The organism is Psychrobacter sp. TWR1-1-1, from assembly GCF_049895865.1.
Taxonomy (GTDB): domain Bacteria; phylum Pseudomonadota; class Gammaproteobacteria; order Pseudomonadales; family Moraxellaceae; genus Psychrobacter; species Psychrobacter immobilis_A.
This window is the reverse complement of the sequence record NZ_JAFCTE010000002.1, coordinates 346,027-403,697: the sequence shown is the minus strand read 5'-3', so window position 1 is coordinate 403,697 and position 57,671 is coordinate 346,027. Positions and strand designations below refer to the sequence as shown.

Sequence of the window (57,671 nt, the reverse complement as noted above, 5' to 3'; positions counted from 1 at the left end):
TCTTCGATATCTCCGACTTCATCGATTATGATAAATTTCTTTATATCAGCGTCATTGGCAGTCGCGTTCAGTGTAATCTCTACATCAGTCATCGGTTTTTGCTTGGTCATCTTGCCCGTTATAGCAAACTTATAAGGGATTGTTCTAACCACCAGACTGTTATCTGCCAGCTTTCTGCTGACATCCAGCGCAGCAAATTCAAAATCTTTTGCTTCAATCACGCTATCATTAGCCGTCAACTTCAGACTGCTTAATTTGATGACCGCCTTTTCTAGCGTGATGCCTTCTCTATTTGCGTCATTGATATCAAACTCATCATTGACCACGACTTTATCACTGAATTGACCACTGACTGTTGCGCCTTTAGTACTTGAGTTGAGAGTAACGGTATCAGTGCCAGTGCCAATTTCAATACTCTTGAAACCCAAGCTACCGTTAAAGTTATCTGTACTGGTGTTTGAGCTTAGCGCATCTTCAAAACCATCAAATGCTACTTTAAAACTGTCTTGATTAACCACAACAGGTCCGTACAAACCTGTTTGCGGGTTATACACATAATCGTATTCTTCAATATCAACCTTGGTGCTACCAGTTAAGGTAAACTTCCCATCAGCATTTAGCGTCGCTAAAAAGTCTTTTTCTGGGGTCAAGACTATATTTCCCAATGCTGTTTCAAACTCTTCATCGTTAGCCAGTGCAATAATGTCAGCTGCAGTGAGCTGTGATACATCATTCTCTTCCATATAGTATTTTAGATCACTTGGGATATCGAAGGTATAACCAAGTCGCGTATCTTGCTTTTCTGTAAGGATATCACTTACATCTTCGTAAGCATCTGTAACCGCTTTATTGTCACTGACAAATAGCTTGGCGGTACGAATCATCTCTTTCGCTTGCTCGATCTCAGACAAACTATTATCGACAGGCGGCTTAACTGGCACATCAGGCGTATTAGTACCATTACCGGAAGAGCTATTATTATTGTCATCACCACAGCCTGCTAACGCTAACGTGCTGGCTAACGCTAATGCGCTCAATTTAAAAAATTTCATAACACAGTCCTTTATAGAGTAATTTTAAAAACGAGAAGCACCAAAATCTTTATCTAATTAAGCAAATAATGCCTTAATTCAAAAAAGCGCCTCTTAATTTAGAAAACTTAAGTTTGCTTTAAAATAAAATAATAATACTCTTATTTAAACAACTTATCTATAAAGTAAACGAATATAACAGCAATGTTACACAAAAAAATAAATGCCGTTGTTGCGACTAATCTTGACTGTCTACCAAAGATACTTTATCAATAGCTTTCAATCACTTGCATCAGCTCGTACCTGAGCATATCTGCGCTTGGCATGCGCTCAGCGTGAAAGCGCACAATAGCAATACCGGCACTAGCAAGGGCTTTGTCTTTTTTGTCATCCGCCTTTTGACGCGCTTTACTCGTGTGTGTCCAATCATCAAGCTCGATAGCAACCAGCGTGGTCTGCGCATCAATATCCACAATCACATAATCGACGCTTTGACGGCAGATACGATTGAACCAAAAGCTACGCTCGGACGCCTCACTGCTATTGCCTTCGATAATGCGTGACAGTTGAACTTGAACGAAAATATGATATTCCGGCAACGCACTTTTTAGCTTATTAAAGAAAATGACTTCCGTATCCGTCATAATCGGCATCGGCGCAAACGGCCAAATAGCCAACTCATCACCGCGTACTGGCTTTGGATCAGGCTCAACAACTGGAGGTCTTTTCAACAGCTTTGGTACGGTAATCAGCCCTAAAAACCCAACGGCCAATATTAAAAATATAACACCAAATGACATGGTTTTACCTTATACATGATTAAGGCAGCCAAATATGTATGACGACTTCCATAAAGTGACATACATACTCAACTGCGACAGGGCAGCCCTTATAGGCTGACCCGTTATACAGAAAAAATCAGGGGCAATCGGCGCACATCGTAGCTAAGCTTGCGCCAATCAGCAAACACTAAAACAAAAAACACGACAATAAATGTCGTGTTTGAATAAAACTCAGATAAAACAATAAAATCTAACCAAGACTCTGCTGTTTATTTAGCAATAATAGTCATCCGATTATCGTGATTTTAATGCTATTTTAGCGCCAGTATAAAACCCAAGCACTGGTCGTATTGACCTTAGGATCGCTATTGATTTTATCTTTTAACGCTAACGCTGCCACTTTACCGCGCTCAGGACCGACGATGACGCGAACCCCGCGGCTGGTAGGGCTAGTCTTAACTTGGTAGCCAGCGGATTTAAATTTCTTTGCTAGTTCGTCAGCTTTGGCTTGATCGTTTGCCAATGCTACTTGCACCCCAAAGCTGCCTTTGGCGTCGGTTTCTTTGACTTCTTTACGGGCTTCACTGAGTTTCTGCTGTGCTTCACGCTTAGCATCCGCTGATTTTTTGGCTAAAGCCTCTTCTTTCTGACGCTTGTCTTCACGTGCCTGCTCAGCCGCTGCCGCTTCACGTGCTAATCGCTCCACTTGCTTACGTGATGGAATGGTGATGTTTTGACCCAGTTGTAGCGATGTCGATGGTGACAGATTATTCGCTTGTGCCAATACTTCTACTGGCATATTGTACTGCCGCGCCAGTTTAATCAGCCCATCTCCTCTTTTAACTTGATAATCAGAAGGCGATTTTGGTGGCTCATTTTTAGCCGCTTCTGCTGCCGCTTGTTTTTTCTCAGCCGCAGCATCCGCTTGTTTCTTAGCATCCGCTTCTTTTTTACTGTCTGCTAGTTTCTTAGCTGCAGCCTGCTCTTTAATCGCCGCTTGCCTTTGAGCCTCTTGTTGCGCTTGGGCAGCTTTTTGCTGGTTGCCAGTGTTTGTCTCACTTTCAGCTGACGCAGCAGCGCTAGTCTTTTTTATTGGCGTTGTAGCGTCATTTTTTTCCGCATCGGATTTATCACTCTCTTCAGCAGCTGCTGCACTACTGGCCATATACTGCTGACTTTCTGCACGGGCTTTTGCCAATGCTTCCGCCTCAGCGGCTTCCTGTTCAGTTAAGAACTGCTGGGCACGTTTTTCTTGTTCAGCCACACGAGCAGCGCGCTCTTTTTGTTTTTCTGCCAAGATACGTTTTTCAGTCTCGATATCCGTCGTCAGCGGCTGAGGAGACTCTTGCTCAGGGCTTGGCTTATCTACCATTGCTGACGCTGGTTGTGGTTCATTACTATCACCAATCTGTTGCACCATGGCGTATAGCATCACGCTACCGCCGATAATCATCCCAATGCCCAATAAGGCTTGTCTCGAAAAGTTCATCCGTTTACGTCTCTTAGTTGGTAATAAGGTTGATTGAGCGGCGCAACTGTCGTCTCAAAACTGTGTTTAGATAGTTTTAATAGCCTTGATAGGTGTCATTGCCACCAGTTGCGTCCATCCGTTTTTAAATGTTATGCCAAGCGTTTAATGCCATTATAGAGCAACTTGCCAAATCACTTTGATTATAAAGCATATTTTTCATACTGTCTGCCATCATGCTACTGCTAAGATTAACATTAAATAAGCACCATTTTAATGTTAATTATCAACCGCCAGTGCTGCCAGTGCCTCGCCGATCGTATGAAAGGAGCCACATACCACGATAAGGTCTTGCGGCTGACTGCCATTGATAACCGCATCGGTCGCTTCTGATAAACGTTTAAATTCGTGTATTTGAGCATCATCGACATAGCTCGATAAGATACCTTGCAAGTGCTCGGTGCTCGCGGCACGTGGATAATCAATCTCAGCGATATACCAATCGCTAATCGGTAAGCCCGCTATCGTCAAATGCTGCACGACTTTATTGATATCTTTATCACCCAACATAGAAAACAGCATTTTAATGCTGGCAGGTTTTCCTGTAGCTTGACTGATATGATTACTATTTGTATTACTGCTTTGATTGAGAGCCTCAGAGCTATTTTGATTGGCTAAATGCTGTTGCCAAAGCGGTAATAGTTGCGCCAATAAAAACTCAACGCCTTGCTCGTTATGCGCGACATCAAACAGCCAATGACGATTGTGGGTCTCACGATAATCAAAGCGACCAGCGAGCCTGACCGTTTGTAATGCTTGCTCGATAGCAGTGCTATCGACATTTAACGAACTTGCGAGCACTGCTGATAAGGCATTAGTAGTATTGGTCAATGACAGCGCTGGGCGCGGTAACTGCATGGTGACAGCAGCATTGCTATATTGCCAAGCGCTTGCATCCACTTCACGATAATCAAAATCTCGCCCAACTTGATAACAAGTTGCTTGATGCTTATCAATCGCTTGCTGCACACTGACTGGCATTGCAGTAGCACCATAAACCACGCTGATACCATCACGTAAGATACCTGCTTTCTCACGGCCAATATCTTCAACATTGTCACCCAGCCAATCGACATGATCGATAGCAATATTGGTAATCACTGCCATATCAGGATCGATGATATTGACCACATCTAAGCGCCCACCCAGACCGACTTCCAACACCCAGACATCACAGTCCGCTTCGGCAAATATTAATAATGCGGCAAGTGTGGTCATCTCAAAAAATGACAAGGTCAGCTCACACGCTAATCGCGCTGCTTCTACCTTGCTAAAGGCTTCAATTAACGTCTCGTCACTGACCATCTCGCCATTGATACGCACGCGCTCATTAAATACACTTAGATGCGGTGATTGATACAGAGCCGTTTTATAACCTGCTGCTTGGCACATCTGCGCGATGACAGCCGTCGTTGAGCCTTTACCATTGGTGCCCGCCACCGTAAATACATAAGCATCGTCTTTGGCTGACTGTACCACGCCTAACGCCTCGGCAACTGGCAAAACTCGCGACAACCCCATATCTATTGCCGATACATGAATCTGCTGCATATAATCGAGCCATTCGGTCAAGCTAGAATGCTTGTTGGGAGTGTTAGGGTTAGAAGGTAGAGAGTCGGACATGGACACAGCCTATATATAATTTTTTGAATAAAAAAATGGTCAATGAGAAAGCATTCATTAAGAAAGTACAGACAGTATATAACTACCTGCCCAAAAAGCAAAAATAGCATTTACCGCTATTGACGATAAATGCTATTGATTGATCTCACTTAGTCAGAGAAATTGAGCATGCTACTAAGCATAAGTCATGCGGAATATTAAACTCAGTTATCCGTTAGTCAAGCCGATGAGCAAGCTAGGCATCAACATTAGGCATGCGGCTTAACTTTGCCAACAGACGATAAATAGTATCAATCATTTGATGACGATGTACCACTTCATCGACCACACCGTGCTCTAACAAAAACTCGGCACGCTGGAACGGCTCTTCTAGCGTCTCACGAACCGTTTGCTCAATCACGCGCTTACCAGCAAAGCCGATCATGGCTTTTGGTTCTGCTAAATGAATATCACCTAACATAGCGAGCGACGCAGTCACACCGCCATAAACAGGATTGGTCAATATCACGATATACGGCACGCCAGCAATTCTCAAACGCTCAATTGCAGCAGCCGTTCGTGCCATCTGCATCAAAGACAGTAAACCTTCTTGCATACGTGCGCCGCCAGAGGCAGCAAAGCAAACTAAAGGAACTTTGTCTGCCAGTGCTTTCTCAGCTGCTTGGACAAAACGATCGCCAACCACTGAGCCCATAGAACCACCCATAAAGCGGAAGTCAAAGGCACAAGTCACCACATCAAGATTGCGCAGCTTGCCATACAGTACAATCAGCGCCTCAGACTCACCTGTCTTATCTTGTGCTTCTGTCATACGCTGCGGATACGGCTTACTATCCACAAAGCTTAGCGGATCTTTGGCAGTAAATTGTTGCCCAAGCTCACCTTCTACTTGATCGAGTAGCCAGTTTAAACGCTCACGAGCACTCATTGGTAAATGATGATCACAATGCGGGCAAACATAGCAGTTAAAAATCAGCGCCGTGTTGGTAATCATCGAATGACAATTACTGCACTTGGTTGACGGTTCAGTCTCTACTGCTGTCAAAGGCGCTGTCAATTGCTGTTTAATACCCGGTATCGGGCGATTAAACCACGATTGCCCAGCAGTATTACCGTTTGGCTCAGCGTTACTTTTTTCAGTATGGTTCGGAGTCGTCATATCAGGTTTTATTATCGTATCAGTCATATTATTCGCCATTATCAAAGGCTTATCGACAAGCTGGCTCATGCGCTTGTCCCTAAGAATCAATTTATAAGGATCAGTTTATAAGGATCAGTTTAATCGTCACATATTCTCATAACTTTCGCAGCTATAAAGCGCAGTTATAAATCACGCTTACGTGAAACTGTAACAATTTATATGTGATGTTAGTTTACACACGTAAACTAACTTTAGCAAAGTCATTTAACCCTGTCTTTATAAACATTGTTATTCATATTGCCATGACGATTTAAGTGACGATAACTTAACTTTATTTAACTCAGGCACTCAAACTATCAAGTGCACCGCGTAGCTCATCCATTTTTGCCATGATTTTTTGCTGAGCGGCGGCAACCGCAGTGCTATCATTGGCATCTATATCAGAAAAATTCTGCACCAAGGCACTACCGACAATAATACCATCAGCATGTGCTCCAATCGCTTTGGCAGACGTTGCATCACGAATACCAAAACCCACACATACTGGCAAATCAGTCGCTGCTTTAATCGCTTGTACTTGAGTCGCAACATCATCAGTATCAAGCGTTGCCGAACCCGTCACGCCTTTTAATGACACATAATAAATATAACCACCGCAATGGGTCAATACTTGCTCACGGCGCTCAGGTAAAGTGGTTGGTGACAATAAGAAAATTTCATTCATCGAATGGTCAGTTAAATGCTGGGTAAAGCTGCCCGCCTCGCTTGGTGGTAAATCAACCATCAAAATACCATCGACACCTGACTGCTCACATAGCGCCACAAAGTTATCATAGCCAATGATTTCCACGGGATTGAGATAACCCATCAAAATAATGGGGGTCTGCGTGTCTTGCTGACGGAATTCCGCGACCATTTTTAGGGCATCACGTGTACTCGTACCTGCGGCTAATGCACGCTCTCCAGCTAAAGCGACGACTGGGCCATCTGCCATCGGGTCGGAGAACGGCAAGCCTACTTCAATCATATCCGCGCCGTGCTTAACCAAATCATGTAGCAACCCAACGAAATTGCTTGGATTGGGATCGCCTGCCATGACATAAGGAATCAGGGCTTTTTTATTTTGGGCTTTTAAGGTTTCAAAGGTGCTTTCAATTCGGGTCATAGTGATTCTCTAATATATATTAAATACCAAATTCATAATCAATCATAGTTTCAAACTTCTTACTTTCTTTATCGATAAAACCAACTGTTATATCAATATCAAAATGAAATAGATAGTCTTCAAAATTCTCATTATATTTTCTGATATCCTTCTTTATCATTGAATATATAGCATCGACGCCAATAGAATCATTCATAAAGTAATTCATAACTAATACTATATGATATTTCTTGAACTTATTACCGTTTTTATAGTCTAGCATCAGCCTTTCTAAAATGAGTGGTAGATCACGAAGTCTAACCCCAGTAGAGAATTTAATAATTACGGGGATGATAGAATCGTTTGGATCAAACCCATAAAAATCATATAAACCATTGCTTCCTTTCTTGATATAAGAATATTTATTTTCTAACCACTCTTCTATAATATCTGAGCCTCTATCACTTATTGAGTAAAATAGTTCTTTTGGAAGGTTAAATTGGTTTACTAAATTGCTATCCTGAACTTTGATATTCTCTTCAATCAAATCAAAATATTTATTTTTTTCAAATGAATTAATTTCATAATAGGTGTTCTTTACATCCTTAATTGCTGCTTCTTTTATTTCTGTCTGAAGGTATTTTTCAGCAAACTTTAAGAAAGACTCTGTGTTATAAATATGGAATTTTTCTACATTAGCTTTATTGCATATCTCGCTCACTAGCTCAGGTCTAGGCCCAATAACTTTAGATCCATTTGAAGAAATAATTTGCATCCAGTCTTCTTTTTTATCATCTGTTATGAAAACTATATTTTTTTTATTTTCTTTTTTAGCATGCTCTATTATTTGCATCCAAATTATTAGATCACCATAACCATGCTGGTACTTCAGTAAATTATGTGTATAAGGTATAGACTTAGCATTCGATTTTTTTGCTTTTTGAATATCTTTAAAACTTGGTGGAATCTCATTTTCAGCCCTTTCATCTCCATCCTTAAAAATGGCGTCGAGCCAATCTTGATGTTCTGGTGGGCATCCTACTTTTCCCTCAAAAATTTCAGTAATATTACATAAGATATTATCATCGAAGCTATTATTTAATTGTCTCAACGTAACCTTTTCAAGCTCATCAAGTACAGTTTTCTCTAGTTCTCTAAACTTACTTAAGAAGTTTTGAGGATCTATTTCATTATGCCTTTTCTCTAATTGTAGCTCACTAGATTTATTCTCAATACCCTTAATAGAATCCTCGATACTTTTTTTAATATCATTTACTTTTTTGTTCTGATCAGCTATTACTTCTAACCTATTACGATGAAACTCTAGCAAAACATGATGAGGCACCCATACTCTATCGCCAAGATTTTTTATTATTTCGATAATAGCTGTGCTTGTTTCATTCTTATACCTATAAAGGTTTAAAAGAACATTCGTATCGAATACGAATGTTCCATGTTCCCAAATCTCACTAAAATCTTCTTCAGAGAGTTGATAAAAACCTTTAAACATCTCTTTAATAGTTTTGTTTTCCATATTACAACTCAATCCCTTCTGCCTTCATCACTGAATGCAAATCTTTGTCACCACGACCTGACATATTGACGATAATGGTTTGATCAGGAGTCATTGTCTTAGCTAGCTTCAATGCATAAGCAACGGCATGAGCAGATTCAAGCGCAGGAATAATACCTTCTTTGCGCGTGACTTCATGAAAGCCTTCTAGCGACTCTTTATCGGTACAGCCGACATATTCAACACGCTTCATGTCTTTTAAGAAGCTGTGCTCAGGACCAACGCCCGGATAATCAAGACCCGCTGAGATAGAATGCGTCTCTTGAATTTGACCTTCATCATCCGCCATGAGATAGGTACGGTTGCCGTGCAGTACACCGATACGACCAGCAGCTAATGGTGCGGAATGACGACCCGTTTCGATACCGTCCCCTGTCGCTTCAACGCCATACATTTTGACATCAGTGTCGTTTAAAAAGTCAAAGAATAGACCGATGGCGTTCGAGCCACCGCCAACGCAAGCGACCAAGGCATCAGGTAATTTACCCGTCATTTGCAGATGCTGAATACGTGCTTCTTTGCCGATAATCGCTTGGAAATCGCGTACCAATAACGGATAAGGATGCGGGCCAGCGACCGTACCGATAATGTAATAGGTGCTATCGACATTAGTAACCCAATCACGCATCGCTTCATTCATTGCATCTTTCAGTGTCCGTGAACCTGAAGTTACTGGTACCACTGTCGCACCGAGCAAGCGCATACGATAAACGTTCATCTTTTGGCGCTCGACATCATCCGCACCCATATAAACGATACATTCTAGCCCTAAGCGCGCGGCAATCGTCGCCGTCGCGACACCATGTTGCCCTGCGCCAGTTTCCGCAATAATACGTTTTTTACCACTCATCTTCGCAAGTAGCGCTTGTCCAATGGTGTTATTCACTTTATGTGCGCCAGTATGGTTTAAGTCTTCACGTTTGAAATAAATTTGCGCACCGCCTATCTCATCGCTCAATCGCTTAGCATGATATAAAGGCGTTGGGCGGCCGACATAGTTGACCAAATCATTGTGATATTCTTCCCAAAATGCAGGGTCTTTTTTGACTGTGTTATATAACGTTTCTAGCTCTTCTAGTGCTGCCATCAATGTTTCAGAGACAAAGCGACCGCCATGCACGCCGAAATGTCCACGGGCATCAGGATATTGATTGAAATCTTGCACGCTTTCTGGATTGGTGAAGGTGTTGATAGCTTTAGCAGTGGTAGATAGATCTTTGCTCGCGACATGACTCATGATAATTCCTACTATAATAAGTGGTATTTTTTAAGATAAATAAGGGGGAAATTTTTCCAAGTAATTAGCTATTTAACGGATAAAAATTCACGGCTAAAAAACTAGTTACTGATATTCGAAGGTTCGCCAAGCGTCTCATTTTGCCATCGGTCGCGTTTTACCGCTTTCATAAAGGCACGCATTTTGGCAGCGTCTTTTTTGCCTTTGTCAGACTCAATCCCACCGCTGACATCGACCGCATAAATAGGCAAGTCTAAAGTGGCAGCGACATTATCGGCATCCAGTCCGCCCGCTAAAATAATAGGTAGCGAGCTGTCTTGCGGTAGCAGACTCCAATCAAAACGTGCCCCTGTGCCGCCATATTTATGGGGATGGTAAGCATCCAATAAGATACTGTTCGCGCCAGCGGCAGCAAACTCATTAATCTCGGCGCTTACGCTAGCGGCAGTGTGTTGGTCAGCATTGATACGCAGCGCTTTTATCCAGCGTTTATTAACCGCACTGGCCAGCTGCGCACATTGCTCTGGTGTTTCATCACCATGGAATTGAATGATATCAAAAGCGACCTGATTCGCTAATTCTATCAGCTCTGTGCGCGGCATATTCACCACTAGAGCCACTATACTTATAAAAGCTGGCAAAGAAGCACTTAACGATTGCGCCTGCTCGATAGTGACAGCGCGCGGACTGGGCGGATAAAATACCAAGCCAACCGCATCAACACCCAACTGGGCGGCAATTTTAATATCATTAGGCTGGGTAAATCCGCAAAACTTAACGTGCATGATGTGACCTTAGATATAACACTCAGTACGACATTATTAGACTGTCTTCGCTACATTGACGGAAGGTAAACGTCAATTGCCAACGCTAAAGCGTAAATATGAGGATTTGTTAATTGAATGGTAAATCCATTGCATCCAAAAACTTATCCTAGCATACTTTTATTACCAGTTTTGTTTATGATTGCGATTGATTAATAGAGGGATAGTTGAATGTCTAAAACGGCGGCGGAAACGTCTCATAACACCGATAGCACAGATAGCACCGAAACAAGCAACTTCAACAATAGCGACGATGCCACTAGCGTAAACCCAGCACATTATTTAATGTGGTTTCGTCGTGACCTGCGAGTTCATGATAATACCGCGCTAGCTGCGCTTTGCGAGCAGGCAAATGCGGATAACGCCTCAGTAAGCGCTATTTACTTCGTGACGCCTGAACAATGGCAAGCACATGACATGTCGCTGACACAGCTCGACCATATCGCACGCACCTTGCCTATCCTAGCCAAATCTCTGCAAACACAATTAAATATCCACTTAACAGTACAGCTCTGTCCAAGCTTTTCTGACTGTGTTGAGGCGATGCTAGATATCTGTAGCGCGAACCAGATCAGCACTGTGATGGCAAATCACGAGTACGAAGGCAATGAGATTAAGCGTGATGAACAATTAACCAAACAGCTTGCAAACAACGATATAGAATTTATCCGCTGGCATGATCAATGTATCTTGCCACCACAAACCATCACCACGAACGATAACAGCATGTATCAGGTGTTTACCCCATTTTATAAAAAATGGCGGCATACCTTGGATATCAGTACCATACAAATGCATGAGGCATCCGCCATAAATGGCAACACTAAAGCCAAACTAGAAGTCTCGAAAGCCAGTGCTACTATCGAAGATATAGAAAGAGTAAGTAAAGAAGTAGTCGAAAATTATCAAAAGGCACTGCAAAATGCTGGTTTATTAGAGCACATTGATATGGACGTACAGCTTGAGCACGCTCGGGCAGCCTACCCTGCTGGCGAAGCGGCGGCGTGCCAGCGTTTAGAGGACTTCATCACTGAGGATATTGATAACTACGATGTGAGCCGTGATGTACCCAGTTTAAATACCACCAGTCAGCTATCTGCCTACCTGACTATTGGTGCAATCAGCCCCAGACTTTGCTACGTACAAGCTACCCTACAATTAAGCAAAGCACTGGGAGAATTACATGGGAATGACGGTGACACCTTAGATAGCGGGGATAGCTTTGACAACACTGATAATAACGACATTAACCGCTGGATAAGTGAGCTGGCTTGGCGAGATTTCTATCCCCATGTTTTAGGCTATAAGCCCGATCTGATTCGCCATCAAGCGTATAAACATGAGACTGATGTCAAAATTAACTGGTCATATAATCAAGATGATTTTGCGGCATGGTGCATAGGTAAAACTGGCGTGCCGTTAGTCGATGCGGCAATGCGCTGCCTGAATGCGACGGGCTTTATGCACAATCGCTTGCGGATGGTCACGGCGATGTTTTTGACCAAGGATTTATTGATTGATTGGCGCTTAGGTGAGCGCTACTTTATGCAGCAGCTCATAGATGGTGACTTTGCGTCCAATAATGGTGGTTGGCAATGGAGCGCGTCGACTGGCACCGACTCTGCACCTTACTTTCGCATTATGAACCCTTTTAGCCAAGCCAAAACCCACGATACCGATGGCGAATTTATCAAGACGTGGCTGCCTGAGCTAAAAGCCATTCCTACCACCATCTTGCATAGCGAGGATAAAATGCGTCAAGCACTAGCAAAGGGCGGTAAGTTTGCAGATATTAATTACCCATTACCGATAGTCGAACATAAAGCGGCTCGCCAATTAGCGATTGCTGAATTTAAAAAATAGCGACGCATTACATCAACACTAAAACCTCAATTTACTAAGAGTTTCAGCTATGGCATCTTACTCACGTTATCTACCCTTACTAGTATCAGCTAGAGTTTACAAGATACGAGTTTGGATAATGTATAAGGCATAGGCTAGTAGAGTGAAGCTTATGATTAACAGCACCCATGTCGCAAAAGAAAGCGATTCTTTCGCTTTAGGGCGCTTATTAAGCTGACGTTCAGGCTTAGAAGACGGTTTATTATTAAGAGTTGTCATATACGCCACCTTTTATATAGGGTTATATCACCAACGAAATTCATAAGGTGATTATGAATAATAGATAAGCTCTACTATACAATATAAATGGCGTTACTTTAAGTGTTTCCAATTAATAAGCTAACGTATGACTATCTAGTCTATGGCTCTAATAAAATTATGTATGCGTTATTTTACTGGCATCTGGCACGCGCCTGCGCCTTGCGTAGTCACCGTCACTACTGCACCAGTTAACGAAAATAGCTGTTGCAGTTGGGTTTGCGCATTTTCTAGTGCCATATTCATGACATCACCACGACAAGCGCGTTCGAGTACTTCTTTTTTTGCCATACTTTGCGCTTGTTGCAATATTTTTGGATCGACTTGCATCATGCCAAAAGCACCTGTTTGCCAATCATAAATCTCGATATCGTCTAGATAAACTGAAAATATCTCTGATGGTGGGATGGTAATATTGATTTGCGGCATCACTGAGACTGGCGTATTAGCACCCGCTTCTTGTACCTCATCGACGTTAATTTCAGGCTGCACCACTTGTACCATCTCTGGGGTAAGTGCACTTAAATCAATTCCCGCCTCCACTCGTCCGCGCGCGATAAACAAACCCTTTTGCTCGTCTTGCCACAGCTTCATCCAACTGCCAGGGCGCTGGCTAGTAATGACGGTATCGACACTAAACGCCACCGTTTCCAAACGATTCAATTTTTGGATTTGTGTGACCACGCCTTCACGAGTAATGGTTTCTATCGGCTCTTCCTTGGTTATATTCTGCACACTATAAATAGCAAAAACGATAGCGGCTAAACCGATGAGCAATATTATCCACGACATCATCGCAATAGGTTTTTTCGCTTGTGAGTTAGTCGCATCATTATTAACAGGAGATCGATTGTCAGGATTATTCATATAAACACCCTCAGAGTTTTATCATTTATTTTTATTAAACGTATAACAAATAACTGTCTAAATGATAAATGCTACTTTTGAGCAGCAACTTCAAGTAATAACTACCAATACGCTACATAATGACTAGCGCTACCATTTACTATAAATACCCTAAAAACTGGTAAATAATCGAGTTGTAGTGACCTCATTTGCTCGTTTAAGTCACGTTCTGTCTGAAAAAACAAAAAGTCATTGCGTCTTAGGCTAACTTTACCTAACATAGTCAGATTGTATAAGCAAAATGTTGGCGTACATCTATTTTTCTGGTCTTTATGCGTAAAGTATGACGCTGCCAACATCAACGTTTTAATACAAAATGAAAAGTTCCAGCCTTTTTGTAAGGCGTTTTATGAACGCACTTTCTATTCATGTACTGTTTGTCGCAGTACTTTTTAGCTAGGCATGTCCTAGACTATTACCAAGTGATACAAAGGTAAGCTTGCGTCGGCTATCAAAGCACACGCTCAATATCCTACTATTTCTTATTTATTTTATCGTTGATAAGGTTACGCTTTATTTATGAAAGCCAGTCAATTTTTATTTGCCACTCTAAAAGAAACCCCAAGTGATGCCGATATCGCCTCAAGCCAATTGATGGTGCGTGCCGGTCTTATTCGAAAGATTGCTTCTGGGTTATATATTTGGTTGCCCATGGGGCTACGCATCTTGCAAAAAGTCGAACGCATTGTTCGTGAAGAGATGCAAGAAGTTGGTGCACAAGAAGTGCTCATGCCGATGACCCAGCCTGCCGAGCTTTGGCAAACGACCGGACGCTTTAACGATTATGGTCCTGAGCTATTGCGCTTCAAAGACCGTCATGATCGCGATTTTGTGTTAGGTCCGACGCATGAAGAAGTCATCACCAATCTGGCGCAAGGCGAGCTGCGTAGTTATAAACAATTACCAATCACCTTTTTCCAAATTCAGAACAAATTCCGTGATGAGATTCGTCCACGTTTTGGTGTGATGCGCGCCCGCGAATTTACCATGAAAGATGCTTACTCGTTCCACGTTGACCAAGCCTCATTGGCAAAGACTTACCATGATATGTATGACGCTTACACGCGTATCTTTACCCGTTTGGGCTTAGATTTCCGTGCGGTACAAGCAGATACGGGTTCTATCGGCGGTTTTGCTTCACATGAGTTCCATGTGTTGGCAGACAGCGGCGAAGATGATATCGCCTTCTCTGATTCTTCTGATTATGCAGCCAACGTTGAGCTTGCCGAATCAGTGAGCACCGCTGAGCGTCAGCCACCGAAGATGGCGCGCGAAGACGTCCTGACGGAAAATATGACCAGCTGTAAAATGGTTGCTGAACATTTAGGCTTACCATTAGAAACGACGGTCAAAACGTTAATCGTCCATGGTCATACCGAAAATGATGAGCCACAGCTTATCGCTATCGTATTACGCGGTGATCATCAGCTAAATACGATCAAAGCCGAGAAAATCGAAGAGGCCAATGTGCCGCTGACAATGGCTTCTGATGAAGAACTGAAAGCTGCTGGTCTGCATAAAGGCTATATTGGTGTTAATTTGGATATGCCTGTCTTTGTTGATCGTTCGGCAGCAACTTTGTCAGACTTTGTATGCGGTGCCAATGAAGTCAATAAACACACCACTGGTATGAACTGGGCGCGTGATGCGAGCATTACTCGTGTCGTTGATGTACGCAATGTGCAGGAAGGCGACCCTTCTCCTGATGGTAAAGGCAGCCTAAAAATCAAACGTGGTATCGAGGTCGGTCATATCTTCCAGTTGGGTGATAAGTACTCGCAAGCGTTAAATGCTACCGTATCTGGTGAAGATGGTAAGCCTGTGACCCTAATGATGGGTTGCTACGGTATTGGTGTGAGCCGTATCATTGCCGCTGCTATCGAACAGAACAACGACGAAAACGGTATCATGTGGCCACAGACGCCAACGGTTAATGATTCAATCGCTCCTTTTGAAGTCGCTATCATACCGATGAAGTCAAAAGAAGAGACCGTCATGCAGACAGCGACGGCACTCTATGAAGAGTTAAAAGCACAAGGCATCAATGTGCTTCTTGATGATCGTAACGAGCGTCCAGGTGTCAAGTTTGCTGATCTAGAATTGATTGGTATTCCACATCGTATCGTGGTTTCAGACCGTAACTTGGCTGAAGGCAAGTACGAATACGTCAATCGCCGTGAGACAGAAAAGCAAATGCTAAGCCGTGAAGAAGTATTGGCAAAAGTGAGCGGAAAATAGTTTTATTCATAAAACTTATGCCATAAAAAGCGCCTATCTCATTTATGAGACAGGCGCTTTTTTTACTTATAAAAAAATGAAAATTGCTATTTGATATTATATTTTTTAGTAATCGCCTTACTACGTTTCTGTGTCTCATTAGCGGTGCAAACATTCGCGCTAATCTGAGCGTACACCACAGAATTATTCATTGGACCTTCGTATTCAAAGTCACACTTATCATTACGATCCTTTAACCATATACGCTGTTCTTTATCCAACTGCTGTTGTTCTGTCGTATTCAAAGTACGATAAACGCTCATATAGATTTTATTAAGGCGATTTTTTTCGACTATAATCGCATCGTTACCACAATCATAAGCCACTTCCATATAAGCGTCTTCACAGTTATATTGATTTTCCACAAATGCAGCCTGTGCTAACTGCAAGGTAGAAAGAGACAAAATAGCAGTCCCTAGAGCGGTTAAAAAGCTGGTTTTTAACTTCATAACTGCATCTCAATATTCATAAAATAAGGTTTATTGAGTATAAGAGAAAACGCTCATCTATGAAAGCTAAAAATCTTCATTATTAAACATGGTAGTGAACATTCATTTACTGGCGAATCAAACGACTTGGTTTAGGTAGCAAGGTTATATCACTCACACGGCAAGGGTTGATATCGATACCGCCTCGGCGCGTGTACCATGCGCGAACCATCAGCTCACTTGGCTCATAGTATTGACTCAAATCAGCAAATATCTGCTCCACACATTGCTCATGAAAACCGTTATGCTGACGAAAACTTAAGATGTAACGCAGCATTCCGGCCTCATCGACTGTTTTATTACTGGTAACCGAAACCGCCAACGTGCCCCAATCTGGCTGATTGGTCACCGGACAATTACTACGTAGCAAATTAGAATAAAAAGTATAGGGCTGCACGCTGTGGATTTCTGAATGAGCATCCGTTTTATCACCACTCAATAGCGACGCATCAGGGTGCATCGTCAATGCCACTTTATCCGTACTATTTCCTAAGGCATTATCAATACAAACACCCTCAGGCTGAGCAATCAATAGCCCTGTTGTCTTATTATGCAGGTCGTCATTTAAGCTAAACAACTCAACTTGCACGTCTGCTTGTACACAGGCTGATAAGTCTTTAGCAATCAGCGCTTGCACATCATTCCAACTAGCGAATTCAGTAAAGTTGATACTGTTTAGATAGAGCTTAAGTGACTTTGACTCAACGATAAATGGCGAGCTGGCTGGAATACCAAAACGCGCGATAGCCACTTGCGAGAGTCCTTGCGGATTCAACCAAGACATCTCAAATGCCTGCCACCAATCGATGCCAACCATCAACTTATCGTCTTGCCAGCCAATTGCATCGCGACCCATACTGCGAGCGATAGGATACAAGGTCTCTGGACTATACTCGGTTGGATAGTCAGTGGTTTGCTCACCCAAGATACCGTGAATACTCATAAGTTACTTACCTGTCATGCTTAAATATAATGAAATAAAAACCAGTCATTTTACAGCAATGGGCTATTTTATGGGAATCATTTGCCAGTCTGATGCAGAATCTGTCTTTACATAGTTAAAGCGTACTCGGTAAGCAGCAGTATCGCTATCGTTCATTTTGAAATAGAAATCTACCAATAAGCTCTCATTGGTAATCCATTCAACCTCTACCTTGCGAACCATTGGATTATCTTCGCTACCATTATAAAATTTTAAATGTTGTCGGAATTTATCGTAATCCCTGTTATTTTTTTCGTCATACTGGTAAGCATCGCTCTTATCTTTTTTCCAGATCATGACATTTTCTTCTCCTGGAAACTCAACTTTAACCGTAGCTGCATAAGTCATATCTGGTGAAAACGTCAAATGAGATCCTTCAAACTCTTGCTTGAAGCCTGAATCTAAATCAATCAATACTGTATTGTTAGTCTCATATATTTGCCCAGATAAATAAAGCCAGTTGTTATCTGCATCATAATGGTCTAAAAGATAAACATATCTAAGCTCTTTTTCCCCTTCTGCAAAATCGTCCATCAATATGATAAGGTCATGATTTGGTACCTTTATGATAGTCTTGTTTAGCTTGCGAGAAATGTATTCTGATAAACCCCATTTCTTGATGAGTCTTTGATTATAAATCATCAAGCTTTTATCTAAGCAATCTTGATAAATCCGCTCATCTTCACTACTGCAATTCTCACCCCAGTTAGGATAAACGGGCTTGTCTAGTACCTCCCAAACATAGTCATCCATCGCCGCTTTGGGCAGGTCTGCTTGCGCAGGCACCGATAGCATCAGTAGCAATGCACTCGCCATACAGATGCGAATTGAGGTGGCGACTGATAGAGTTATTTGCATATGAGAGCTAGACCTTTTTATTGTTTTTTAATCGTTGATATTAGCATCAGGTAAAACTCTCTGCCATTTACCCTCTTTATTATCAGCCGCATAAATATAGCGCACGCGAAATGCTACCGTGTCAGTGGGATTGACTCTGTAATAAAAATCAACGTTAACTTTATTATTGCTTGTCCAACTGATATCTCGCGCTTCGTACACCTCATGTTTTTTGTCATTATCATAATCTTGTTCATATAATTCATTACTAGCAAATATCGTTGCATAGCGTCCGTCATTGTCAGCTTTTTGACGCTCCCATATTATGATATCTCTGGTCACACCTTGCCTACCATTAAACCCTACCACTTGATTCATATCGCTAGAAAACTTAAGATTGGTCGCATACAGCTCTTGCCAGCGCCCTGTGTTTAAATCGACAATGACAGTCGCTTGAGTCTCATACATCGTACGTAGTAACTGCAACAGATGATGTGATTTATCATAATCCTGCAATTGATAATGAGCCCTATACTCTTCTTCAAACGGTTCAAGATAACCCTTAAATACCAATGGTTGCTTATGGTTGGGTGTATTAATATAAATGGTATCTTTTTCTCGAATAACGCGGTCACTCAAGCCCCATTTTCGGCTTTGTGCATTATCAGCTTGGGCTAACGATTTAAAAATACAGTTTTCATAATCTTTAAACGTTCGATATTCAGTATGATCGTATCGACAGCTGTCTTCATACCAGTCTATGACTACAGGCGCATCGACTTTTATCCATACCTCTTCATTTGTCGATGGCTCTAAAGCTAAAGGCGCTGCCTTTGCATCTAAGGCTGCTATTGTGGTCAATATAAATAGTCCTGCGACAGTCAACACCGTCTTTATACAATGAGAGATAGCGATCACTTACCTACTACCTTCATACAGTTGCCACTTATCCGTTGAGGCATTTTTAATAAAGGTATATCGTACTCTAAAAGCCGCTGAATCCGCTTCATTCAACTTATAAAAAGAATCTGCATAAAACTTATCATCATTTACCCAAGTAAAGATTTCGCTATCATAAACCTGCTGTGCTTTATCTGCTTGATAAAACTTTTTATGATTGTCGTAGTTTTTTGAATCGTCACTACTGCTATAGACTTGTTTATAGTAGCCTTCATAGTAACCGCTATCTTGTCGCTCCAAAATATTGACATGTTCCGTCGCTCCCATTTCACTTTCAAAACCGACTATATATCTCATATCAGGAGAGATACTTAGCTTTCTGAGACTAAAATCTTGCCAAAACCCAGTAGCTAAATTAACTACCGTCAAGCTCTCTCCTTCATAAAATCTTTGATGTATTGTCAGTAATTTCCGTAATTTATCGTAGTCTTGTAGCGAATAATAAGGATTAAAATCCTCCTCATAAGGGCTCGAGTAATCAATAAATACTAGTGGGTTTTTCCGATTAGCGACTTTGATATAAATCGCATTTCTCTCTCTAACGACTTTATCGCTGATACCCCATTGCTTACTAAGCGCATTATCCGCATCTTCCCTCAAGTTATACAGACAGTTTTGTAGCGCATCATAAGTTTCATATTTGTAGTCGTTATGGCAATCATACTTATACGTTGCAGGATCTACAGGCGTCTCCATGACGACCCAATCATAATCATCCATTGCCGCAAGTGGCGCTGCGATGGCAATGCTCGTGATTGTACTCAATAAAGTGGCTGTAAAAGCCTTACTCATACTTCTGACAAAAAAAATTTTCATAAAAAAAGCCCAACAATGTTGGACTCTTATAATAAGGTGGCAAGCTACATTTTACAAACTAATCTACAAGCGCACACGTGAGCCATTACTGAGTAAACGATAGGCGATGGTATAGAATACCGCACAGAAGACAAAAATAGCGGCCATCGAATACCAGACATTCACATCAGAATAACCGAGAATACCGTAACGGAACGAGTTCACCATATAAACGATAGGATTTAATAGCGAGATATTTTGCCAAAATGGTGACAAGTTTTCCATCGAGTAAAACACACCACCTAGATAAGTCAATGGCGTAAGCACAAAACTTGGAATGATAGAAATATCATCAAATGAGCGAGCAAACACGGCGTTGATAAAGCCACCAAGTGAAAATAAGATAGACGTACCCAGTACCGTAAATACCGTCACAAATAAATGTTCAATGCCAAGGTCGGTAAAAAATAGTGCGACTATTGAGACGATGATACCAATGGCCAGTCCACGAAAGATACCACCACTGATATAACCCATTAAAATCGCATGTTTGGATACTGGCGAAACCAATAGCTCCTCGATACTGGAGGTGAACTTAGCACTAAAGAAGCTCGATACCACATTGGAGTAACTGTTGGTAATAATCGACATCATAATGAGGCCAGGCACGATAAACTGCATGTATGGTACGCCGCCCATTTCACCCACACGCGAGCCAATCATCTTACCGAAGATGACAAAATAGAGACTCATCGTAATAACTGGTGGCAGCAAGGTCTGTGGCCAAATACGCAGAATTCGGCGAACCTCTTTTAACAAAATGGTGCGAAAAGCAATCCACTTTTTATTCCATGACATGGTTTTATTAGGATCTATCATTTCTTGACTCACAATCCTGCCTCCTTCATGCTGTCTGCACTTTGGATATTTTTGTCTACTAAACGCATAAATAGCTCTTCCAGTCGATTGGCTTTATTACGCATACTGGCTACCGTGATACCTTGCGCCGATAACTGGTCAAAAACACCATTCAACGATTCGCCTTCAGTCAGTGTGACTTCAAGCGTCTGATCATCAGGCTGCGATGTGTCTGTCACTCCTGCCAAAACCAATTGACGCGTAAGCGGTGTCTCCAAATCAAAAACAAAAGTCTCAACCGATAGCTGCGCTAGCAAGTCCTTCATCTCGGTATTAATACGAATCTCACCATGATCCAAAATCGCAATGCGTTTGCACAGCTGCTCCGCTTCTTCAAGATAATGAGTCGTCAGAATAATCGTGGTGTTTTCTTCGATATTAATCTGCTGCATAAACTCCCACATAGAGCGGCGTAACTCGATATCTACCCCAGCGGTTGGCTCATCCAAAATCAATAATTTTGGCTTATGAATCAGCGCCCTTGCAATCATCAACCGGCGCTTCATACCACCTGATAGCTCACGTGATTTGCTATTGCGCTTGTCCCACAGACCTAGCGCCATTAATAATCGTTTTGCCCGTGGGCGTGCTTCTTTGGCAGGAATGCCAAAGTAACCGGCCTGTGTAATCAAAATATCTTCGACTTTTTCGAACATATTAAAATTAAACTCTTGTGGGACGATACCAAGATACTGTTTAGCAACAGACGGATTCTCTAGTAAGTCGGTGCCAAAGATCTTTACGCTGCCAGTTGTTGGTTTAAAAAGCGAGCTAATAATACCAATCATGGTTGATTTACCAGCACCATTGGGCCCCAGTAACGCAAAAAAACCTCCTTGCGGGACGGTTAAACTGACATCTTTGAGTGCCGAAAACCCATTGCTATAGGTTTTGGATAAATTCTGGATAGCAAGTGCTGGTACCTCAGACATGAAAACCTCTTTATTGGTTATAAATTTATGTAAAATAGTTTTTAGAATATAAACAGACAGAAGAGACTGTGTAGTGTCATAAAGTGAGGCTAGTGTCGATGAATTTCAACTGTAATGCCTTAGAAGTACCGTATTGATAATACTCATCATTAAAAAAGCGCCTATCTCATTTAATGAAATAGGCGCTCCACTGATATATAGGGTAAAAGGCTTAGCCAGATATTCAATACTATTAGCTTGCTTCACCAACCATATAATCGACAGCGTTTTGAACTTCTTCATCAGGGATATCAGCGCCACCTTTAGCAGGCATGGCGTTAAAACCATTGATAGCATGAGTGTATAATGTTTCTTTACCCTTGGAAATACGTGGTCCCCATGCACCAGCGTCACCTAAGATTGGTGAGCCAAGTAGACCTGCCGCATGACAAGTCTGACATACCGCGTTGTATACTGCTTTGCCATCACGAGGACCATCACCCGCTGCTGGGCCAGCGGCACGTGCCGTCACATCACAAACTTCATCGTCTTCAAAGCACACTTTAGCAACTGGCTGAATGCGAGCAATTAAGTTAGGATACAAAGCAATCAGCTTTTGCACTTGCGGCGTATCTTGCGGAATAGGCTCTTCATCAACCGCAGGTGCGGCAGCGGCAGTTTCTGCGGCAGGTGCATCGCCATCAGTCGTATCTGCAGCAGCTTGGGTATCATCACCCAACTGCTCAGGCGCATTTGCTACCACTTCCTGCGCTGCTGCTACATCAGAAACAGTTACAGGAGTGTCTACAACACTTTCAGCTTGGCTCACCGCGATACTAGCGATTCCTAGAATGGCAGCTGCCGATAACATAACTACTTTTCTCATTCGTCACGTTCTCTTATTACATATACAAAGGCTTATACGGCTCAGACATTCTGCTTGTCCTCCTTTGACAACCAAATAGTTATCAATAGCAAACAGCCATCCCGCGTACTAGCACACTTGTAATCGGTGATTATAAATATGAATTCTCCCTGTCATTATAAGGGAAAAGGCAGGTAGATTGCCATGCCTGTTTAATGACTATCCTGTTTTTTCTTAAAAAACATCAATCACTGTCTTCATTCATTGGCTTTATGGATTTTATTTGTTAGACTAAGCGGTCTTTATTTTTCGACATCTTTACTGCTCAGAACGCGCGTTTAGGCATGATGTTGATAATACCGTACGCCGTTGTTATTATGCGCTCGTAGCTCAGTTGGATAGAGTATCGGTCTCCGAAGCCGAGGGTCGTGGGTTCGATTCCCGCCGAGCGCACCAATCAACGTATTTATAATCTTTGTTTCATCCTTCCTTAGTATTAACCTAAATCTCAAATATACATCAACCCCGCGCTCAAAATATTTGCGGATTTCACTGTGCATACTCGTCTATTGATAGGCATTTCGCTTATAACACTCGCCTACTCTGCTTGCTGCAAATTAGCTGCTAGCTGGGCACGGTTAGGCACACGATGGTAATTAATCACGGGCACGTTACCCAACAGGCGCTGACCTGAAGCAATTTTCTTATCCATCGTAATCATTGCAATTTTTTTATCTTGTTTACTGAGCAATAAATGATTGGTCTTGCGTGTGACTCGATAATCAGGAAAATACTGTTTGATCAGCACGGATGTTTTTTGCAGGTCGTCATTAATAGGTTTTTTCACGCTTTTAGACGATTTATTATGAATTGTCTCACCCACTTTTACGCCTCGTGACTTTGCCAACAACCATAAAGCGGCAATAACGGCAAACAATATGACAAGCCACCAAATTCCATCTATCATTAGAAGAGATATCCATTATTAGCAAGGGTTGGCTCATGTTAGCAGAATTATCACCAGCGTTAATAGCAGAAGTAGAACTTGCTGCTAAATTATTGACATCCAAACAGCATATTTGCATCTTAACGGGTGCAGGGATTTCAGCCGAAAGTGGCATTCCAACTTTCCGAGATAAGCAAACAGGCTTGTGGGAAAACTATGGTGTGGAAGACTTGGCGACACCTGAGGCTTTCACTCGTGATCCAAAACTGGTGTGGTCATGGTATCAATGGCGCAGGCAATTGGTCGCAGATAAAAAACCGAATCCTGCACATTTTGCCTTAGCGCAGTGGCGATACCATACTCAGTCGTCCAACCAATCATTAACGCTTATCACTCAAAATGTTGATGATTTACATGAGCAAGCTGGCAGTACGGTAACTCATTTGCATGGCAATCTGTGGCATAACCGCTGTAGTCAATGCGAGACAGCCTGCCAAAGTCAATCGAGGGGTTCGTATCATAGCGAGGATACAATCAATTTTGATGACACACTGATGACCTGTCGCCATTGCGATGGCTATATCAGACCAGATATCATTTGGTTTGGCGAAGCATTACCAGTACAAGCATGGCAAACGGCAGAAGATGCGGCGGCGAACTGCGAGGTATTTATCAGTATTGGCACCTCCAGTCTCGTCTATCCTGCCGCTGGACTCGCACAGTTAGCGAAGCAAAATGATGCCAAAATTATTGAGATAAATCCCAATCCAACGCCGAATACTATTGTGGATATCATTTTAGCAGAAAAAGCTGGTGTGATTATGCCGTTATTAATCCAGAAAATCACTGCGCTCTAGTCGCCTGAACCTAAGTCACTTGAACCTAAGTCGCTTGAACCTAAAAAGCATACCGTGTAAAAAAGAAAAGGCTTAACGATTGATATCAACCGTTAAGCCTCGGGTACTAAAACCTAATCATAGTTGATTTACTTTAGTGCCAGATCAACTTTCGCCAAATATGCTACTTTTAATTCATCACTAATAAATGAGGCATTAAAGGAGTTCTTTACCAAAGTAACAACATCATCTTCTGTTAGCGGTAAATTTTCGCATATATTTATAAAGTTCTGATTCATATAACCTTTGAAATAGGCTGGGTCGTCTGAGTTTATGGTGATATTTAGACCATAATCTAGCAGCTCCTTGATATTGTGTTCTTTGTAATTATCAAAGACTTTCAGCTCAATATTTGAGTTCGGGCAAACGGTCAGCGGCATTTGCTCATCTTTCAGTCTTTGCATCAACTCTGGGCTTGTTATCGATTGCACACCATGATCGATTCTATTGATATTTAATAAGTCCAGTGCTTCGTAAATGTACGAAAAATCTGCCTCTTCACCAGCATGGGCGACCAGCTTAAAACCTGCTTCTTTAGCTTTTTTGAAGACATCTTTGAATTTCGATGGTGGATTGCCCAGCTCTGACGAATCAAGACCGACACCGATGATGTCATCTTTGAATGCCAGTGCTTGCTCCAACGTCTCAAACGCTTCTTCTTGTGATAAATGCCTTAGGAAACACATGATAATACAAGAGGTGATACCATATTTTTCTTTGGCATCTGCAAGCGCTTCTTTGATACCTGTTATCACCACTTCAAAAGGTATGCCTCGTTCAGTATGCGTCTGCGGGTCAAAAAATATCTCTGTGTGAATGACGTTATCTTCAACACACTTAAGTATATATTCCCACGTTAAATCATAAAAATCGTCTTTACTGATCAGAACATTTGCGCCTGCATAGTAGATATCTAAAAAGGTTTGCAAGTTGGTGAAGTTGTAGGCGTTGCGCACATCTTCTATGTCTTTATAAGGAATCTCTATCTGGTTCTTTTTGGCCAATCTAAACATCAGCTCAGGTTCTAGTGAGCCTTCAATATGTAAATGCAGCTCAGCTTTTGGTAATTTCTTTATTAAATCAATCATAGGATTCCAGTGACGGCTTTTTGTAGTAGAGTGCTTTTGAGAAGTGCCTTTATAAATGCAAAGCCTGTATAGACGCTTGAGCAATATATCAGTCACCCTCGATTTCTAGAGGCGCTATTATATTGTAATTGAGGTCGAAACCCTATAAAAGAACACGATGCTAGCAAAATAACAACCCATCAGATTCCCTCATCTACGTTACTTCAAAAACACCACAGTATCAGACAACTCGTTACCCGCTGGATCCTGCTCCAAATGATAATACTGACGCAGCACTTGCCCAACTTCATCTAACAATTCAGCAAGGCTTTCTTCGGTTTTTTGATTGGCAATACCTGACACAGCCTTATCACACATCGCCCGCCAAACGGTGGGGCTGACATGAGCACTGATACCACGATCAGCTACGATCTCTAACTGGTGCTCGCAAATATTGACATACACCAAGACGCCCGTATTCTCTTCAGTATCCCAAACTCGATACTCACTAAACAGCTCAATCGCACGTTCGCGACAGCCAATATAGTACGCCTCTTGAATCGGCAGATGGTTTTCTACAATCAAAAACACCTCACCCCGATGCCCTCGCTCTGCACGGGTCACCTCGTCTGTTAAACGTGCTTTGGCTGCTGCTGTTAACCATTTACTATGCAATATAGGAATAAATAAGACTTGACGCCACCAGCGGGCAAAACTGGGATTTGACGCGTTGTTTTCTGACATTTTACTATTTCCTCAAATACGTCATTGCTGACGGTCGTTTAGTATCTGTTTTTACTTAAGCATCTACCAAGCGTCTACCACGAGCCACCAGCACCGCCGCCGCCAAAACCGCCGCCTCCACCACCGAAGCCGCCGCCGCCGAAGCCGCCGCCGCCGAAGCCGCCACCTCCAGAGCCACCGCCACCGCCCATACCAGGTAGGAATATCATGCCGCCGCCTCTACGACCGCCGCCAGACCCACCTTTACCACCACCGCCGCCACGTGAAATCAAAAATAGCCATAAGAATATAGCCATGATAACGGTCATAAAAAAACCACCGCCTAAGGCTAACGATCCCGCAAAAAACCCACCAGCAGTAATAATAGAACCAAATACACGACCAAAAATACTGGTAATAAAGCTTCCAAATATCATTGCCATAATGAATAAAAATATGGGCGATGGTAGCTCGTCTGAACCTTGTTGTGCACTACGCTCGGCTGCTTGCGCATCAGCACGAGCCAATACCTCAGGATCAGCAGTCAGCCGCGTTTTGAGCGCGTCAACGCCAGCTATTATCCCAGTGCCATAGTTATTTTGCTTAAATAACGGCGTGATATCTTCACGAATAATACGATTGACGGCAGCATCTGGTAAGACACCCTCTAGTCCATAACCCGTCAAAATGTACATATCACGGTCATTGACGGCGACTACCATGAGTAAGCCATCATCGATGTCTTTATTGCCCAGCTGCCACTTCTCAGCTACTTGTAGAGCATAGTCAAAGATAGGAACGCCATTGGTCGTAGGAACGATAACCACCGCTGCTTGCGCAAGACCTTGCTTATAAATATTTCTAAGCTGCGCCTCTAGACGCTGTTTTTCTTGCGGATTTAGAATATTGGCCTGATCAACCACAGGATTATTTAATATGAGTTTATCGGCATCGACACTGGGTGCATTTGACTGTATAGGAGAAGGATTTGCGGCTGTTGACCCAACTGTGGCATCATTATTAGCCGCATTAGGGTTGATCGCCTCATTACCTAAAATGGCATCATTGATTGCATCATTACCCAATACAGCGTCATTGATCGCTTCATTAGACTCGCCCGCTTTGGCAATCGCTACCAAATCCTCAACACTACGACTTTGCATGTCTGAGGTGCTATCAATGGCTTCATTAGGCGCAGCATACAACACAGGCGCACTACTGACGCTGAGTGTGAACAGTAATACTGATAGGATTGCTTTTGAATTGTTCATCTAATCTATACCACCTCAAGTGACATCTGTACTGAGTGAATCTACGTGATACCATTCACAAAAACTAGCATAGCAAAGAAACCAAATTTGACATAGCTAATCGTACTTTTTGGATTTGGTATTAAGTTTAATAGGCATTCATATCCATCAATACCTTTAAAAATGTGGCTAAGCAAACTAGTGGCTAACTGAGCTAAACGATAAAAAATTAAACAAACAGAGCGGCAAATTCCGCTCTGTTTTCATCTCTATTCAATCACCACTACTCAGCTGTCGCTGACTTATCATCACCGAAGTCAACACTTGGTGCGGTTGAAATAGCGTCTTCATTCGCCACGCTAAAGTTCGGCTTGGCATTCATACCAAATACTTTTGCTGTAATGTTGGTTGGGAACTGGCGCACCGTTGTATTATAGCTTTGCACTTCTTGAATATAACGGTTACGAGCAACGGCAATACGGTTTTCAGTGCCTTCGAGCTGGGCTTGTAAGTCTTGGAACAAAGCATCTGACTTTAACTCAGGATAACGTTCAGAGACAGCCATCAAACGTGATAGTGCACCTGTCATCTGTTCCTGTGCAGCTGCATAACGCTCCATCGCTTCTGGATCATTCAGTACCTCTGGCGTGACAGTAATGCTACCAGCACGAGAGCGTGCCTCAGCTACTTGAGTAAACACTTCTTGTTCTTGTTCAGCATACTGCTGCACGACTTTGACTAAGTTTGGTACCAAATCAGCGCGGCGTTGATATTGGTTCACCACTTCTGACCACGACGCGGTAACTTGCTCATCTTGAGCCTGCAGGTTGTTGTAGCCACAACCGCTTAGACCAACGGTAGACGTCGCTAACACGGCTGCGAGCAATATGGGTTTTACAATTGATTGACGCGTCATCATTGTTTCTCCTAATAATGGTAAATAATAAATAGCCAGTAACACTTTTTTAATAATTTTTTAAAGCTTGTATTTTGAAGCTGATACATGAGGTCATGCAAATGTATGTCTATTTATATTGAAGCCGCATATTTTTTATAATAAAGGCACATCACTTATATTAAAGCCACACTAAACATAAAAACAGCATTTAATGAGTACGATAGCAATCGTATGCCGCCCTATGCTCTCGTCTTATCAACGATAACGAAACTATAGGATAAGATATCTTACACAATGATGGCGCTATCTCAGTATTTTTACAATTAGCCGTTACCAAAACACAACCGCAAAACCACACTGCTATCCCATGACTATTGCTCGTCTTTATTACCTATTATTGATAATATCTACATCACAAATATCATCGAACCACTAGCATTATCTTTAGTGCATACCTTGTCCAGCATAGAGGAGTGACAGATAAGCGCTGAATGACCGCTCTATTTTTGTGTAGTCGATGTGGCTTTATCTATTGATTCGACATCTAACAACGGTCAAAACATACGATATTTCATCGTTATTTGTAGTCATATCTGCCTGACTCAATATGAATATATATGCTTCTGTACAAAGAAAATTCTAGTAATTACGACAAAAATATGGCAAATTGCAGTTACGTAGCCGTACGGTTTGAATACATTTGGTAGTGGACTTATGGCTTGATTAGTATTAGCGAGTTGTTGATTTCTATGTAAAATATTACTCAATTATTAGAGATTCGCTTAATCGTTTCAATCAGCCACACCAAGCCTGTAGTCAATCGATACTGCTCACCAAAAGTTGAATGCTATCGACATGATAAGTATTTAATATTATAACCGCCTGTTTTATCCATTGGTCTACTGAACATTCATCTGAGATATTAATTGATAAGATAAATGTCGCAGTAATTGAGACAGCTTACGCCTTGCAACTATGCTGATACGCATATCGTCGGTAATAAGCATAAGCAAACTGTCAATATTACTGATAAACCAAGCGGATAACTACAGACAACTACAGTCCATTCTTAGTGGCTAAGCGCGTATGAGACTTAACGGATATACATGAGTCGATGTAGATAATTTAACTGCTTAACTTAAATAAGTAAGTTAACCAGTTAGCTTACTCCTAGCATACAGAGCCACTTTGAGACAGTACTAGGAATATACATATGGAAGGTTTAGTTAACTTAGTAAACGGAATTATCTGGAGCCCCGCACTGATCTATCTGTGCTTGGGCGCGGGCCTATTTTATTCCATTATGACGCGCTTCGTACAAGTGCGGCTGTTCGGTGAAATGATCAAGTTACTTTTTACTGGTAAATCTAGTGATCAAGGTATTTCATCATTTCAGGCACTTGCCGTATCACTCGCAGGACGCGTGGGTATGGGTAACATCGCTGGGGTAGCTGCGGCTATCGGCTTCGGTGGCCCAGGTGCCGTATTTTGGATGTGGGTCGTGGCCTTCTTAGGCGCATCTACTGCTTATGTTGAATCTACGCTCGCACAGATTTACAAAGAAAAAGATGTCATCACTGGCGAATATCGCGGTGGCCCAGCTTACTATTTTGAGCGCGCACTTGGCCAAAAATGGTATGGCATTCTCTTTGCAATCTCATCTATCCTCGCTTGTGGTATATTTTTACCAGGTGTACAGGCAAACGGCGTTATCAATGCTTTCGCACAGGTAATGGGCGAAGGGTCTGTTATGAGCATTGGCGCCTTAGAAGTTGGCTCAATGCGTCTAGTAGCCTTAGCCATTATCCTTGTGGTATTAGGTATTATCATTTTTGGTGGTATCAAGCGTATCGCAACGTTTACCGAGTATGCCGTTCCTTTTATGGCATTGGGCTATATCGTTCTTGCACTGATCATCATGTTTACTAACTTTGATATGATTCCACAAGTATTCGGTCTAATCGTTAGCGATGCCTTTACTGCTCAAGCAGGTTTTGGTGCAGCGATTGGTTGGGGCGTAAAACGTGGTATTTACTCAAATGAAGCAGGTCAAGGTACAGGTCCTCATGCTGCTGCTGCTGCTGAAGTTGAGCATCCATCACAGCAGGGTTTGGTTCAGGCATTCTCAGTATATGTCGATACCCTATTAGTATGTTCTGCTACTGCCTTCATGATCCTAACCATGGGTACCTATAACATTCAAGGTACATTACCAGACGGTCAGTTCATCGTACAGAATGTCGCTGCTACCACTGAAATCAACGCCCCTGCATTCACGCAAATGGCGATGGAATCTGTTTATGGTGGTTTTGGTAACACCTTTATTGCTATTGCTGTCTTCTTCTTTGCCTTTACCACTATCTTGGCTTACTACTACATCGCTGAAGTGAACGTTGCTTATCTAACGCGCTTTGTCGGTCGCAGTGCCAACAAGACTGGTCTATTCTTAGTCAAAATCTTAATCATGGTGATGGTTGCTTACGGCGGCCTAAACTCAGCTGGCTACATTTGGGCTATTGGTGATATTGGTGTTGGGCTTATGGCTTGGTTGAACATCGTTGGTATCTTGGTCATCTTTATTGTGGCTCGTCCAACACTTACTATGCTAAAAGACTATGAAGCACAGCGTAAAGCAGGTGTTGAGCGCTACAGTTTTGATCCTGCAAAATTCGGCATCAAAAACGCCCCTTATTGGGAAGAGCGTCATCTAAAAGAGCAACAAAGAATGGCAGCAGATCCACTACGCAAAGAGCATAAGTAATATTCTATAACGTAGCTATTATTCTTTAACATAATTGTTATTCAAACCTCCAAAACAAAAGCCCGAAACCATCGTTTCGGGCTTTTTTGTTTCAAACCTTTGCATTCATAAGCCTTCAATAGATATCTTACATAAGTCATCATTACTCTTTAAACTTGCATTAGTGTGAACCAATGAGAGGCTATTTATCTTACTCTCCACTACATTGAACCGTTTTCATGCGACTGACTTATATCAATGCTATGGTAAACATTAGGTATCTCCCAAACGCAAAAAAGCCCAGCTCAATAGCTAGGCTTCTTCGACGTCATTATTTAAATAATTAATTAATCATAAATAAAGAGACTATCAAAACAACTTACTCAGGCATCAATACTGCATCGATAGTGTGAACCACACCGTTCGTTGCCATGATATCTGTACCAGTAATATTAGCCGTGTTACCAGTCGCATCAGTGATGACATTAGCATCGCTAATATTGATAGTAGCACCATTTACAGTAGCAACATCAGTACCATAAGGAATGTCAGCTGCCATAACAACCATAGGCACTACGTGATATGGAAGTACTTTTTTCAGTAGATCTGTATCGGCTAATAGCTCTTCTTTAGTAACGCCTAGCTTCTCTAACACAGGAGCAAATGCATCATCAGTTGGTGCAAATACCGTATAGGTCCCTGCATCCATCATCATTGTATCTAAGCCAGCAGCTTGTAATGCAGCCGTTAGAATCGTTAGATTTTCGTTGCCAGCGGCTATTTCAGCAATACTTTGCGTCGCAGCAGTATCGGCCATTGGATCGGCTTCAGTCATTGGCTCAACTTCGGCAACGGGCTCTACAACCACTTCTTCAGTAGTCACTTCAGGCTCAACAGGATCAGTAACTGCTTCTTTATCATTACAAGCGGCTAATGACATGGCAGCTGTAACGACAGCAATAGAAAGCAAGTTTTTCTTCAACATAAGTATTTCCTTATAAAGGGATGGTCTGTTAAGTGAATTGTTTGACAAATAACTTAACCCAGTTAATGTATATAACAGCGAACCACTTATCTGTTGCAAATGATAGCAACTAAACAATAGTAATAATGTCGCCTCTGCTATACCAATAACTATAATTTTAACTGATTAATTTCGGATTAATGCTTACTTAGGTAGCAACACTGTATCGATCACGTGTACAACTCCATTGTTCGCTTGTATATTCGCGGTCACGATATTAGAGGTACGATTTCTCTCGTCGGTAATTTGTTTTTTAGCGTCAAATGTGATGCTGCTGCCTTCCAACATCTCTTGACTGCCTGCCATAATTTCAGAGGCAAAGACGCGGTCGTCTTCAATCACATGATAGGTGAGCACTTTCGTCAACAACGGCTTATCTTGTAATAGCTGTTCTTTACTTATATCAAGTTCAGCTAATAATTTAGCAAAAGCGGCATTATTGGGTGCAAAGACGGTAAAGTCAGCGTCTTCATCAGCCAGGGCGTCAGCCAGTCCTGCTGCTACCACCGCTTCTTTGAGGATACTGAGATCCTCTGTGGCAACGGCTAGATCGACTATAGACTTGTCAGTAGGTAGCAATACATCGTCAATGAGGTGAATGACGCCATTAGTGGCCAATACATCTGTTTTGATAATTTTAGAGGTATCTCCACTTGCATCCATAATGACATTGGCATCACTAATAGAGAACGCTTGACCATTGACTGTTTCGATACTGTCGCCATAAGGAATGTCAGCTGCTTTGACTGTCATATTAGGGATAACATGATAAGTTAAGACCATGGTTAATAGCTCTTTGTCAGCCAATAACTCTTCTGACGTCAGATCAAGCTCTTCCAATAATTCAGCAAATGCAGCATCAGTAGGTGCAAATACAGTAAATTCGTCCTCTGATGACATCAAAACTTTATCAAGTCCAGATGCCTTTAGCACAGCATTAAGAATAGTTAAATCTTTATTTTCAGCAGCAATTTCTGCAATATTTTGTGTTGGCGCTTCTACAACAACTGAAAAATCATTGTCGTCGTCATTACAAGCGGCTAGCGGCAAAACGATCATGGCAAGCGCCAGAGATAATAGGGTTCTTTTTAGCATGATTATATCCTTATGTATGAGTTCAGATGAACCATCTACTTTGTCAGTAGCATCCGTCGAATGATTGAAGTCGAATGATTTAAATTGTTAAATGATCAAAGCTTTCAACAAGAAACAAAGATGACTGTCGTTTATTGTCGTAGTGTTAAACAATAATGATGACACGCTTAAAAAATATCTCAAAAGTTCTAAATGCCAGCAGTGTCATCTAAAGGAGCTTCATCTAAAACCGTTAGCAATCAAAATAGCGTGTATTTAACAATCATGTCATCAAAGACGGTAGCTGGTACTCGTACCAACTGCATCATACAAAGTAATAGGGATATAATTCTTTAACTGAAATTTTGAAGTTAATCTTATTTGGGCAGTAACACTCTATCGATAACATGTACTACGCCGTTATTAGCAGCAATATCGGTTTTTATAATATTGGTAGTACGACCATTTTCGTCCATCAATTTGCCCTGATTGGTGACCATCAGAGTATCTTTACTGAACATAGTAATATTGCCCGGTTTAACGTCTTTCGCATATACTGGCGCAGCACCGTTAATCACGTGATAGCCTAAAATCTTAGTCAATATTGGCTTGTTAGCAAATAGTTGTGCTTTGCTCATGCCTGTTTCTTGCAGGACTTGTACAAATGCGGCATTGGTCGGCGCAAATATTGTATAGTTTGCATTCGGGTTAGACAAAGCACCCGCCAAATCTGCCGCTACGACGGCTTCGACCAGTAGCGAGAAGTCAGGATTACTTTGGGCAATTTGTACCACGTTCATTTTTGCCATAGATTGACTGTGCATAGGTGCTTTCATGGCTGCGCTTTTACTTGGCATCATATTATTACAAGCGCTCAAACCAGCGATTGAGAGTGCTAATGTACCGATGGTAGCAATTTTAGTAAGCTTCATAACATTATCCTTAATGATTAAGTATTTATTGACTATCCTGTAACTGTCTTGCAGATTAGATCGTCTTCCCTTATCGCAAATACTGGCGCTAATAATAGTGATAAATGCCAAGTATCATTGAATACAACTATTAACATCTACTAGTAAGTATTGCTTATGAAACATCAATCCTTCTGAAATTAAATTAACATATAACCAAGCTTTATCAATTCCTCTTTACGCAACTTTTTGTAGTACAGGTGTAAACTCTGTCTGACTTTTAAGCACAATCGTTGGCTTTCATTTGCAGAAACAAAGCTTTATGTAATCTTTAAGCGAAATGATATTCATTTGTTCCTAATCATTTAATGCCATAAACTTTGAACATCATGCTCACTCAATCAGCAGGCAGATTTTTTGTCTAGCATATTGCCAAAGAGGAATAAGTACTGTCCCACGTGAGGTATGATTTTCATGCTAGAATAATGCGGATTTGCCCACGCCTTTTATGAATTTTGCACGCTATTTATTATTCTTATTCTTATTACTTCCCCTTTTATAACATTGACGATATAAGAAGCGCTCCTATGACTCAAACGATGACTTCTCAATCTGCTCCTACTTCTAGCCCATCATCCGCTGATGACTTTATTTTAACGCCACCTGCCGTGTTTCCTTATAAAGAGCAGCAACTGACGGCACGTGCACGTATCACCGAGCAAATGGCATCACGCATCTTGATGTTAGATGGGGCGATGGGTACACAGATTCAGACCTATAAATTAGAAGAAGCGGATTATCGTGGTGAGCGTTTTGCCGATATCAATCAAGACGTACGCGGTAACAATGATTTATTGGTACTGACACAGCCGCACATGATTAAAGACATTCATCACGATCATCTGCTAGCTGGTGCCGATATTATCGAGACCAATACCTTTAACGGTACGCGTCTGTCGATGGCTGACTACGATATGCAGTATCTAGTGCCTGAGCTGAATAAGACAGCAGCCAAGATTGCCCGTCAAGCGGCGGATGAATTTACGGCAAAAACACCTGAGAAGCCGCGTTTTGTCGCTGGTGTCGTAGGGCCAACTTCACGCACGTGCTCGCTATCACCGGACGTCAATGACCCAGCTTTTCGTAACATTACCTTTGACGAATTGGTACTAAATTACCGTGAAGCGACTTTATGCCTGATAGAAGGTGGTGTTGATCTCATCCTCATCGAAACAATATTTGATACGCTCAATGCCAAAGCTGCAATCTTTGCCATCACAGGCGTGTTTGATGATATTGGTTTTGAATTACCAATTATGATTTCGGGTACCATTACCGATGCCTCAGGTCGAACGCTATCAGGTCAAACCGCCGAAGCCTTTTATAACTCAATTCGCCATGCCAAGCCATTATCGGTTGGCTTTAACTGCGCATTAGGCGCTGATGCGCTGCGTCCGCATATCCAAACGCTGTCGAACATTGCTAATACCTATGTATCAGCGCATCCGAACGCAGGTCTGCCCAACGAGTTTGGTGAATATGATGAAACAGCCGAACAAACCGCTGCCCTACTCGAAGGCTTTGCCAAAGCGGGTATTTTAAACATCGTTGGTGGCTGTTGTGGTACGACGCCTGAGCATATCCGTCAAATCGCTAAAATGGTGGCAAATTATCCACCGCGCGTCGTTCCAGATATCCCACCTGCCTGCCGTTTATCGGGGCTTGAGCCATTTACTATTAATTCTGATAGCTTATTTGTCAACGTCGGTGAACGTACCAACGTGACAGGCTCTAAAAAGTTTTTACGCTTGATTAAAACCGAAGCCTATACCGAAGCACTCGATGTGGCGCGAGATCAGGTCGAAGGCGGCGCGCAAATCGTCGATATCAATATGGACGAAGGCATGCTCGACTCCAAGCAAGCGATGATTCATTTCGTCAACCTCGTGTCTGGTGAGCCTGATATCAGCCGCGTACCGCTGATGATTGACTCGTCTAAATGGGATATCATCGAAGAAGGTCTTAAGCGTATCCAAGGCAAGTCCGTCGTCAACTCTATCTCATTAAAAGAAGGTCATGCTGAGTTCGTTGAGCGTGCCAAACTTTGTATGCGCTACGGTGCCGCCGTTATCGTCATGGCATTTGATGAAGACGGTCAAGCCGATACTTACGAGCGTAAGATTCAGATTTGTCAGCGCAGCTATGATGTGTTGGTCAATGAAGTTGGTTTCCCATCAGAAGACATTATCTTTGACCCGAACATTTTTGCGGTCGCCACCGGTATCACTGAGCACAATAACTACGGTGCTGATTTCATTAACGCCACTAAATGGATTACTGAAAACCTACCCAATGCCATGGTATCGGGCGGTGTGTCTAACGTGTCGTTTAGTTTCCGTGGTAACCCGATTCGTGAAGCCATCAACTCGGTGTTTTTATTCCATGCGATTACCAATGGCCTGACGATGGGTATCGTCAATCCTGCCATGCTTGAGTTATATGATGATATTCCAAAGGAAGCTCGTGACGCCATCGAAGATGTGATGCTCAATCGGAACCAAGGTGAGAGCGGTCAAGATGCCACCGAACGTCTGATGACTGTGGCTGAGAACTACCAAAACGGTGGTAAGAAAAAAGACAGCACCGTTGATATGAGCTGGCGCGAAGGCACGGTAGAAGAACGCATCGCCCATGCACTGGTCAAAGGCATCACCACCTTTATCGAAGCCGATACCAAAGAGGCATGGGAGAAATACCCCAAGCCGCTAGAAGTCATCGAAGGGCCATTGATGGACGGGATGAATATCGTCGGTGACTTATTTGGTGCCGGTAAAATGTTCTTACCACAAGTGGTCAAATCAGCTCGCGTGATGAAACAATCCGTTGCGTGGCTAAATCCGTATATTGAAGCAGAAAAAGTCGAGGGTGAAAAGAAAGGCAAAATCCTCATGGCAACTGTCAAAGGTGACGTCCACGATATCGGTAAAAACATCGTCGGCGTGGTGCTGGGCTGTAACGGCTATGACATCGTCGATCTGGGTGTCATGGTGCCGTGTGAAAAAATCCTCGATACCGCTATCGCAGAAGAAGTCGATATCATTGGCTTATCAGGTCTGATTACCCCAAGTCTCGATGAGATGGTCTATGTCGCCAAACAAATGCAAGAGCGCGGCATGACGCTACCCTTGATGATTGGCGGTGCAACGACCTCCAAAGCGCATACAGCAGTCAAAGTCGAGCCACAATACCAAAATGATGCCGTCATCTATGTATCTGATGCCTCACGCTCAGTCGGTGTAGTCACCAAACTGCTCTCCAAAGAACACCGTCAAGCGCTTATCGATGAAACTCGCGAAGAGTATGTCAAAGTACGTGAACGCCTTGCCAAGCGTCAGCCAAAGGCGGCGAAGGTCACGTATGCCGAATCGGTCAAAATTGGCTTTCAGTATGATTGGGAAAACTATGTGCCACCAGTCCCCAATAAGCTGGGGCAAGTGATATTTGATGACTATCCAATCGCTAATCTACTGCCTTATATCGACTGGACACCATTCTTTATCTCTTGGGGACTGGTCGGTAAGTATCCGAAGATATTGCAAGACGATGTGGTCGGCGAAGCGGCACGCGATTTGTTTGATAATGCCAATGAGCTGATGCAAAAGATGATTGATGAAAAATTAATCGTCGCCAAAGGGGTGTTTAAACTTATGCCTGCGCGCCGTACGGGTGCCGATACGGTCACGGTCTATGACAATGCGCCTACTGATGGCGGCAAACCGACCTATCAGTTTGAACACTTACGTCAGCAAAGCGACAAAGCCAGTGGCAAGCCAAACTTTAGCTTGGCAGACTTTATCTCGCCATCAGAGACGCATACTGACCACTTGGGTGGCTTTACTGTCTCCATCGTGGGTACAGAAGCACTCGCTGAAAAGTATAAAGCAGCAGGCGATGACTATAATGCGATTATGGTACAGGCATTGTCTGACCGCTTAGCAGAAGCATTTGCCGAGCATCTGCATGAGCTAATCCGTAAAGAGTATTGGGGCTATCAACCAACTGAGTCACTCACTAATGATGAGATGATTAAAGAGAAATATGTCGGCATCCGCCCTGCACCTGGCTACCCTGCGTGCCCTGAGCATACCGAAAAAGGCAAATTGTTTGACTGGCTTGGTACGGTAGATGCCATCGGTACAACGCTAACCGAAAGCTATGCGATGTGGCCTGCGTCATCGGTCAGTGGATTCTATTACTCGCATCCTGATAGTGAGTACTTCAACGTCGGCAAAATCAGTCGTGACCAATTAGAGAGTTATGCTGAGCGTAAAGGCTGGGATATGAAAACGGCTGAAAAGTGGTTGAATCCGAATTTGTAAAGGTTTGGTTTTAGCTAAAGAAAAGCGAGCTTCTGTTTGAAAGCTCGCTTTTTCATTACTACTAATACGTATTTGAACAATATTATTGTCGATAGTAGCTTAAAGTTGACCTTCAAGTTTCTTTTCTAATTTAGCTTGGGTTTGGAATACGAACTTTGGAATCTTTTGGTTTAATTGTTTCACGTACTGAGCTTTACCTTTAAGAGAGTAATACTCATCCTTAAGTTGAGGGTAAGGTGCATCATCTATATGAGTATTAATACCTTCACATAACTGCCTTAACTCCATATAGAAACTATTCTTTACGTCCAAAGTTTTTTTAAGAGCTATACCTGTAACAACTGGAATTTTATTTTTAGTAAATCGTTTAGTCTTACTTTCTTTAATTTCATAGCCATAACGATTTAAAATCTTACTCATTATGTTGTAATGGCTTTGATTTACACACTTCCCTGATATGGTAATATCATCAGCATAAACCGTAAATTTCTGCTCAAACATCTCACACTGTAATTTCATTTCATCGAACATATCTAAATTAACCAAATTACATAGATAAACACTAATCTGACTGCCTGTAGGTAGTGAACCATCAAGAGTACATAGTCTTGATAAAAGATAAGCTATATCTTGCTCACATTCTAATTTATGCTTAAAGAATATTCTTATTGATTCACTACTTATGCTTGAATAATAAGACTTAATATCAAAAGTCATCAGTTGCTTTGAATGCAAATGAACTTCTGCATTACTAATATGTGAGTGTCCTTTTTTTGAATAGTGCATATATTCAGGAGTTTCAATTCTTGATAACAAGTTAGCTATTCGGTTGTGCACACGATACATCAATTTTTTAGGTTCTTGGATTGGACGTCCATCTTTATTGATATAACAGTTATAAAAGTCGCTATTTTCGTAACTCTCAACTAATAAATTTAGCTCTTCTTCAGTTATTTTCAGAATTAAGCAAAGTTTATTTAAACTTGTAACTTTATACAGTCTGCATTGGTTTAAAGAATAAACTTTGTTAGCCTTTACCTTCTTTTTGCTCATTTTTAATACTCCAATCCAACAACTTTAAAACAAAACCTGCTGATTTTATTCTAAAACTCTTAGAGATTTTACCTTCACTTTCTAATTGCTCTGAAAAATATAAGAGAGAAGAAACAGGTATATCAAAGATGACTGCGTAATTCTGTAAAATTTCGATACTTGGAGACTTTTTGCCATTTTCAATTTCAGAAAGATAAGAGTTAGAAATATTTAGGCTTTGAGAAAGTTCATTTTGCTTCATGTTGTGAAACAGACGAATTTTTTTTAACGCATTACTAAGCATAGTTAGACTCCATAACAAGACTGTTAAGGACAACGCCTAAGGGTTACTCATTAAAGAATCTTTCAATAAATTTAAAAATATTGAGGATACTTGATATAACTTTAAAAGCTTCTAATAACCAAAAGGGAAATCTTTTAGACCATTTTTTGCTTTTCTTAGGCGGGTGCTGATTATCAGTTGATTCTTTCATAACTTTTTCTCCTAGTCGATACTAGTGGAATTACTAGCATCCTCATCGCAACTAGAAAAATAGACTTAATCAGCGGTCAATCCTTACAGGTGCTTGCTTGCTCTCATTGCAAGCAAGCACCATACCGAACCATTGTAATACGTCGAGTCGAGAACGCATGAGCCCAGTAGGAGGTAGAGAAAATTAATTCTCCGCAGGTAAAAAATTTACCTAATATTCATGATGAATTGTTCGTCTGTACATCAACTAACATTCAAGATTATACAATAAGAAAAAAATTAATCAATATTTATTTCGCTTATAGCGAAATAAATATTCGCAAATAGTGAACTTTCTAACGTTCAAGACTAAATAGTATACTTAGTAATACTAGAGTTAAAGAATTTATTTCCCTCCTAACTCTAGCTTAATCTGATTTATCCTTCCCACGCCGACACCGCTCAGAACAATAAATCACCTGCTCCCAGTCCTTCTCCCATTTCTTACGCCACGTAAACGGACGCTGACAGACGGGGCAGGTTTTTTGCGGTAAGTTTACTTTTTTATGTGCCATTGTCTGCTCCCTTTTCCCCTATATCTCTAACTGACTATTAACGCCTATTTATCTTCTTTTTGATGATCCAACCCTTCATACTTTTTTACGCGGCGACACTGGTCTGAGCAATAGACCATGCTCTCCCAATTTTTATCAAGCTTCTTAGTCCAGCTAAACTCGCGCTCGCAGACAGGGCAAAGTTTTTTGCGGACGTTCTTCTTTTTGTGCGCCATAATTTTCTCATTGGTTTGATATAGTCGATTCACTATCATCGGATACGGTGTCAGGCTTTCTTTACCTACTGTTTGTAGCACGCTTACTCGCCATCATTGTATCCAAAGTAGCTGTTGCCGACTATATTACCACTGTCTCTTAACTATCAGCCCTATTTATAGTGCTATTCATAAGTGATGTTCATAAGTGCAAGTCATCAGCATTGCTCGTAAGCGTTAATAATTAATCGTCAGCCATTAATCAGTAGCTATTAATCATAGTCGTCAAAGATTTTATTGAGTCTGTTGAGGCTATTGACGATTAGCTTGCCTGATTGATCGGTACTGGTATCAATCGCCAGCTTCTCATCCATCCGCATCGTCAATGGCTCTAATGCTTGCTTGAGGGCAGTTGCCATAAGTGCGGTCTGCTGAGTGATGTCAGTCGCATCGCTATCTGCAGTTTGATTCTCTCCATTCTTAGCTAGAGTCTCAGTTAAACTATTAGACAAGCTATTCGCCATTTTCTGTGCCAGCTCTTCAACGGCATTGACCAGCTGCACCATGAGCTGTTTTTGTGCATATTGGTTTTGCTTGAGATACTCGCCTTCTGACTTATGATCGTGCTTATATATTTGTAGCAATTGACTCACACTTTTCTCAAAGCCATTATCGATACTATCGCTGACGACTTTGGCATTGTTAATGACACTATCGGCAAGTATTTTTTGTGCTTCTAATTGGGCGTTTAGCTGGGCATCGAGTTGCGCTTGTTGTCCTGCTTCTCGTAAACGAGCAATTTGTTCAGGATCATTTTTCGTTAAGTATTTTTCAAACTGGCTACTGATGGCATTGAAGCCACTGGCCAAATCAACCAATTGGGCGACGATACGCGCGCCTGTGTCGCCATCTTCTCCGCCCATGGCTTTGTTACGCAAGAAGTCGGCTTTGATTTGCGCCCAGCGCTGCATTTCTGCTTCGGTCAAGACACCGCGCATCTCACCAAGCTTGAGCAGATTACTCTCTGCGCCTTGGGTCAATAGCTGTGACTCGCCCAAATAGTGATCGTCTATCAGCTGATTCAGCTCACTCTTATTCATGACCGCCGACAGCTTTTCGGTCATCTTATTCATATTACGGTAACTGCCTTGCAGCTTAAATATCGGCTCAACGCGGTACTTGTCATCTTGCGAGGCAGAAGCAATATACGCTTGGTTAACGTCTAGAATAACCTCTTGCACCGTAAACATATGACGCAAGATCGCGACAATCTCATTAATCTCTGAAGTGCTATACGGATACGTCAAATCACCGCTTTGGGCTTGTGCAAGATTCGCATTTTCCGCTTTCGCCATTTTGATGAGACGATGGACATCCGCTAGGTCGCGGTTGGCCAGTGGCGCGAGGACAGTATTAGAAGTGAGCGAGTTTTCGATATAACTGAGCGCAAACACTTCTTCCATGCCGCTCATGATATCGCCTAGGTTGTAGATATCGGCACGGTTGGCGAGCATGTCTGGCACTTTGAAGGCTTCGCCGCTCTCGGTATATGGGTTACCAGCCATGACCACGCAGAACTTCTTGCCGCGCATGTCATAAGTTTTGGTTTTGCCTTGCCAAACACCATCGATACGGCGCGTACCATCGCCGAGTGAGATAAACTTCTGCAAAAATTCCGCATGCGTATGCTGAATATCATCGAGATAGAGCATGACATTATTGCCCATCTCAAAGGCTAAGTTGATTTTATTCAGTTCTTCTCGTGCGGTGGCATTGGGCGCTTTTTCAGGATCTAAAGACGTCACATCATGACCGAGTGACGGACAATTAATCTTCATAAAGATAAGACCCAGACGGTTTGCCACGTACTCCATCAAGGTGGTTTTACCATACCCTGGTGGCGATATCATCATGAGAATACCCATTAAATCGGTACGCTTATCTTCACCGACCGTACCCATCTGTTTGGCGAGGTTGTCACCGATGAGAGGCAGGTAGCTCTCGTTAATCAGACGGTTACGCACAAATGAGGATAGTGGACGCGGCATAAACTCATCCAGTCGCAACGTCTCCTTTGACTCATGTAAAATCTCTGAGCGCATGGCCAGATAACGTCTATACGCAGGGATAACTTGAGTATCATGATGATGCAGACGATTTAAAAAATCATCGACGGCAAAGGTTAAAGTCTGCTGATGGATACGCGTATGCTCACCTAGCAAGTTATTAACCTGTATTTCAAGCGATACTTTACCCGTGCTACGCTCAAAGCTTTGCACTTGATTGAGCGGATTATTAATACTGGTCAATGATGTCGTCGATGAAACTGGCGACGAGGTGATTGAGGAAAATGATAAAGCAGATGGCGTGGTACTTGCGCTTGTACTGTTTAAACCTTGATTGCTCAATCCTTTAGCACTTAGCCCTTTATTGAAGCTCGCGCCTGAATCAATCAATCGCTGCACCAAAGCTTCACGTTGAGCATCGTTCAATTGAGTGAGTAAAACCGCAATCGCCTCCGGCACATAATGACGGCCACTTTCTAATTGCTGCTTGCGTAACGCATCTTTTTCTTCAATTTCAGCAAGCTGTGCTTCACTGAGTTCGCCGTCTTCATTGGTGCCATCATCAGCTGCATTAGCCAATGCTGTACTAGCGTAGGTTTTATCAAGCAATGCATGGAACCATGTTGCCAATAGCTCATAGGCTGATTTGGGCTGGAATCCAAGCTTGCCAATTGAAGACTGTAATTGGTCAAAACTGGCCGTCGCTTGCGTGCTGCCTGAGGCACTATTTAGCGTTTGGCTTAGCTGCTCACACAACTGCTGCGCTTGTTGGCTAGTTTGCCAGTTTATTGTGTTAGATGCGACAGTATTCGATTCAGCTGACTGTCCCATGACGCTCACCAAGTATTCGCAGGCAAGCTGGATATAGCTTGGTTTGAAGATGTTGGCGCCTTTATCAACGCTGCCATCTTCATCGATGCTAGCACCTTTATCAACGCCAATACCGTCATCATTATGAGTGGCGACAAAGTCACGCATCACTTTGCTCATATCTTCGACTAGTAAAGACTTAGCCGTATCACTGCCCAAAGCACGGCGCAGTTGCTCGGCGGTCGCAGCTCTATCCGTCCAGTTGCTCGCGCGCGTCAGCACGGATTCATTTAACCAAGCGTCATAGCCAAATTGGCGCAAGCTGTCTAAGCCCAGCGCTTGTACGATATTGAGCTGCCAATAAAACAATTGCGCCAATGCACGTACTTGCGGGGTATAAATCAGCAACCCTGCCTCGCGCAAAGTCGGTAATATTTGCATCAGTAATAACGTAGCATCATGATCATGAATGCCTTTGTCATAGCCGAGCTGATAGCGAGGGGTGGCGTAAGCTTTGACCAGTTTGGACAATGGACTGTCATTATCAATATCACCATTAATATCGAGGGTAATGACTGTCGCATCGTATGCTTGATATAGATGCGCTTCAGTCAAACCCTCTTGGCTGTTTTTGGCATTCTCGATAATGCTATAGGCCAAATACTCGGCGCGGTAAACGGCATCCGACTCAGAAGCGATATTCATGTCCCAATACGGGCGCAAAGCGTTCAGCTCAGCATTATTAAGTACTTCATAATAGTCTGTGCCCGTGAGATGCAGATTTAAAACACGGTTACCATCTGACTGCTGACGACTCAATAAAGTCAAATCAAGTGGCTGAGTATTGACCGAAAAACGATGCTTGCCCAGTTTAATAATCTGACCACCATCTTCAAACAAGTCCGACTTGTCTTTTAGACTCTTATAACTCTCGATTTGAATGGCTTTTAGACGGGCGTCGATGTCATCGGCTTTGACGCTAAAGCCCATCGCTTGCAGCTCTTTTGCGATGTTGCGGACTTTCTGTACTAGACCATCAGCTGCAAAGTATGTATTGAGAGCTTCCTCTTCTGTAAAGCCTGTGACGCCAGTGCTTTGCGTGCGTTTTTTAATACTTTCAAGCATTCGCAGCGCGCCATCACCTAAGTTTTGCGCTTTACGGTTACGAGCATCAAGCAATTGCTGCTTGTGATTTTCAAAGGTCTCGTAAATCTCTTCACGCTTACTGATGATGTCGGCTAAAAACTGATCGCCACTATTGGTCTCTGGGTCAGCGAATTGACTCTCCAATTCTTCTAGCTGCACCAATAGCTTAGCCATTTGCTCATCTGATTTCTCAGGGGTATTGGCAATAGATAACGCATTGGCAATGGACTGACCAAACAGCTTAAACTGCGCGCCAAATTGCGCCACGGCCTCGGCAGAGCCTAGATTTTTGCGTTTATGATTGAGCTTGGCTTTGCTCTGGTTTAGGCTGGCATAAATGGTCGATATATCATCGATAATTTGCGTACGTACCGTGGCATCGGCTACATCTAGCGTACCTAATAGCTCGGTTAATAAATCTAACCCTTGCGCTGTTTCATCAATTTTATCCAATACGGGTTTTAGTTCAGCATTGGTTTCAGCGGTGTTTAAGCGCTCACTGACATCGACCAATATGCCTTCGTAGCTTGATAGCGCCTCTTCACCACTTAAAAACAGCACAGTCTTTTCAGCCAGCTCGCTTTCGGCTTCTTCTAACTGTGTCTGTAATGCTTGTAGCTTATCAGCATTTAAATAACGCAAATCTTCCAAGCTGACCAAACGGCCTTTTTGTCGTCTTAACGCTGACAACTGATCGACATAATCACTGGCAGACTCAAAGCTAGTGACGCGTATCTGCCGCAAAATCTCACTTTGCTGGGTCTCGGCATCGGCTAGCGCAGTTTGGGTTTGCTTTTGGATACTTTGTACTTTGGCGAACTCATCAATGACTAGCTCAGCCGTGGCCGTCACTTCTTTAATACTACTGGCGACTTCGCTCAGCTCAGGCTCAGACAACCAGTAATAGCTGTCAAAGAGTCGGCTGGTATTATTGGTAAGCTCTTCATAGAGCTTCTGTGACACGCTTTGATTGTCAATGAGGCGGGTAATGCTATAAAGATCTGAGATACCGCGCACCAATTCTTTATTGCCAATCTTGCCATAAAAACTCGTGCTCTCTGGCAGCTCGCTCACATACTCATGCGAGGCGTAAGGCGTATGCCATATCTGCATCGGATGAATACGAGACGGCTCGCTTTGGTCACTAAACAGCACCAAGCGGCCATTCTCTGCCAAAGCCATACCGTTGCAATAGATAGGGTTTGCCAATTGCTTTTTAATCAAATTATAAGGAAACAGCCCCGTAACGCCCAAGTCTCTGTCGTAAAATAAGAATAGAACATCTTCCCCATTTGGCGAGACAATTTTACGCTTAAACCGTAAGTCAGTAGCGCCAACATTATTGGCCTCGAACAGCTTATACTCACCCGTCTGTAGATAATAACCACCCGGAAACATGATGCCGTGGTCTTCTGGTAGCTGAACACACGACTGTCCAATCGCATCCAAACGCAGCACCGCTTCGGTCAAAGTGTTATAAACGAAATAACGGTAGTCATCTTCACGATAAGGCAATATTTTGAGCAGTATTAAACTGCCCACTTTGGCATACGCAATCTCGGCATCGGTAAGCGACTGGGTACGGTCATTGACCGGTTCACTATAAATACCTTGCCCTGACTGCGTATTGTCCTCAATCTTAATGGTCAAATCACCACCGACCGTTTCCACAAATATCGTATCCAAGATATTCATATGGGGATATTTACCATTCACCATTTGATCGCGTGTGGTCTCAATCCAGTCAAAATCATAAGCAGGCGGTAGCTCAATATCACGCTCGCCTCGATTGTCCACATAAGCGACTTGCGCCGACTCTGGCGTACCTTGGCTAAAATCTAACGCAAAACGGAACACTCGAATATCAGTAATGCGCTCGCCAATCTGAAACGCCAACAGCAATTTGCTGTCTTTCACCGTTATTTGAATCAGGCGCGTTTGCTTGTAATATCGATACAGCTCATTGAAGTCTTGGACAAAGGCATCTTGAGCCAAAAAAGTGCCTTTTAAATCGACCTCTTCGAGCTGATACTCTTCTTCATTACCAACTGGCTCGTTCAGGCGATATAACGACAATACGTCCTTAATATTACTCGCGCGTTTGAGCCCCATAAAAACGTTGTAGCCAAACAGCAAATAATCACCGACCTGCACCATATCTTGCGCCACACAGTTGTGCTCGGTACGAATACGAGTACGGGCAATAACTTGCATCTGGGTGCTGCCAAACTCTTCGAGACGCGCATTATTTAGCGTCTGCGTTTGCTGCTCTAAGCGGCTGCCTTGCTCGGTTAAACGCTTTTTGATGAGCTCATAAGCATTGCCTGAAGCAACTGCCTGATCGATTTGGTTAGCTTGATTAGCGCTATTATTATCGTTGCTATCTGAGTTCTTTGAAGTTTGCGTGTCCGCCATCGTTGCTCGTCCGTTTCTGTTTTTACATAATATAGTTAATCCTTTATAAAAGAGCTACAGCGTTAACCTCGCTTGAAGTATCACATATACATCTGCACTCGGTTGCCTTGTATCTCTTTTAAACTGAATCCACTATAAGAGAATTTTGGGCAATAAAGAATCATTGAAAGTAAAGAAGCACTTGGCTAATCTAAAAAAACAAGTCGTCACTGCTATTTTTTTAGATTAACCAACTCATCATGATTCGTCATTCTGAATCACCCTGAGTTAGCCAAAAAAATCTGCCGCCTACACGATAGATTCTTTATTTTAGAAAATATTACTCATTCATACTGTTAGATAAAAACTTGCTCACTAATAATTACCCATTAAGGCTAGGGCGTGTCCTCATTTTAAACATGGTGATAAAAATGAGATAAATCGCAGTCAAACAAGGAAAATAGCGCAGATAATATCGAGATATTAGTCAGCTATTTGACGCTGTTTGGCAAGATTTAACCATTTTTAACCTATTTAGATAACTATCGATTGACTTGAGGACTCGCCCTAGACATTTAGACCCTATTAATAAGTCGTTTTATCATCATTTTTCTGGTTTGATTTCATGGCTTGACTGGCCATCACACCATTGATGATACCGCTCAAGGTGTCTGACTTACCCGCTAGGCCATCAATGGCTTTACCGATAGACAGTGATTTGGCAAAGTTATCAAAGAAATGCGCTTCGCCGCCAACAATATCGATTTTGGCTTTCTGTAACGCAACTGCCAATACTTCAGCATTTTCTTTCGCAATCTCTTTACCAGCATCAATCGATGCCAATGCTTCTTGCAATGCTGTCTCAAGGCTCATGCGGAATTCTTCGTGCTCACGTGCCTCTTTGCTCATGCTACCCATGGCATTGAATTTCTCGACCAGACCATCTGCTTCGGCTTGGAAATGTGCACGAGTAACTTCGGCTTTTGCCAATCCAACTTCGCGTTCTGCTTTGGCATTTGACTCACCGCGAGCCGCGATGACTTGAGCATCTGCCATGCCTTTTTCACGCTCAGCTCTAGCGGTAGATTCACCACGAGCGGCGATGATTTCTGCATCGACCATACCAATATCACGCTCAGCTTTTGCCTTAGACTCGCCACGAGCCGCGATAACCTCAGCATCTGCCATACCTTTTTCACGATCTGATTGCGCTTCAGCTTGTCCAGTCGCTTTGATAACATTGGCTTTCGCAATGCCTTCTTTTTCCAAAGAAGCGGCTTTGACTTCTTGGATAGCCGCTTCAGCAAAGCCATGTGCTGACTCTTCTGCTTTGATACCTTCGGCCATTTTAATTTTGGCTTCTGAATCTTTGGCAGATGCTTCAAGATTCGCGGCAGCCAATGTGGTGATTTCGACGGCTTTATGCTTGGCAGATAGCTCTTCTGCTTCGGCTTTTTTCACCTGACGTACTTTGATTTCTTCCGCATCGGCTTCTGCTGCTAGGACACGTGTTTGCTTCGAACGCTCCGCTTCGCTAATTTCGCGAACTTCTTTGATACGCTCTTCTTCTTGCGCAACGGTTTTGTCCACTGCGATACGTTCACGAATGACGTTGGCGATTTCTTTTTTCTCAAGCTCAATCGCGCGTTCAGCCTCGATACGTTGCAAGTCAACTTCACGCTCACGAGAGACAATTTCTAAATCACGGGCACGCGTGACTTTTTCTTCTTCGATGACGACCGCACGCAGACGATTTTGTCCTGCTACTTCGATTTCACGCTGCTGATTCTCACGCTGAATGGCTAAATCTTGCTCAACCGAGATAACAGCCGTTTCAGATTTTTTACGCTCTTCTTCTTCAATTTTGCGAGTTTCAGCAGTCTCACGTGCAATCACTGACGAGATTTCACGTTGCTGTTTGGCTTCGGCATCGGCTTGTTGACGCTCTAGCTCTAGCATCGCCTCTCTGGTTTCGACATTCTTTTTCTTAACAGCCAGTTCTTCATCACGCTCCAGCTCGTTGGTGATAACGTTCTGAAAAGCCGTTAACTGAGTAATCTTTTTGATACCTTCAGCATCTAAGATATTACTTGAGTCTAATGAAGATTTTGGCGTTTGCTCTAAGTAATCAATCGCCACATCTTCTAAGACATAGCCGTTCAGATCGTTACCGATTTCTTGAACGATGCTGTCACGAAACTCGCTGCGGTTTTCAAACAGTTTGACGAAATCAATCTGTTTACCAACCGTTTTCAATGCTTCAGAGAATTTAGCATTAAATAGCTCGTTGACAGCGACTTTATCTGATGCGCGCTCAACCCCAACCGATTTGGCGACTTTTAGCACATCCTCTTCGGTTTCATTGACGCGTAAATAAAATGCCACGGTGATATCAGCACGCATGTTGTCTGCGCAAATCAAACCTTCTTTACCGCGTCTGTCTACTTCTAACGTGATGAGCGATATGCGCATCAATTCTTTTTTGTTGATGACTGGCCAAACAAAACCACCATCAAAACGTACGGCAATTTTACTCACACCGTTAATAATGAGTGCTTTGCCCTGCTCAACCTTAAAGTAAAAGGCCTTGAGCATCAATAGTGCGACCATCATAAAAACAAACGCCAGCACTACAACCACGCCGACGATAATGAGTGTGTCCATATCCATTCCTTTAATTAAAACATTCCATAATCAATTCTATATAAATCAGATACGCTATCACGCCTGCTAACTCTACTATTTATGGCACTGTATATAGCACGTGTGCTTTATAGCCCTGTCATTCGCCTTCGATATATCTGAATTACCTTGAACCGACTATCACCAAATTTAAAAATATTTATGTTACTTCTAAAAATGCACAATTTTATTCATACTTTTACAATATTTTTTTATCTTCGACGACAGCAACTCGGTAGGTATTGGCTTCGTCTAAATACTCTATCAACATCACTCTATCGCCTTGTTTTAGCAAACCATCATTGGTGTCTGAACGAATCTTTAATATCAATCCTGCACCGCCATCATTTAGCTCTGCTTCGCCATGTTTATCTGTGACACTAAGGGTACGCACAACAGCGATCTTACCCACATTATTAGACGAATTACGTTTGGGAATTTTAGCGATATTTTTGCGAATCGGCGAAATAATAATACCTGTCAACCACATAGAGACGACCAATACGAAAATGAGCGCCCCTGTACCGAATAAATAATACAGAACGCCAGAATCGAAATATTGGTGTAAAAAGCTGGTATATAAATAGCTAAGCAACCAACCGATCAAGCTAATTAAGCTTAGTATGATGATTAAAGGGACACCGTAAAGACCAAATTTGAGCATGAGACCGGTAAAAAAACCAGTCGATGATAAGGTAGAGACATCAGCATCACCGCCTGACTCACCAAGGTCTACGCTATCCATATCTGCCATGCCGAGTAAAGACACAATCCAATATAAAGTGACGAACATCACAAGCCCTGTAAAAATAATCGTGGGATATAAACTGATTTTAGTGATAAAGACTAAAAAAGCTTCTTGCATTGCGCGTATTCTCCTTTTGCTCACCCAATCTATTAGCTCAATGACTTGGTTATGCAAATTGGTATTATGTGGATGATGCTCACTCGAATTAATGCTGCCAAGTTTACATTTTTTAAATCAACTTATGTTGCTTTATCAAGGATTATATATACATTCCATTACATAATACATAGGTTTTGCCTTTAACGTCCCCATATTGGAGAGCGCACGACTCCGCCCACCTTACTGCCAATGGCATAACTTGTATTACCAGATAATGAGTGAATGACCAAGCTGCCGCCATTTTGACCGCCCACTTGTGAAAGCTTTGTCGGATAGACAGCATACTGTGCAGATGGTGACAGACGTGCTGGTTCATCAAGTCCCGTCTCTGCTAGATTGATAACTTGCCCTGTAGCCAGCGTCATCACCGCAGCCTTACGACCATTGAGATATGCCATACGCTGACCGTCCAAGCTCAGTTGCGGACTGGCGACATAGCCACTTGTTGGCACAGGCGTGGCACTAGCAGTCTCGAAGTTATAGCGATAGATACGTGGGCGTCCAGCGCGGACTTTATCACTGGTATAGACAAAGCTTTGCCCATCACTGGCGTAGCTTGGCTGCACTTCCGTGCTCGGTAACGTAGTGAGCTGTGTGGTCTTACCGTCGCTCAGACGCATCTCATAGATATCAGCATTGCCGACGACCGTCGAGCTATAGAGGAGTTTTTGCCCATCAGGTGAGAACGACGCTGACATATTGCTGCCTTCAGCATTTACCACAAGGTTGCGGATGTTGCTTTTGCGATCATAGATATAAATCTTAGGATGCTGGCGCGGCGCTTGTTTACTATATCCCAGCAGTTGCCCATCAGCTGACCACGCTGGCGCATAAATATAACCATTAAGCTGATCGATTAACTGACGATCACTACCATCAGGACGAATGCTATAAAGCGTCGATATCTTTGCAGCTCCGACTCCTTGCTCCTCGACATAGGCAATACGCCCTTGCCGATCTATCGCTGACATTCGCGCCGTTAGTGGATTGCTCGCACTTATATTACTAGCAGGTGCTTGCATCGTTTTAGACATCGTACTAGGCAAGGTCTGACAACCCGTCAACAGAATAAAAGTCGTTAGTGCGGTGATATTACTTATCGTTCGTATATTGACGGATGATTTTGATACAAGCATTTTTGACATAAAATAACGTCCAATAAAGTATTGATTATTGCGTACTGAGAATCTTGACAATCAAGGCTAAAAGATTGAGTGCATTAAAATATCCTAGCCTAAAGACTTTACTTAATAGCAAATGACAGTGTAGCGTAAACCATGCCAAATTTTGGACAAAAAAATACCCCACTAGATAGTGAGGCATTTTTAAAACTACATCTGGCTTTTATAGAACACTGCTTTTATTCAACATTGCTTTTCGCAAATACTATTTAAAAACCATCTGTAATGATTGAATTATTTAGAAACGGCTTTGAAATGAGCAACTTGATTGCTATTGGTAATGGTCAATATAGGCGTGTTATTGGCATTTTTACTGATGCTATATTTACCTTGTACGGTCGCTAAAGTCGCAGTATCAAAACTTGCTTGTGGCTCAGGGCATGCCATCATAGTAGATAAAACGTTGCCTAATACGACATTGCCGTTCACAACCTTGTAGTCAGCGCCCATGTTATTACAGGTGTTCATAAAGGTCACACGGTCACTGCCGCTGTCTTTGAAGAACTTTAGCGTCAACGGCTTCGCTGGATCAAAGAACAATTGGCTAACCTTATCACCATTGCTGCGTTTTGCGTCAACAAGCTGCCAATCATATGCTTGTAGCGTATTAGAAGTAATTGGTTGAGTCACTGGCGCTGTTACGCTAGGCGTGGTTTGGCAACCAGCAGCCAATGTACCTACCGCAAGCGTCGCTGCCATCATCATTTTAGTCATGTTTTTCATATAAACTCCTCTAGTGGTTTTTTTAGAATAAAAAATAGCTCTTATCCTAAACATTCGTTTTTATTATGATTAATTTACTGTTTTATTCATTACTCTCAATAATGCGGTCATTATGCACAACTGGAGCTTAACTGTCATTATAGATTGAGTGTATGATTACCCTGTTATTTGTTGCGCTCTATAGTCTTTTTGCTAACCTCTATTGTTAGACAGTACATTAACTGCTAACACTTTTTATATAACTTCTCGAATATACCCTAAAAACCGACAATTTCTCATTAAAACCATTGTTTTACTCATTTATGCTAGGCATTACTCTAGATTGGCGAGGTTCTGTTGTTGCAAAGCAGCATAGCCTACCAAACGCTTGCGTTCAGCCTCACTAAATAGCTGCTGTTCGATTTGATTGATTTGGGTTTGTGCTTGCGTTTTATCTGCACTTTGATTTAATAAGCGCTGTTTTTGGGCTTGATATTGGTCGAAACGTTGAGCAAAGTTAGCATCTTCTGCATCAACTTGCGCGAGGCGTGTGGCGGCTGGAGCACCTACCAGATCACGACGCATGTTATACAATTCCTGAGCCGTTGCCCCTTTTGCTTGCATCTGTTTTGTGCGATTCATCAGCTCGTTCAGGTTGGCTTGCTGGGTGATACCGGCTTTGAGCGCATTATCCGGCATACGGCTTATATAGTTCTGCCGCGTTGCCTCTTTTTGCACATCGTTTAGCTGCTGGTTTTGGTTAATTCTGACCATCTCCATACTATAATTATCATACTCCTCTTCTGCACCAAAGAAGGCGGTAATGGTTTCTTTAGTAAAATACTGCTGACGCAACTTGGCTACATCTTGCTTTTGCTGAGCGACGACATTTAGATCCAGCTCACCGCTTTTTGCCGCTTGTAATTGCAGATTGCCATAACGTTCTTCTATTTCAGTAATGGCTTTAAGATAGGTAATATATTGGTCAAATATAGCGACCGTTTGACTAGCGGCAGGCTCTGGCGTGTGGTGACGAATATAGCTTTCAACACGGGCATAAATAACCGCTTCATCTTCTTCACCCAGCGCCGACAAAAAATAATCGAATAAACGCCGTAGACCTTCAGTGACGACCAACTGCTTATTTTCGTCAATGATGATTTCGCCGTCAATTTGCGTGCCTTGTAATGAGCGCGGCAAATGCTCCAATCCAGTGACAAATAGAGACTGGTTTTGGGCGGCAGTTGTTTGCACTACTTGGCCATTATCCAGCGCAGTTGATAGAGTAGCATCAGCCTCATTAGTGAGGGCACTGGATACTGGTTGCGCTGTAGCCATACGTGTATTATCAGGTTTGAACCACATAATCACCGCCGCCGTTATGGCTATGCTAACCACGGCGATTATAACTATTGGTAGATAGGCTGGGCGGCGATTATTCGACATAAATGAGGGTTCTTTTATAAGTCAGCTTAAAGGCTTATGTTTTTAAAAGCGTATGTTCTTAAAAGCTTACATTATTAAAGGTTAGCGTTTTTAAGACGATTGACCTGAGTACGATAGATAGATTTTGGCTCAGAATCGCCCCATGCCGTCAGACCCAATACTTGATCGGCTGAATCCAAATGGTTCATTCTATAATTATCCCGAATCACATAACCAAGACGACTTGAGCAAGCAGACACCAACCCATCATTAGACTCGCCTGCAAACGGCACGCTCGTTGCTGCCAATAAATAATCACTAGGATCCAGTGCGCTTGTTATTTGCCCAACCCCGCTGAACGAATAGTATTTAATGCCATTGACGGCAGTACTGGTCGGCTGACCACAATAATTTTTTGGCATTGCTGCAGGAAATTTGGCATTGAACTTAGCAGCACCATCCGTTGATAGAGCCACGAGCGCTTGCCAGCCATCTTGCTCTTGTATCTCTTTAAAACTGATACCTGAACCCACGTCTGTAAAGCCACCAATCAAATTGAACACGCCTGAGACTAGCTGTGTTGTGACATTGGATGGATTACCTGTGGTGTTGTTTGGCTCAAGGGTGTTTTTGACAAAATCTGCCGTTTTTGACCCTTGTTCTGGGCTTGAGACTGCCGTAACTGATGCGACATATTTTGGCGCGACGCCAGCGACATAGCGGATATCTATACCGCCTTGACTGTGTCCAAATAAATTGACTTTAGGCTCACCTGAAATGGCAGTGATGGTTTTGACTTGTTGCAGCAGCTGCTCTCCGCGAATCTCACTGTTATTGACGGCTGACGTTTTGGTGGTATATACCTCTGAGCCGCCTTTCATCAACTCTTGAGGAATGCCATTGAAGTAGTCGATAATCCCAAATAAGTTAGTGAAGCCGCCAAGACCATGTGCCATAACAATTGGGTATTTTGTATCAGTATGATTTGACGTCCAGTATTTGTTGCTGACCAGCTTGCATCCGGTTGAATTGGCACAATTATAGTATTGACCAGCAGCTTGAGCCGAGGTGGTTTGTAGAGCCATTAAGAGTACACCGGCACCGATAGCACCAAGTGAGGGGAGAAATGCGCTGGGCGTGAAAGCCGAAGCTAGAGAAGATTTTAGCGTCATAATAACGTCCTTGTTATCATTAATTTTGATTATCTTTACCTCATAATATCGGCAAAGATTGCTGCTAATTCCTTTAGCATGCAAAATTACATTACTTATATCTTCTGTAACATTCAACTAAATTGTCAAAATATGAATATATTATCGTGACTAGAGGGTCACAACTGCTCCTACTTCGCTGTAAAGCAATTATTATCAATAATAATGATAGGTTCACTATCACTTAACGTAAAACAGTAGCGTCTTCATTTATGTTATAATTCAAGCCATTAATTCCATAACTATAAGTAATATAATGATGACTAAAAAATCCCTTATCCAGTCCCCAGAAGCCATAGAAAAAATGCGCGTGGCCGGTAAACTTGCCAGTGATGTCCTTGTCATGCTCGATGAGCACGTTCGAGTTGGCATCAGTACCGAGGCACTTAACCAAATCGCCCATGACTATATCGTTAATGTGCAACAGGCTATTCCTGCACCGCTTAACTATAATGGCTTCCCAAAATCAATTTGTACCTCGATTAATCATGTGGTTTGTCATGGTATTCCAGCCGAAAACAAGCTACTGAAAGATGGTGATATCATCAATATCGATGTGACCGTGATAAAAGATGGCTACTATGGCGATACCTCAAAAATGTGGATCGTTGGTAACGGCTCTATCATGGCACAACGTATCTGCAAAGTGGCACAAGACGCCCTATATGCTGGTATGAGTGTCGTCAAAAACGGTGCGCGTCTAGGTGATGTCGGTGCTGCTATCCAAGCAGTGGTCGAGCCTGAACGTTTCAGTATCGTTCGCGAGTTCTGTGGTCACGGCATTAGTAATGAGTTTCACCATGAGCCGCAAGTCATGCATTATGGCAAAAAAGGTACAGGCTTTGAGCTAAAAACAGGCATGACCTTTACCATCGAGCCGATGATTAACCAAGGTACATGGCAAACCAAGATTTTGCCTGATGAATGGACGGCAATTACTAAAGACCGTAAGCTGTCAGCACAGTGGGAGCATACGATGGTCGTGACCGATAATGGCTGTGAGGTGTTTACCACTCGCCCTGAAGAAGACCTAAGTTTTTTGACCCAGTAATATCAAAAAAGATCGCCTAGGCGGTCTTTTTTTTGGCCAATAATTAGGTCATATTGAGTATTGTGCTCACCCGCTTTTTATCTTTATACTCTGATGACTTAATAACTTATATTGGTAACTTATATTTGTGGCTTGTGTCAGCTACCAGCACACTGGTGATTCTACGCTTTTCAGCTGAAACGTTTTATTTTAAAACTCTTAACGGGATAACACTCATGTTTACTTGTGATGTCGCTTCTATCGATCTGACACCTTTACCTCTATTATCAAAGGATATAGCGACAAACGCATCACTGCTAGCGGACACCCCTGTCACTGAAAAGTCGCTACTGGGTATTCCTCACTGGTTGACTCAAATTAATCAAGATATTAACCGTGCACTTGAACGCGGTGTCAATATTCGTCAATTGGTCGCGGCACGCTCTGGTGCGATCGACGAATTGCTGACTGCCTTGTTTAACTGGTTTGAGCTGGATAAAACAGATTTGGCTTTATTTGCCACAGGCGGTTATGGTCGCGGCGAGCTGTCGCTTTATTCAGACATCGACATTTTATTGCTCTCCCCTGATGAGATTGGTGCTGATGCCAGTGGGAAAATAGATCGGTTGGTGGCGCTATTGTGGGATATAGGATTAGAGCCTGCTCTCTCGGTACGTAGTGTTAATGACGCTTTAGAGGCGTCGCTCGATCACACCATTGCCAGTGCCCAGCTAGAAGCTCGGCTATTAATTGGTAATGAGGCTTTACAGGATGTGCCCGTTCAAATTGTCAATAAACAGTGGTCGCCACGTGAGTTTTTTGAAGTAAAAATCGCAGAAGCTAAAGCACGATACTTACAGCACAATGCCACCGAGTACAACCTTGAACCCAATATAAAAACCGCCCCTGGTGGTCTACGCGACATTCATATCATCGGCTGGGTAACCAAACGCT

The 57,671-nt window shown here is 42.5% G+C and carries 46 protein-coding genes and 1 tRNA gene (2 of these 47 only partly in view); 8 read left to right on the top strand and 39 right to left on the bottom strand.

What is annotated here, in order from left to right:
* The 9 genes from ACP69U_RS03745 to ACP69U_RS03705 all read right to left on the bottom strand — a co-directional run.
* A protein-coding gene (locus ACP69U_RS03745) for a hypothetical protein (RefSeq protein ID WP_426137848.1) crosses the window boundary here: on the bottom strand, nt 1-1,052 show its 5' portion. The gene continues 406 nt to the left of window position 1, outside the view; only the first 1,052 of its 1,458 coding nucleotides appear in the window; it begins with the start codon at nt 1,050-1,052; the stop codon falls past the left edge of the window.
* Nucleotides 1,053-1,300: 248 nt separating this feature from the next.
* Entirely contained in the window at nt 1,301-1,831 is a 531-nt protein-coding gene (locus ACP69U_RS03740) for a DUF2726 domain-containing protein (RefSeq protein WP_314885116.1), read from the bottom strand.
* A gap of 298 nt (nt 1,832-2,129) precedes the next feature.
* On the bottom strand, nt 2,130-3,302 hold the full coding sequence (locus ACP69U_RS03735) for an SPOR and LysM peptidoglycan-binding domain-containing protein (protein ID WP_426137847.1): 1,173 nt from the start codon (nt 3,300-3,302) through the stop codon (nt 2,130-2,132).
* 258 nt (nt 3,303-3,560) lie between these two features.
* Nucleotides 3,561-4,964: a bifunctional folylpolyglutamate synthase/dihydrofolate synthase gene (locus tag ACP69U_RS03730; protein WP_426137846.1), complete on the bottom strand. Its 1,404-nt coding sequence runs from the start codon at nt 4,962-4,964 to the stop codon at nt 3,561-3,563.
* Nucleotides 4,965-5,199: 235 nt separating this feature from the next.
* The gene (gene accD / locus ACP69U_RS03725) at nt 5,200-6,162 is read right to left on the bottom strand and encodes an acetyl-CoA carboxylase, carboxyltransferase subunit beta (RefSeq protein ID WP_193013313.1); all 963 of its coding nucleotides are present in this window, start codon (nt 6,160-6,162) and stop codon (nt 5,200-5,202) included.
* Between the two features lie 283 nt (nt 6,163-6,445).
* Nucleotides 6,446-7,270: a tryptophan synthase subunit alpha gene (trpA, locus tag ACP69U_RS03720; protein WP_426137845.1), complete on the bottom strand. Its 825-nt coding sequence runs from the start codon at nt 7,268-7,270 to the stop codon at nt 6,446-6,448.
* A 19-nt stretch (nt 7,271-7,289) separates the two neighbouring features.
* Nucleotides 7,290-8,783 carry a PIN domain-containing protein gene (locus tag ACP69U_RS03715; RefSeq protein WP_372815607.1) on the bottom strand — a complete coding sequence of 498 codons (1,494 nt, stop codon included), beginning with the start codon at nt 8,781-8,783 and terminating at the stop codon, nt 7,290-7,292.
* A gap of 1 nt (nt 8,784) precedes the next feature.
* On the bottom strand, nt 8,785-9,987 hold the full coding sequence (gene trpB, locus ACP69U_RS03710; RefSeq protein ID WP_173936725.1) for a tryptophan synthase subunit beta: 1,203 nt from the start codon (nt 9,985-9,987) through the stop codon (nt 8,785-8,787).
* Between the two features lie 173 nt (nt 9,988-10,160).
* A complete protein-coding gene (locus ACP69U_RS03705) occupies nt 10,161-10,844 on the bottom strand; it encodes a phosphoribosylanthranilate isomerase (protein ID WP_426137844.1) in 684 nt (227 codons plus the stop codon).
* Nucleotides 10,845-11,054: 210 nt separating this feature from the next.
* Here ACP69U_RS03705 and ACP69U_RS03700 point away from each other — a divergent pair, with 210 nt between their 5' ends.
* The gene (locus ACP69U_RS03700; protein ID WP_314885126.1) at nt 11,055-12,746 is read left to right on the top strand and encodes a cryptochrome/photolyase family protein; all 1,692 of its coding nucleotides are present in this window, start codon (nt 11,055-11,057) and stop codon (nt 12,744-12,746) included.
* A 96-nt stretch (nt 12,747-12,842) separates the two neighbouring features.
* Here the strand turns inward: ACP69U_RS03700 and ACP69U_RS03695 are convergent, their stop codons facing one another.
* Together ACP69U_RS03695 and ACP69U_RS03690 are read right to left on the bottom strand one after the other, a co-directional pair.
* A complete protein-coding gene (locus ACP69U_RS03695; protein ID WP_176393057.1) occupies nt 12,843-13,004 on the bottom strand; it encodes a hypothetical protein in 162 nt (53 codons plus the stop codon).
* Between the two features lie 168 nt (nt 13,005-13,172).
* Entirely contained in the window at nt 13,173-13,910 is a 738-nt protein-coding gene (locus tag ACP69U_RS03690; RefSeq protein WP_193007826.1) for a DUF4230 domain-containing protein, read from the bottom strand.
* A gap of 558 nt (nt 13,911-14,468) precedes the next feature.
* On the opposite strand from ACP69U_RS03690, the gene ACP69U_RS03685 reads away from it, so the two are divergent.
* Nucleotides 14,469-16,187 (top strand): proline--tRNA ligase, encoded by a 1,719-nt coding sequence (locus tag ACP69U_RS03685; RefSeq protein WP_198330370.1) that lies wholly within the window; start codon nt 14,469-14,471, stop codon nt 16,185-16,187.
* 86 nt (nt 16,188-16,273) lie between these two features.
* On the opposite strand, the gene ACP69U_RS03680 is transcribed toward ACP69U_RS03685, so the two are convergent.
* The 8 genes from ACP69U_RS03680 to ACP69U_RS03645 form a co-directional block, all read right to left on the bottom strand.
* Nucleotides 16,274-16,675 carry a lysozyme inhibitor LprI family protein gene (locus tag ACP69U_RS03680; RefSeq protein ID WP_314885130.1) on the bottom strand — a complete coding sequence of 134 codons (402 nt, stop codon included), beginning with the start codon at nt 16,673-16,675 and terminating at the stop codon, nt 16,274-16,276.
* A 106-nt stretch (nt 16,676-16,781) separates the two neighbouring features.
* The gene (gene queF / locus ACP69U_RS03675) at nt 16,782-17,657 is read right to left on the bottom strand and encodes an NADPH-dependent 7-cyano-7-deazaguanine reductase QueF (protein WP_314885132.1); all 876 of its coding nucleotides are present in this window, start codon (nt 17,655-17,657) and stop codon (nt 16,782-16,784) included.
* A 63-nt stretch (nt 17,658-17,720) separates the two neighbouring features.
* The gene (locus ACP69U_RS03670; protein ID WP_314885134.1) at nt 17,721-18,554 is read right to left on the bottom strand and encodes a hypothetical protein; all 834 of its coding nucleotides are present in this window, start codon (nt 18,552-18,554) and stop codon (nt 17,721-17,723) included.
* A 27-nt stretch (nt 18,555-18,581) separates the two neighbouring features.
* On the bottom strand, nt 18,582-19,451 hold the full coding sequence (locus ACP69U_RS03665) for a hypothetical protein (RefSeq protein WP_426137843.1): 870 nt from the start codon (nt 19,449-19,451) through the stop codon (nt 18,582-18,584).
* Nucleotides 19,452-20,309, bottom strand: coding sequence for a hypothetical protein (locus tag ACP69U_RS03660; RefSeq protein ID WP_426137842.1), 858 nt, complete (start codon nt 20,307-20,309; stop codon nt 19,452-19,454).
* 63 nt (nt 20,310-20,372) lie between these two features.
* Nucleotides 20,373-21,146, bottom strand: coding sequence for an ABC transporter permease (locus ACP69U_RS03655; RefSeq protein WP_045446727.1), 774 nt, complete (start codon nt 21,144-21,146; stop codon nt 20,373-20,375).
* Nucleotides 21,147-21,175: 29 nt separating this feature from the next.
* Nucleotides 21,176-22,138 carry an ABC transporter ATP-binding protein gene (locus ACP69U_RS03650; protein ID WP_109591520.1) on the bottom strand — a complete coding sequence of 321 codons (963 nt, stop codon included), beginning with the start codon at nt 22,136-22,138 and terminating at the stop codon, nt 21,176-21,178.
* Between the two features lie 232 nt (nt 22,139-22,370).
* Nucleotides 22,371-23,003 (bottom strand): c-type cytochrome, encoded by a 633-nt coding sequence (locus tag ACP69U_RS03645; protein ID WP_201560461.1) that lies wholly within the window; start codon nt 23,001-23,003, stop codon nt 22,371-22,373.
* Nucleotides 23,004-23,361: 358 nt separating this feature from the next.
* Here ACP69U_RS03645 and ACP69U_RS03640 point away from each other — a divergent pair.
* Nucleotides 23,362-23,438, top strand: a tRNA-Arg gene (locus ACP69U_RS03640).
* A 142-nt stretch (nt 23,439-23,580) separates the two neighbouring features.
* Here ACP69U_RS03640 and ACP69U_RS03635 read toward each other — a convergent pair.
* Nucleotides 23,581-23,949, bottom strand: coding sequence for a hypothetical protein (locus ACP69U_RS03635; RefSeq protein ID WP_045454568.1), 369 nt, complete (start codon nt 23,947-23,949; stop codon nt 23,581-23,583).
* A 35-nt stretch (nt 23,950-23,984) separates the two neighbouring features.
* On the opposite strand from ACP69U_RS03635, the gene ACP69U_RS03630 reads away from it, so the two are divergent.
* Nucleotides 23,985-24,785: an SIR2 family NAD-dependent protein deacylase gene (locus ACP69U_RS03630; protein ID WP_426137841.1), complete on the top strand. Its 801-nt coding sequence runs from the start codon at nt 23,985-23,987 to the stop codon at nt 24,783-24,785.
* A 128-nt stretch (nt 24,786-24,913) separates the two neighbouring features.
* Here the strand turns inward: ACP69U_RS03630 and ACP69U_RS03625 are convergent, their stop codons facing one another.
* The 4 genes from ACP69U_RS03625 to ACP69U_RS03610 all read right to left on the bottom strand — a co-directional run bounded on the left by ACP69U_RS03625 (nt 24,914) and on the right by ACP69U_RS03610 (nt 28,780).
* Nucleotides 24,914-25,912 (bottom strand): adenosine deaminase, encoded by a 999-nt coding sequence (locus ACP69U_RS03625; protein ID WP_426137840.1) that lies wholly within the window; start codon nt 25,910-25,912, stop codon nt 24,914-24,916.
* Between the two features lie 198 nt (nt 25,913-26,110).
* The gene (locus ACP69U_RS03620) at nt 26,111-26,635 is read right to left on the bottom strand and encodes a TPM domain-containing protein (protein ID WP_045456157.1); all 525 of its coding nucleotides are present in this window, start codon (nt 26,633-26,635) and stop codon (nt 26,111-26,113) included.
* 74 nt (nt 26,636-26,709) lie between these two features.
* On the bottom strand, nt 26,710-27,885 hold the full coding sequence (locus ACP69U_RS03615) for a TPM domain-containing protein (RefSeq protein WP_426137839.1): 1,176 nt from the start codon (nt 27,883-27,885) through the stop codon (nt 26,710-26,712).
* A gap of 262 nt (nt 27,886-28,147) precedes the next feature.
* A complete protein-coding gene (locus ACP69U_RS03610; RefSeq protein ID WP_045456163.1) occupies nt 28,148-28,780 on the bottom strand; it encodes a LemA family protein in 633 nt (210 codons plus the stop codon).
* Nucleotides 28,781-29,975: 1,195 nt separating this feature from the next.
* On the opposite strand from ACP69U_RS03610, the gene ACP69U_RS03605 reads away from it, so the two are divergent.
* Nucleotides 29,976-31,523 (top strand): alanine/glycine:cation symporter family protein, encoded by a 1,548-nt coding sequence (locus ACP69U_RS03605; protein ID WP_055125213.1) that lies wholly within the window; start codon nt 29,976-29,978, stop codon nt 31,521-31,523.
* A gap of 358 nt (nt 31,524-31,881) precedes the next feature.
* Here the strand turns inward: ACP69U_RS03605 and ACP69U_RS03600 are convergent, their stop codons facing one another.
* The 3 genes from ACP69U_RS03600 to ACP69U_RS03590 all read right to left on the bottom strand — a co-directional run bounded on the left by ACP69U_RS03600 (nt 31,882) and on the right by ACP69U_RS03590 (nt 34,532).
* Nucleotides 31,882-32,487 carry a fasciclin domain-containing protein gene (locus ACP69U_RS03600; RefSeq protein ID WP_087814347.1) on the bottom strand — a complete coding sequence of 202 codons (606 nt, stop codon included), beginning with the start codon at nt 32,485-32,487 and terminating at the stop codon, nt 31,882-31,884.
* 183 nt (nt 32,488-32,670) lie between these two features.
* Nucleotides 32,671-33,621 carry a fasciclin domain-containing protein gene (locus tag ACP69U_RS03595; RefSeq protein ID WP_426137838.1) on the bottom strand — a complete coding sequence of 317 codons (951 nt, stop codon included), beginning with the start codon at nt 33,619-33,621 and terminating at the stop codon, nt 32,671-32,673.
* 356 nt (nt 33,622-33,977) lie between these two features.
* Entirely contained in the window at nt 33,978-34,532 is a 555-nt protein-coding gene (locus tag ACP69U_RS03590) for a fasciclin domain-containing protein (RefSeq protein ID WP_426137837.1), read from the bottom strand.
* A gap of 566 nt (nt 34,533-35,098) precedes the next feature.
* Between ACP69U_RS03590 and metH the strand changes: the two genes are divergently transcribed.
* A complete protein-coding gene (gene metH / locus ACP69U_RS03585; protein WP_426137836.1) occupies nt 35,099-38,890 on the top strand; it encodes a methionine synthase in 3,792 nt (1,263 codons plus the stop codon).
* A 99-nt stretch (nt 38,891-38,989) separates the two neighbouring features.
* On the opposite strand, the gene ACP69U_RS03580 is transcribed toward metH, so the two are convergent.
* From ACP69U_RS03580 to ACP69U_RS03525, 12 genes are all read right to left on the bottom strand, one after another.
* Nucleotides 38,990-39,943, bottom strand: a complete 954-nt coding sequence (locus ACP69U_RS03580; protein ID WP_426137835.1) for a reverse transcriptase family protein — start codon at nt 39,941-39,943, stop codon at nt 38,990-38,992.
* The gene (locus ACP69U_RS03575; protein WP_426137834.1) at nt 39,918-40,226 is read right to left on the bottom strand and encodes a helix-turn-helix transcriptional regulator; all 309 of its coding nucleotides are present in this window, start codon (nt 40,224-40,226) and stop codon (nt 39,918-39,920) included. The genes ACP69U_RS03580 and ACP69U_RS03575 overlap by 26 nt, the downstream gene beginning before the upstream one ends.
* Nucleotides 40,227-40,269: 43 nt before the next feature.
* Nucleotides 40,270-40,416: a hypothetical protein gene (locus ACP69U_RS03570; RefSeq protein WP_426137833.1), complete on the bottom strand. Its 147-nt coding sequence runs from the start codon at nt 40,414-40,416 to the stop codon at nt 40,270-40,272.
* A 406-nt stretch (nt 40,417-40,822) separates the two neighbouring features.
* Nucleotides 40,823-40,969: a DUF2256 domain-containing protein gene (locus tag ACP69U_RS03565; protein ID WP_371532732.1), complete on the bottom strand. Its 147-nt coding sequence runs from the start codon at nt 40,967-40,969 to the stop codon at nt 40,823-40,825.
* Between the two features lie 44 nt (nt 40,970-41,013).
* Nucleotides 41,014-41,265, bottom strand: a complete 252-nt coding sequence (locus ACP69U_RS03560; protein ID WP_426137832.1) for a DUF2256 domain-containing protein — start codon at nt 41,263-41,265, stop codon at nt 41,014-41,016.
* Nucleotides 41,266-41,435: 170 nt separating this feature from the next.
* The gene (locus ACP69U_RS03555; RefSeq protein WP_426137831.1) at nt 41,436-47,600 is read right to left on the bottom strand and encodes a DNA repair ATPase; all 6,165 of its coding nucleotides are present in this window, start codon (nt 47,598-47,600) and stop codon (nt 41,436-41,438) included.
* Between the two features lie 564 nt (nt 47,601-48,164).
* Nucleotides 48,165-50,243, bottom strand: a complete 2,079-nt coding sequence (locus tag ACP69U_RS03550; protein ID WP_109591553.1) for a flotillin family protein — start codon at nt 50,241-50,243, stop codon at nt 48,165-48,167.
* A 217-nt stretch (nt 50,244-50,460) separates the two neighbouring features.
* Nucleotides 50,461-51,126 carry a DUF1449 domain-containing protein gene (locus ACP69U_RS03545; RefSeq protein ID WP_193007860.1) on the bottom strand — a complete coding sequence of 222 codons (666 nt, stop codon included), beginning with the start codon at nt 51,124-51,126 and terminating at the stop codon, nt 50,461-50,463.
* 182 nt (nt 51,127-51,308) lie between these two features.
* Entirely contained in the window at nt 51,309-52,313 is a 1,005-nt protein-coding gene (locus ACP69U_RS03540; RefSeq protein ID WP_426137830.1) for a Xaa-Pro aminopeptidase, read from the bottom strand.
* A gap of 270 nt (nt 52,314-52,583) precedes the next feature.
* Nucleotides 52,584-53,072: an META domain-containing protein gene (locus ACP69U_RS03535; protein ID WP_055125201.1), complete on the bottom strand. Its 489-nt coding sequence runs from the start codon at nt 53,070-53,072 to the stop codon at nt 52,584-52,586.
* 312 nt (nt 53,073-53,384) lie between these two features.
* Nucleotides 53,385-54,497, bottom strand: coding sequence for a lipase secretion chaperone (locus tag ACP69U_RS03530; protein WP_426137829.1), 1,113 nt, complete (start codon nt 54,495-54,497; stop codon nt 53,385-53,387).
* A 74-nt stretch (nt 54,498-54,571) separates the two neighbouring features.
* The gene (locus tag ACP69U_RS03525; RefSeq protein ID WP_198330349.1) at nt 54,572-55,648 is read right to left on the bottom strand and encodes an esterase/lipase family protein; all 1,077 of its coding nucleotides are present in this window, start codon (nt 55,646-55,648) and stop codon (nt 54,572-54,574) included.
* 298 nt (nt 55,649-55,946) lie between these two features.
* On the opposite strand from ACP69U_RS03525, the gene map reads away from it, so the two are divergent.
* Both map and glnD read left to right on the top strand, forming a co-directional pair.
* Nucleotides 55,947-56,738 (top strand): type I methionyl aminopeptidase, encoded by a 792-nt coding sequence (gene map, locus ACP69U_RS03520; RefSeq protein ID WP_372815769.1) that lies wholly within the window; start codon nt 55,947-55,949, stop codon nt 56,736-56,738.
* 215 nt (nt 56,739-56,953) lie between these two features.
* Nucleotides 56,954-57,671 carry the start of a [protein-PII] uridylyltransferase gene (gene glnD, locus ACP69U_RS03515; protein WP_426137828.1) on the top strand. Its footprint extends 2,045 nt past the window's final position, so only the first 718 of its 2,763 coding nucleotides appear in the window; it begins with the start codon at nt 56,954-56,956; its stop codon lies off the right edge, out of view.

Coding starts and splice junctions, on each gene's coding strand:
- ACP69U_RS03740 (WP_314885116.1), bottom strand. CDS start 1,831: ATGTCATTTGGTGTTATATTTTTAATATTGGCCGTTGGGTTTTTAGGG.
- ACP69U_RS03735 (WP_426137847.1), bottom strand. CDS start 3,302: ATGAACTTTTCGAGACAAGCCTTATTGGGCATTGGGATGATTATCGGC.
- ACP69U_RS03730 (WP_426137846.1), bottom strand. CDS start 4,964: ATGTCCGACTCTCTACCTTCTAACCCTAACACTCCCAACAAGCATTCT.
- accD (WP_193013313.1), bottom strand. CDS start 6,162: ATGGCGAATAATATGACTGATACGATAATAAAACCTGATATGACGACT.
- trpA (WP_426137845.1), bottom strand. CDS start 7,270: ATGACCCGAATTGAAAGCACCTTTGAAACCTTAAAAGCCCAAAATAAA.
- ACP69U_RS03715 (WP_372815607.1), bottom strand. CDS start 8,783: ATGGAAAACAAAACTATTAAAGAGATGTTTAAAGGTTTTTATCAACTC.
- ACP69U_RS03705 (WP_426137844.1), bottom strand. CDS start 10,844: ATGCACGTTAAGTTTTGCGGATTTACCCAGCCTAATGATATTAAAATT.
- ACP69U_RS03700 (WP_314885126.1), top strand. CDS start 11,055: ATGTCTAAAACGGCGGCGGAAACGTCTCATAACACCGATAGCACAGAT.
- ACP69U_RS03695 (WP_176393057.1), bottom strand. CDS start 13,004: ATGACAACTCTTAATAATAAACCGTCTTCTAAGCCTGAACGTCAGCTT.
- ACP69U_RS03690 (WP_193007826.1), bottom strand. CDS start 13,910: ATGAATAATCCTGACAATCGATCTCCTGTTAATAATGATGCGACTAAC.
- ACP69U_RS03685 (WP_198330370.1), top strand. CDS start 14,469: ATGAAAGCCAGTCAATTTTTATTTGCCACTCTAAAAGAAACCCCAAGT.
- ACP69U_RS03680 (WP_314885130.1), bottom strand. CDS start 16,675: ATGAAGTTAAAAACCAGCTTTTTAACCGCTCTAGGGACTGCTATTTTG.
- queF (WP_314885132.1), bottom strand. CDS start 17,657: ATGAGTATTCACGGTATCTTGGGTGAGCAAACCACTGACTATCCAACC.
- ACP69U_RS03670 (WP_314885134.1), bottom strand. CDS start 18,554: ATGCAAATAACTCTATCAGTCGCCACCTCAATTCGCATCTGTATGGCG.
- ACP69U_RS03660 (WP_426137842.1), bottom strand. CDS start 20,309: ATGAAAATTTTTTTTGTCAGAAGTATGAGTAAGGCTTTTACAGCCACT.
- ACP69U_RS03655 (WP_045446727.1), bottom strand. CDS start 21,146: ATGTCATGGAATAAAAAGTGGATTGCTTTTCGCACCATTTTGTTAAAA.
- ACP69U_RS03650 (WP_109591520.1), bottom strand. CDS start 22,138: ATGTCTGAGGTACCAGCACTTGCTATCCAGAATTTATCCAAAACCTAT.
- ACP69U_RS03645 (WP_201560461.1), bottom strand. CDS start 23,003: ATGAGAAAAGTAGTTATGTTATCGGCAGCTGCCATTCTAGGAATCGCT.
- ACP69U_RS03635 (WP_045454568.1), bottom strand. CDS start 23,949: ATGATAGATGGAATTTGGTGGCTTGTCATATTGTTTGCCGTTATTGCC.
- ACP69U_RS03630 (WP_426137841.1), top strand. CDS start 23,985: ATGTTAGCAGAATTATCACCAGCGTTAATAGCAGAAGTAGAACTTGCT.
- ACP69U_RS03625 (WP_426137840.1), bottom strand. CDS start 25,912: ATGATTGATTTAATAAAGAAATTACCAAAAGCTGAGCTGCATTTACAT.
- ACP69U_RS03620 (WP_045456157.1), bottom strand. CDS start 26,635: ATGTCAGAAAACAACGCGTCAAATCCCAGTTTTGCCCGCTGGTGGCGT.
- ACP69U_RS03615 (WP_426137839.1), bottom strand. CDS start 27,885: ATGAACAATTCAAAAGCAATCCTATCAGTATTACTGTTCACACTCAGC.
- ACP69U_RS03610 (WP_045456163.1), bottom strand. CDS start 28,780: ATGACGCGTCAATCAATTGTAAAACCCATATTGCTCGCAGCCGTGTTA.
- ACP69U_RS03605 (WP_055125213.1), top strand. CDS start 29,976: ATGGAAGGTTTAGTTAACTTAGTAAACGGAATTATCTGGAGCCCCGCA.
- ACP69U_RS03600 (WP_087814347.1), bottom strand. CDS start 32,487: ATGTTGAAGAAAAACTTGCTTTCTATTGCTGTCGTTACAGCTGCCATG.
- ACP69U_RS03595 (WP_426137838.1), bottom strand. CDS start 33,621: ATGCTAAAAAGAACCCTATTATCTCTGGCGCTTGCCATGATCGTTTTG.
- ACP69U_RS03590 (WP_426137837.1), bottom strand. CDS start 34,532: ATGAAGCTTACTAAAATTGCTACCATCGGTACATTAGCACTCTCAATC.
- metH (WP_426137836.1), top strand. CDS start 35,099: ATGACTCAAACGATGACTTCTCAATCTGCTCCTACTTCTAGCCCATCA.
- ACP69U_RS03580 (WP_426137835.1), bottom strand. CDS start 39,943: ATGAGCAAAAAGAAGGTAAAGGCTAACAAAGTTTATTCTTTAAACCAA.
- ACP69U_RS03575 (WP_426137834.1), bottom strand. CDS start 40,226: ATGCTTAGTAATGCGTTAAAAAAAATTCGTCTGTTTCACAACATGAAG.
- ACP69U_RS03570 (WP_426137833.1), bottom strand. CDS start 40,416: ATGAAAGAATCAACTGATAATCAGCACCCGCCTAAGAAAAGCAAAAAA.
- ACP69U_RS03565 (WP_371532732.1), bottom strand. CDS start 40,969: ATGGCACATAAAAAAGTAAACTTACCGCAAAAAACCTGCCCCGTCTGT.
- ACP69U_RS03555 (WP_426137831.1), bottom strand. CDS start 47,600: ATGGCGGACACGCAAACTTCAAAGAACTCAGATAGCAACGATAATAAT.
- ACP69U_RS03550 (WP_109591553.1), bottom strand. CDS start 50,243: ATGGACACACTCATTATCGTCGGCGTGGTTGTAGTGCTGGCGTTTGTT.
- ACP69U_RS03545 (WP_193007860.1), bottom strand. CDS start 51,126: ATGCAAGAAGCTTTTTTAGTCTTTATCACTAAAATCAGTTTATATCCC.
- ACP69U_RS03540 (WP_426137830.1), bottom strand. CDS start 52,313: ATGTCAAAAATGCTTGTATCAAAATCATCCGTCAATATACGAACGATA.
- ACP69U_RS03535 (WP_055125201.1), bottom strand. CDS start 53,072: ATGAAAAACATGACTAAAATGATGATGGCAGCGACGCTTGCGGTAGGT.
- ACP69U_RS03530 (WP_426137829.1), bottom strand. CDS start 54,497: ATGTCGAATAATCGCCGCCCAGCCTATCTACCAATAGTTATAATCGCC.
- ACP69U_RS03525 (WP_198330349.1), bottom strand. CDS start 55,648: ATGACGCTAAAATCTTCTCTAGCTTCGGCTTTCACGCCCAGCGCATTT.
- map (WP_372815769.1), top strand. CDS start 55,947: ATGACTAAAAAATCCCTTATCCAGTCCCCAGAAGCCATAGAAAAAATG.